The organism is Microbacterium sp. (assembly GCF_047607465.1).
Taxonomy (GTDB): domain Bacteria; phylum Actinomycetota; class Actinomycetes; order Actinomycetales; family Microbacteriaceae; genus Microbacterium.
Genome location: NZ_JASGCY010000065.1, coordinates 1 through 49,829 on the forward strand (window position 1 = coordinate 1; position 49,829 = coordinate 49,829).

Annotated in this window: 46 protein-coding genes; 11 read left to right on the top strand and 35 right to left on the bottom strand. The window is 69.1% G+C overall.

The genetic code is table 11. The features are described 5' to 3' along the window. Both QM568_RS09115 and QM568_RS09120 read right to left on the bottom strand, forming a co-directional pair. A partial coding sequence (locus tag QM568_RS09115) for a S1 RNA-binding domain-containing protein (protein WP_415138023.1) occupies nucleotides 1–275 on the bottom strand: 275 nt, incomplete at its 3' end. Between the two features lie 188 nt (nucleotides 276–463). Next, a complete protein-coding gene (locus tag QM568_RS09120; RefSeq protein ID WP_415138025.1) occupies nucleotides 464–1,162 on the bottom strand; it encodes a hypothetical protein in 699 nt (232 codons plus the stop codon). A gap of 67 nt (nucleotides 1,163–1,229) precedes the next feature. Between QM568_RS09120 and QM568_RS09125 the strand changes: the two genes are divergently transcribed. Further along, the gene (locus QM568_RS09125; protein WP_415138027.1) at nucleotides 1,230–2,156 is read left to right on the top strand and encodes a 5'-3' exonuclease; all 927 of its coding nucleotides are present in this window, start codon (nucleotides 1,230–1,232) and stop codon (nucleotides 2,154–2,156) included. Between the two features lie 51 nt (nucleotides 2,157–2,207). Here the strand turns inward: QM568_RS09125 and trpD are convergent, their stop codons facing one another. After that, nucleotides 2,208–3,272 carry an anthranilate phosphoribosyltransferase gene (gene trpD, locus QM568_RS09130; protein ID WP_415138029.1) on the bottom strand — a complete coding sequence of 355 codons (1,065 nt, stop codon included), beginning with the start codon at nucleotides 3,270–3,272 and terminating at the stop codon, nucleotides 2,208–2,210. 192 nt (nucleotides 3,273–3,464) lie between these two features. Between trpD and QM568_RS09135 the strand changes: the two genes are divergently transcribed. The 5 genes from QM568_RS09135 to QM568_RS09155 all read left to right on the top strand — a co-directional run bounded on the left by QM568_RS09135 (nucleotide 3,465) and on the right by QM568_RS09155 (nucleotide 8,508). Continuing rightward, nucleotides 3,465–4,118 (top strand): cytochrome c oxidase subunit 3, encoded by a 654-nt coding sequence (locus tag QM568_RS09135; protein ID WP_415138031.1) that lies wholly within the window; start codon nucleotides 3,465–3,467, stop codon nucleotides 4,116–4,118. A gap of 20 nt (nucleotides 4,119–4,138) precedes the next feature. Next, nucleotides 4,139–4,939, top strand: coding sequence for a c-type cytochrome (locus QM568_RS09140; RefSeq protein ID WP_415138033.1), 801 nt, complete (start codon nucleotides 4,139–4,141; stop codon nucleotides 4,937–4,939). A gap of 35 nt (nucleotides 4,940–4,974) precedes the next feature. Continuing rightward, nucleotides 4,975–6,051 carry a Rieske 2Fe-2S domain-containing protein gene (locus QM568_RS09145; protein WP_415138035.1) on the top strand — a complete coding sequence of 359 codons (1,077 nt, stop codon included), beginning with the start codon at nucleotides 4,975–4,977 and terminating at the stop codon, nucleotides 6,049–6,051. After that, complete coding sequence (locus QM568_RS09150) at nucleotides 6,048–7,865, top strand: cytochrome b (RefSeq protein WP_415138037.1); 1,818 nt, start codon at nucleotides 6,048–6,050, stop codon at nucleotides 7,863–7,865. The genes QM568_RS09145 and QM568_RS09150 overlap by 4 nt, the downstream gene beginning before the upstream one ends. A gap of 223 nt (nucleotides 7,866–8,088) precedes the next feature. Further along, entirely contained in the window at nucleotides 8,089–8,508 is a 420-nt protein-coding gene (locus QM568_RS09155; protein WP_415138039.1) for a rhodanese-like domain-containing protein, read from the top strand. A 90-nt stretch (nucleotides 8,509–8,598) separates the two neighbouring features. Here the strand turns inward: QM568_RS09155 and QM568_RS09160 are convergent, their stop codons facing one another. The 5 genes from QM568_RS09160 to QM568_RS09180 all read right to left on the bottom strand — a co-directional run bounded on the left by QM568_RS09160 (nucleotide 8,599) and on the right by QM568_RS09180 (nucleotide 13,620). Further along, nucleotides 8,599–9,033, bottom strand: coding sequence for a cytochrome c oxidase subunit 4 (locus tag QM568_RS09160; protein WP_415138041.1), 435 nt, complete (start codon nucleotides 9,031–9,033; stop codon nucleotides 8,599–8,601). Between the two features lie 3 nt (nucleotides 9,034–9,036). Then, the gene (gene ctaD / locus QM568_RS09165; RefSeq protein WP_415138043.1) at nucleotides 9,037–10,764 is read right to left on the bottom strand and encodes a cytochrome c oxidase subunit I; all 1,728 of its coding nucleotides are present in this window, start codon (nucleotides 10,762–10,764) and stop codon (nucleotides 9,037–9,039) included. A 3-nt stretch (nucleotides 10,765–10,767) separates the two neighbouring features. Next, nucleotides 10,768–11,670 (bottom strand): cytochrome c oxidase subunit II, encoded by a 903-nt coding sequence (gene coxB, locus QM568_RS09170; protein WP_415138045.1) that lies wholly within the window; start codon nucleotides 11,668–11,670, stop codon nucleotides 10,768–10,770. Between the two features lie 98 nt (nucleotides 11,671–11,768). After that, nucleotides 11,769–12,137 carry an iron-sulfur cluster insertion protein ErpA gene (gene erpA / locus QM568_RS09175; RefSeq protein WP_415138047.1) on the bottom strand — a complete coding sequence of 123 codons (369 nt, stop codon included), beginning with the start codon at nucleotides 12,135–12,137 and terminating at the stop codon, nucleotides 11,769–11,771. Between the two features lie 49 nt (nucleotides 12,138–12,186). Beyond that, the gene (locus QM568_RS09180) at nucleotides 12,187–13,620 is read right to left on the bottom strand and encodes a dipeptidase (RefSeq protein ID WP_415138049.1); all 1,434 of its coding nucleotides are present in this window, start codon (nucleotides 13,618–13,620) and stop codon (nucleotides 12,187–12,189) included. A 45-nt stretch (nucleotides 13,621–13,665) separates the two neighbouring features. Between QM568_RS09180 and QM568_RS09185 the strand changes: the two genes are divergently transcribed. Beyond that, the gene (locus QM568_RS09185; RefSeq protein ID WP_415138051.1) at nucleotides 13,666–14,250 is read left to right on the top strand and encodes a DUF3043 domain-containing protein; all 585 of its coding nucleotides are present in this window, start codon (nucleotides 13,666–13,668) and stop codon (nucleotides 14,248–14,250) included. A gap of 45 nt (nucleotides 14,251–14,295) precedes the next feature. Here QM568_RS09185 and QM568_RS09190 read toward each other — a convergent pair whose 3' ends face one another. The 26 genes from QM568_RS09190 to QM568_RS09315 all read right to left on the bottom strand — a co-directional run bounded on the left by QM568_RS09190 (nucleotide 14,296) and on the right by QM568_RS09315 (nucleotide 42,199). Next, the gene (locus QM568_RS09190; protein WP_415138053.1) at nucleotides 14,296–15,321 is read right to left on the bottom strand and encodes a quinone-dependent dihydroorotate dehydrogenase; all 1,026 of its coding nucleotides are present in this window, start codon (nucleotides 15,319–15,321) and stop codon (nucleotides 14,296–14,298) included. Nucleotides 15,322–15,351: 30 nt separating this feature from the next. Beyond that, nucleotides 15,352–15,819 carry a transcriptional regulator NrdR gene (nrdR, locus tag QM568_RS09195; RefSeq protein ID WP_415138055.1) on the bottom strand — a complete coding sequence of 156 codons (468 nt, stop codon included), beginning with the start codon at nucleotides 15,817–15,819 and terminating at the stop codon, nucleotides 15,352–15,354. Between the two features lie 9 nt (nucleotides 15,820–15,828). Further along, nucleotides 15,829–17,139, bottom strand: coding sequence for a histidinol dehydrogenase (gene hisD / locus QM568_RS09200; protein WP_415138057.1), 1,311 nt, complete (start codon nucleotides 17,137–17,139; stop codon nucleotides 15,829–15,831). Continuing rightward, nucleotides 17,139–18,533, bottom strand: a complete 1,395-nt coding sequence (locus tag QM568_RS09205; protein WP_415138059.1) for a hypothetical protein — start codon at nucleotides 18,531–18,533, stop codon at nucleotides 17,139–17,141. Before QM568_RS09205 ends, hisD begins: the two co-directional genes overlap by 1 nt. Nucleotides 18,534–18,599: 66 nt before the next feature. After that, the gene (dnaE, locus tag QM568_RS09210; RefSeq protein WP_415138061.1) at nucleotides 18,600–22,118 is read right to left on the bottom strand and encodes a DNA polymerase III subunit alpha; all 3,519 of its coding nucleotides are present in this window, start codon (nucleotides 22,116–22,118) and stop codon (nucleotides 18,600–18,602) included. A gap of 67 nt (nucleotides 22,119–22,185) precedes the next feature. Then, nucleotides 22,186–23,217: a hypothetical protein gene (locus tag QM568_RS09215; RefSeq protein WP_415138063.1), complete on the bottom strand. Its 1,032-nt coding sequence runs from the start codon at nucleotides 23,215–23,217 to the stop codon at nucleotides 22,186–22,188. Beyond that, a complete protein-coding gene (locus QM568_RS09220) occupies nucleotides 23,192–23,794 on the bottom strand; it encodes an RNA polymerase sigma factor (protein WP_415138065.1) in 603 nt (200 codons plus the stop codon). The genes QM568_RS09215 and QM568_RS09220 overlap by 26 nt, the downstream gene beginning before the upstream one ends. 46 nt (nucleotides 23,795–23,840) lie before the next feature. Then, nucleotides 23,841–24,770 carry an RluA family pseudouridine synthase gene (locus tag QM568_RS09225; protein ID WP_415138067.1) on the bottom strand — a complete coding sequence of 310 codons (930 nt, stop codon included), beginning with the start codon at nucleotides 24,768–24,770 and terminating at the stop codon, nucleotides 23,841–23,843. Next, entirely contained in the window at nucleotides 24,767–25,393 is a 627-nt protein-coding gene (gene lspA, locus QM568_RS09230; RefSeq protein WP_415138069.1) for a signal peptidase II, read from the bottom strand. The genes QM568_RS09225 and lspA overlap by 4 nt, the downstream gene beginning before the upstream one ends. Before the next feature lie 9 nt (nucleotides 25,394–25,402). Continuing rightward, nucleotides 25,403–26,011: a DivIVA domain-containing protein gene (locus QM568_RS09235; protein ID WP_415138071.1), complete on the bottom strand. Its 609-nt coding sequence runs from the start codon at nucleotides 26,009–26,011 to the stop codon at nucleotides 25,403–25,405. Nucleotides 26,012–26,155: 144 nt separating this feature from the next. After that, the gene (locus QM568_RS09240; RefSeq protein ID WP_415138073.1) at nucleotides 26,156–26,452 is read right to left on the bottom strand and encodes a YggT family protein; all 297 of its coding nucleotides are present in this window, start codon (nucleotides 26,450–26,452) and stop codon (nucleotides 26,156–26,158) included. A 3-nt stretch (nucleotides 26,453–26,455) separates the two neighbouring features. Further along, nucleotides 26,456–26,923: a cell division protein SepF gene (locus QM568_RS09245; RefSeq protein ID WP_415138075.1), complete on the bottom strand. Its 468-nt coding sequence runs from the start codon at nucleotides 26,921–26,923 to the stop codon at nucleotides 26,456–26,458. Between the two features lie 43 nt (nucleotides 26,924–26,966). Continuing rightward, on the bottom strand, nucleotides 26,967–27,674 hold the full coding sequence (locus tag QM568_RS09250) for a YggS family pyridoxal phosphate-dependent enzyme (protein ID WP_415138077.1): 708 nt from the start codon (nucleotides 27,672–27,674) through the stop codon (nucleotides 26,967–26,969). Then, nucleotides 27,671–28,813 carry a cell division protein FtsZ gene (gene ftsZ, locus QM568_RS09255; protein ID WP_415138079.1) on the bottom strand — a complete coding sequence of 381 codons (1,143 nt, stop codon included), beginning with the start codon at nucleotides 28,811–28,813 and terminating at the stop codon, nucleotides 27,671–27,673. Before ftsZ ends, QM568_RS09250 begins: the two co-directional genes overlap by 4 nt. 183 nt (nucleotides 28,814–28,996) lie before the next feature. Next, on the bottom strand, nucleotides 28,997–29,911 hold the full coding sequence (locus tag QM568_RS09260; RefSeq protein ID WP_415138081.1) for an FtsQ-type POTRA domain-containing protein: 915 nt from the start codon (nucleotides 29,909–29,911) through the stop codon (nucleotides 28,997–28,999). 3 nt (nucleotides 29,912–29,914) lie between these two features. Then, nucleotides 29,915–31,315 carry a UDP-N-acetylmuramate--L-alanine ligase gene (gene murC, locus QM568_RS09265; RefSeq protein ID WP_415138083.1) on the bottom strand — a complete coding sequence of 467 codons (1,401 nt, stop codon included), beginning with the start codon at nucleotides 31,313–31,315 and terminating at the stop codon, nucleotides 29,915–29,917. A 66-nt stretch (nucleotides 31,316–31,381) separates the two neighbouring features. Beyond that, nucleotides 31,382–32,473, bottom strand: coding sequence for a UDP-N-acetylglucosamine--N-acetylmuramyl-(pentapeptide) pyrophosphoryl-undecaprenol N-acetylglucosamine transferase (locus QM568_RS09270; RefSeq protein ID WP_415138085.1), 1,092 nt, complete (start codon nucleotides 32,471–32,473; stop codon nucleotides 31,382–31,384). Then, a complete protein-coding gene (gene ftsW / locus QM568_RS09275; RefSeq protein WP_415138087.1) occupies nucleotides 32,470–33,675 on the bottom strand; it encodes a putative lipid II flippase FtsW in 1,206 nt (401 codons plus the stop codon). Before ftsW ends, QM568_RS09270 begins: the two co-directional genes overlap by 4 nt. Further along, entirely contained in the window at nucleotides 33,644–35,182 is a 1,539-nt protein-coding gene (murD, locus tag QM568_RS09280; RefSeq protein WP_415138089.1) for a UDP-N-acetylmuramoyl-L-alanine--D-glutamate ligase, read from the bottom strand. Before murD ends, ftsW begins: the two co-directional genes overlap by 32 nt. Then, on the bottom strand, nucleotides 35,172–36,284 hold the full coding sequence (gene mraY, locus QM568_RS09285; RefSeq protein WP_415138091.1) for a phospho-N-acetylmuramoyl-pentapeptide-transferase: 1,113 nt from the start codon (nucleotides 36,282–36,284) through the stop codon (nucleotides 35,172–35,174). Before mraY ends, murD begins: the two co-directional genes overlap by 11 nt. Beyond that, a complete protein-coding gene (locus tag QM568_RS09290) occupies nucleotides 36,281–37,693 on the bottom strand; it encodes a UDP-N-acetylmuramoyl-tripeptide--D-alanyl-D-alanine ligase (RefSeq protein ID WP_415138093.1) in 1,413 nt (470 codons plus the stop codon). Before QM568_RS09290 ends, mraY begins: the two co-directional genes overlap by 4 nt. A 30-nt stretch (nucleotides 37,694–37,723) precedes the next feature. Next, nucleotides 37,724–39,499 (bottom strand): peptidoglycan D,D-transpeptidase FtsI family protein, encoded by a 1,776-nt coding sequence (locus QM568_RS09295; RefSeq protein ID WP_415138095.1) that lies wholly within the window; start codon nucleotides 39,497–39,499, stop codon nucleotides 37,724–37,726. A gap of 26 nt (nucleotides 39,500–39,525) precedes the next feature. After that, nucleotides 39,526–40,086 (bottom strand): hypothetical protein, encoded by a 561-nt coding sequence (locus QM568_RS09300; protein WP_415138097.1) that lies wholly within the window; start codon nucleotides 40,084–40,086, stop codon nucleotides 39,526–39,528. After that, on the bottom strand, nucleotides 40,083–41,021 hold the full coding sequence (rsmH, locus tag QM568_RS09305) for a 16S rRNA (cytosine(1402)-N(4))-methyltransferase RsmH (RefSeq protein ID WP_415138099.1): 939 nt from the start codon (nucleotides 41,019–41,021) through the stop codon (nucleotides 40,083–40,085). Before rsmH ends, QM568_RS09300 begins: the two co-directional genes overlap by 4 nt. Before the next feature lie 102 nt (nucleotides 41,022–41,123). After that, complete coding sequence (gene mraZ, locus QM568_RS09310) at nucleotides 41,124–41,555, bottom strand: division/cell wall cluster transcriptional repressor MraZ (protein ID WP_415138101.1); 432 nt, start codon at nucleotides 41,553–41,555, stop codon at nucleotides 41,124–41,126. Between the two features lie 269 nt (nucleotides 41,556–41,824). Next, nucleotides 41,825–42,199: a DUF3040 domain-containing protein gene (locus QM568_RS09315; protein ID WP_415138103.1), complete on the bottom strand. Its 375-nt coding sequence runs from the start codon at nucleotides 42,197–42,199 to the stop codon at nucleotides 41,825–41,827. An 85-nt stretch (nucleotides 42,200–42,284) separates the two neighbouring features. Here QM568_RS09315 and QM568_RS09320 point away from each other — a divergent pair, with 85 nt between their 5' ends. Further along, nucleotides 42,285–43,385: a polyprenyl synthetase family protein gene (locus QM568_RS09320; RefSeq protein ID WP_415138105.1), complete on the top strand. Its 1,101-nt coding sequence runs from the start codon at nucleotides 42,285–42,287 to the stop codon at nucleotides 43,383–43,385. Nucleotides 43,386–43,398: 13 nt separating this feature from the next. On the opposite strand, the gene QM568_RS09325 is transcribed toward QM568_RS09320, so the two are convergent. Beyond that, on the bottom strand, nucleotides 43,399–43,704 hold the full coding sequence (locus QM568_RS09325) for an Rv2175c family DNA-binding protein (protein WP_415138113.1): 306 nt from the start codon (nucleotides 43,702–43,704) through the stop codon (nucleotides 43,399–43,401). A gap of 169 nt (nucleotides 43,705–43,873) precedes the next feature. Here QM568_RS09325 and QM568_RS09330 point away from each other — a divergent pair, with 169 nt between their 5' ends. The 3 genes from QM568_RS09330 to QM568_RS09340 all read left to right on the top strand — a co-directional run bounded on the left by QM568_RS09330 (nucleotide 43,874) and on the right by QM568_RS09340 (nucleotide 49,693). Beyond that, nucleotides 43,874–44,998 (top strand): LysM peptidoglycan-binding domain-containing protein, encoded by a 1,125-nt coding sequence (locus QM568_RS09330; protein ID WP_415138107.1) that lies wholly within the window; start codon nucleotides 43,874–43,876, stop codon nucleotides 44,996–44,998. 76 nt (nucleotides 44,999–45,074) lie between these two features. Next, nucleotides 45,075–47,039: a Stk1 family PASTA domain-containing Ser/Thr kinase gene (pknB, locus tag QM568_RS09335; RefSeq protein ID WP_415138109.1), complete on the top strand. Its 1,965-nt coding sequence runs from the start codon at nucleotides 45,075–45,077 to the stop codon at nucleotides 47,037–47,039. A 110-nt stretch (nucleotides 47,040–47,149) separates the two neighbouring features. Next, entirely contained in the window at nucleotides 47,150–49,693 is a 2,544-nt protein-coding gene (locus QM568_RS09340; RefSeq protein ID WP_415138111.1) for an esterase-like activity of phytase family protein, read from the top strand. Nucleotides 49,694–49,829: the final 136 nt, after the last annotated feature.

Genomic DNA, 49,829 nt, shown 5'->3' on the forward strand with positions numbered 1-49,829 from the left:
ACGAGGGCCTCGACCTCGTCGCCGACCTTGACGACCTCGTTGGGGTCGACGTCGTGCTTGATGGAGAGCTCGCGCGAGGGGATGACGCCCTCGGTCTTGTAGCCGACGTCGAGCAGGACCTCGTCGCGGTCGATCTTGACGATCGTGCCCTCGATGATGTCGCCGTCGTTGAAGAACTTCAGGGTCTTCTCGACCGCGGCCAGGAAGTCCTCAGCAGATCCGATGTCGTTGATGGCGACCTGCTTGGTGGCCGGGGCGGTCGTTGCGGTAGTCATGTAGTGGGTTGTCCTTGTTGAATGGATACTCGGGCTGAGGACGGCAGGCGCGCGCCTGAGGATCCGTCGTTCAGCGATGGGAATTGATTGCGAGTCACGAGGGCACGCGAATGCCTGCCACGAGTGACGATCCAGGATATCAGATCGGCGAGCCCGCCGCGAACGGATGCCGTCGCAGCCGCGCCGTGTCAGGGATGCAGCGCGAGCGTGACAGGGGCGCCGGACTCGTCGGTGTAGCCGTCGAGGGTGAGCACCGCATCCGCGGCGACGTCGGGGGCGGCGACGAGGGTGATCCGCGGGGCGCAGTCCATGGTGCAGACGGCGTCGGCCGGCTCATCGAGGGTCAGCACGTCCCCGACCACCGCACCGGAGCGGGGCGCGCAGCTCGACGAGCCCCAGGTGAGCACCGCGAGCTGTCCTTCGTCGATCCACGCGGCGGCCGGCACCTGCTCCGGCAAGAGGTCGGCGGGGATGAGCGTGCCGTCGCGGTATGGCGCCAGCTCGACCAGCGACGCCTCGCCGCCGTTCTCGATGACGCCGATCGTGACCGGCTCCGAGGTGTCGATGCCCGCGGGGATCGTGAGGTACGTGCCTGCGCGGCCTGACGCGGCGGCATCGCAGTCGTCTGGCGCCGTGAGCGTCACGTCGATGCGCTGGTCGTCGACGGACCTGTCCGTGATCCGCGGGGCGCATCCGTCGGTCGCCGTGGAGATCGCGACGGACATCCGATCGAGCCAGGCGACTCGCGGCGCGTCCGTTGCGGAGACCGTATCCGTGCTGCCTGCGGGGCCGGTGACCGGAGGCGCCGACGCCGTCGCGCACGCCGTGAGCATGGCGATGAGGGCGGCCGCGCCGGCGACGGATGCAGTGCGTGCGAAGTGGTTCATACCCGGGTATGTGTCCGCTCCCGTGCGATCGTCTCAGATGTCGGCGCCCCGTGTCAGACTGTCGCACGTGACCGATCGTCTGATGCTCCTCGACACCGCGTCCCTCTACTTCCGGGCGTTCTACGGCGTCCCGGACAAGGTGACCGCTCCCGACGGCTCCCCGATCAACGCCGCCCGCGGTCTCCTCGACATCATCGCGAAGCTGATCGCGCTGTACGAGCCGGCCAGGGTGGTCGCCTGCTGGGACGACGACTGGCGGCCGCAGTGGCGCGTCGACCTCATCCCGGAGTACAAGGCGCACCGGGTCGTCGAGACGACCGCCGCGGGGCCCGACGTCGAAGAGGTCCCCGACCCCCTCGAGGCGCAGATCCCGCTCATCCGCGAGAGCCTCGCCGCTCTCGGCATCCCGATCGTCGGCGTTAACGAGCACGAGGCCGACGACGTCATCGGCACCCTGGCGACGACGGCGACCGGCCCCGTCGACATCGTCACGGGCGACCGCGATCTGTTCCAGCTCGTCGACGACGCCCGCGACGTCCGCGTCGTCTACACGGCGAAGGGCATGAGCAACCTCGAGGTCGTCACGGATGCCGTCGTCGTCGCCAAGTACGGGGTGCTCCCGGCGCAGTACGCCGACTTCGCGACGATGCGCGGCGACACCTCGGACGGGCTGCCCGGCGTCGCCGGCGTCGGCGAGAAGACCGCGGCGACCCTGCTGCAGGCGCACGGCGACCTCGCCGGCATCCGCGCGGCCGCCGAAGCGGGCGAGGGCATGAGCGCGGGCGTGCGGGCGAAGATCCTCGCAGCGTCCGCGTACCTCGACGTCGCCCCGACCGTCGTCGAGGTGGCAAGAGCGCTCGACATCCCCCCGATCCCTCCTCGGCCCGCTCTCGACCCCGCCCGGATCGACAGCGCGAACGCTCTCGCCGAGAGGTGGAACCTCGGGGGTTCGATGTCACGGGCGCTCGACGCCGTGGCCACTCTTCGCGCCTGACGCGCTCCGCCCTGATGCGCAGCCGCTCCATGCCGCGCACACGGCCACGGCTCAGGCCGAGGCGAGCTCCTGGCTCGCTCCGATCCACTCGTCGAGCTTCGCGGCGGCGCGCCCGTCGTCGACGGCGGCCGCCGCCTTCTCATAGCCGGCGCGCAGGCGCTCGACGATCGGATGCTGGACCTGCGACGCGTCCTGCGACAACTCGAAGGCCACGATGCCGGCTGCGGCGTTCAGCAGCACGATGTCGCGTACCGCGCCCTTCTCCCCGGCGAGCGTCCGGCGCAGGACATCGGCGTTGTGCGCGGGAGAGCCGCCGATGAGATCGGCGAGGTCCGCCAGCGGGATGCCGAGATCGCGCGGGTCGAGGTCGTGCTCGTGGATGTCTCCGCGGGTCACCTCCCAGATGCGGCTGTGCCCGGTGGTGGTGAGCTCGTCGAGACCGTCGTCGCCGCGGAACACCAGGGCCGTGGCGCCGCGGGTGCGGAACACTCCCGTGATGAGGGGCACGCGCTCCAGCTGCGCGACCCCCACCGCGTTCGCCTCGGCACGCGCCGGGTTGCAGAGCGGGCCGAGCATGTTGAACACCGTCGGCACGCCGAGCTCCGCGCGCACCGGGCCCGCATGCCGGAAGCCGGGATGGAAGGCGCCGGCCCAGGCGAAGGTGATGCCGGTGCGGTCGAGGATCGAGGCCACCGCAGCCGGGTCGAGGGTCAGTTCGAGCCCGAGCGCCCCGAGCACGTCGGAGGAGCCGGACGCCGAGCTCGCGGCCCTGTTGCCGTGCTTGACGACGGGGACTCCGGTGGCGCCGATGATCACGGCCGCAGTCGTGGAGACGTTGACGGTGCCGATGCGGTCGCCGCCCGTGCCAACGATGTCCAGGACGTCCGGCGACACCGGCAACGGCACGGCCGCCTCCAGAATCGCATCGCGGAAGCCGACGATCTCGTCGATGGTCTCGCCTTTGGCGCGCAGCGCGACGAGGAAGCCGGCCAGCTGCGCCGCGGTGACCTCGCCCGACATGATCCTGCGCATGGCCCAGGTGGACTCCCAGACACTGAGGTCGCGGCGTTCCAGAAGCGTCGTGAGCACGTCAGACCAGGTCAGGGAGTCAGCCATGTGTGCGATCCTATCGGCGCAGCCATGGCGTGCCGTCGAATCCGGGCGAAGACGGATGCTGATGGCATCCGCTGTTTCCCGCGGATTCACCGTGGATTCGCAGTATTTTCTTAGGGTCCCCTAAGTCGCACGGCGGCAAAACGGGGCCGTTCGGTGGAAGAATCACCCCCTCGGATCGGCCATAATGGAGGGGTGACGACCTCAGCGACGTATGCCCCGGCGGCGAGAACGATCAAGCGGCCCAACCCGGTAGCTGTCGGCACCATTGTGTGGCTCGGCAGTGAAGTGATGTTCTTCGCGGGACTCTTCGCGATCTACTTCACGCTCCGCAGCACCTCGCCCGAACTCTGGGCGGCGCGCACCGAACTGCTGAACGTCCCGTTCGCCTTCATCAACACGGCCATCCTCGTCCTGTCCTCCTTCACGTGCCAGATGGGCGTGTTCGCGGCCGAGGACCTGCAGCCGTACCGCATCGCCAAGGGCGACAAGAACGCCGCGGGTCGTCGCCGCCTGTTCGGCTGGGGAATGGTGGAGTGGTTCTTCCTCACCTTCGCCCTCGGCGCGGTCTTCGTCTCCGGCCAGGTCTGGGAGTACGCGCAGCTGGTCGTGGAGGGCATGCCCATCAGCGCCGACTCCTACGCCTCCGCGTTCTACCTGACGACCGGCTTCCACGCCCTGCACGTCACCGGCGGTCTCATCGCGTTCCTCCTCGTCATCGGTCGCGCCTATGCCGTCAAGAACTTCCGGCACAAGGAGGCGACGAGCTCGATCGTCGTGTCGTACTACTGGCACTTCGTCGATGTCGTCTGGATCGTGCTGTTCATCGTCATCTACTTCCTGAAATAAGAGCGGAGCTGATCCCCGAGATGGCACGAGAGAAGAAGCGCCGTTCCACTGGTCGTCGCAGCCCCCTGGCTGCGGCCGCCCTCATCGGTGCAGGACTCATGATCACGGGCGCGGTGTACGTCGGCGCCTCGGCGGCGATCGCGTCGACCGACACCCAGGTCGCAGCATCCACGCTCACCGTCGAGGACGGCGAGAAGCTGTTCCAGGCGAACTGCGCCACTTGCCACGGCCTCAGCCTTGAGGGCACCGACAACGGCCCGAGCCTGTTCGGCGTCGGCGAGCTCGCCGCCGAGTTCCAGCTGTCGACCGGTCGCATGCCGCTGCAGGCGCAGGGTCCGCAGGCCCCGCAGAAGAAGCCGCAGTTCACCCCCGACCAGATCCAGGCGATCTCCGCCTACGTCCAGTCGGTCGCTCCCGGCCCGACCTACCCTGCCGACCGCGTCCTCGACGGCAAGGGCGACGTCGCGCACGGCGCCGAGCTCTTCCGCATCAACTGCGCGATGTGCCACAACGTGGCCGCCGCCGGTGGAGCGCTCACCGAGGGCAAGTACGCGCCGGCGCTGACCTCCACCAGCGCCCTGCACATGTACGCGGCCATGGTCACCGGCCCGCAGAACATGCCCGTCTTCGGCGACATGAACCTGAGCGAGGAGGACAAGCGCGACATCATCTCCGCCCTGCTCTACCAGCAGCAATCCGAGCAGATCGGCGGCGCGACCCTCGGTTCGCTCGGCCCGGTCTCCGAGGGCCTGTTCGTGTGGATCTTCGGTATCGGCGCGCTCGTCGCCATCACCGTGTGGATCACGGCGAAGTCCAACTGACGCATTTCATCGAAGAGGAACGTACGAGGAGCACCATGGCACACGACGACGACTCGCAGGCTCTTGACAGGGCCTACCAGCCCTCGCCAGGGCTGGGTGTCGCAGTCAGCGACCCTGCGGAGAACCCGGGGCTGCCGCCGCACCGCGAGCGGATGACGGACAAGGACCCGAAGGCCGAGAAGGCCGCGGTGCGCACGGTCTACACGCTCTTCTACCTGTCTCTCGCCGGAAGCATCTGGGCGGTCGCCGCCTACATGCTCTTCCCCATCGAGAGCGGCGCGCTGATCGACATCCGCCGGAACAACCTCTTCATCGGTCTGGGCATCGCCCTGGCTCTGCTCTCTCTCGGCATCGGCGCGATCCACTGGTCGAAGGCGCTGATGAGCGACAAGGAGCACATCGAGCACCGCCACCCCACCCGGGGCAAGGACTCGACGCGCGAGGCCGCCATCAAGGTCTTCGCCGACGCCAACGAGGAGTCCGGGTTCGGACGCCGCACGATGATCCGCAACTCGCTCTTCGCCGCGATCGTCGCCTCGATCATCCCCGGCGTCACGCTGTTCCGCGGTCTCGCCCCGCATTCCACACCTGACGCCCCCCACGCCGGCGACCCGGTCGCGCTGCTCAAGCACACCATGTGGGACAAGGACATGCGCCTGGTCCGCGACCCCGACGGCACGCCCATCCGCGCCGCCGACGTCACCCTGGGTTCGGCGTTCCACGTCATCCCTGAGGCCCTCGCCGAACTCAGCCATCACGACGGCTACCTCGAGGAGAAGGCAAAGGCCATCGTGCTGATGATGCGTCTGCGCCCCGAGCAGCTGATCGAGGCCGAGGACCGCAAGGACTGGTCGTACGACGGCATCGTCGCCTACTCGAAGGTCTGCACGCACGTCGGCTGCCCCGTCGCCCTGTACGAGCAGCAGACCCACCATCTCCTCTGCCCCTGCCACCAGTCGCAGTTCGATGTGACGGATCACGCCAAGGTCATCTTCGGCCCGGCCGCGCGACCGCTGCCTCAGCTGCCCATCACCGTCGACGACGAGGGCTACCTCGTCGCTCGCAGTGACTTCAAAGAGCCCGTCGGCCCGAGCTTCTGGGAGCGCCATTGAGCACCGCAACGCTGTCAAAGGACGAACAGGACGCCAAGGCCCCCCTTGGCGGTCGGTTCGTGGGCGCCGCGTCGAACTACATCGACGAGCGCACCAGCCTCTCCGGCTTCGTCAAGGAGCTCGGCCGAAAGATCTTCCCGGATCACTGGTCGTTCATGCTCGGCGAGATCGCCCTGTGGAGCTTCGTCGCCGTGTTCCTCTCCGGAACCTTCCTGACGTTCTTCTTCGAGGCGTCGATGGTCGAGACCCACTACACCGGCGCCTACGCCCCGATGCGCGGCATCGAGATGTCCGCAGCGCTGGAGTCGTCGCTGAACATCTCGTTCGACCTGCGCGGCGGTCTGCTCGTGCGCCAGATCCACCACTGGGCCGCTCTCGTGTTCGTCGCGGGAATCGGCGTGCACATGCTCCGCGTGTTCTTCACCGGCGCGTTCCGCAAGCCGCGTGAGCTCAACTGGGTGATCGGCTTCGTACTCTTCGTCCTCGCGATGGCCGAGGGCTTCACCGGGTACTCGCTCCCCGACGACCTGCTCTCGGGCAACGGCCTGCGCATCATCGACGGAATGATCAAGGGCCTCCCCCTGATCGGCACGTGGACCTCGTTCATCCTCTTCGGCGGCGAGTTCCCGGGCACCGCGATCGTCGGGCGTCTGTACACGCTGCACATCCTGCTGCTTCCGCTGCTCGTGATCGCCCTGATCGTCGTGCACCTGATGCTGATGATCGTCAACAAGCACACGCAGTTCGCAGGCCCCGGCCGCACGAACGACAACGTCGTCGGCTACCCGATGATGCCGGTCTACATGTCCAAGATGGGCGGCTACCTGTTCATCGTCTTCGGCACCATCGTGCTGATCGCGACGTTCTTCCAGATCAACCCGATCTGGAACTACGGCCCCTACGATCCGTCCCCCGTGTCGGCGGGTACGCAGCCCGACTGGTACATCGGCTTCGCCGACGGTGCGCTGCGTCTGGCCCCGTCGAACTGGGACATCGTCTTCCTCGACCGCACCTGGTCGTTCGGCATCATCGTGCCCGTCGCCGTGCTCGGTGTGTTCCTCGTCACCGTCGCCCTCTACCCGTTCATCGAAGCGTGGATCACCGGCGACAAGCGCGAGCACCACATCGCCCAGCGCCCGCGCAACGCCGCCACCCGTACCGCCATCGGCGTCGCCGGCGTCATCTTCTACGCAGTGCTGTGGGCGGCCGCATCGTCCGACCTCATCGCGACGCACTTCATGCTCACGATGGAGGGCGTCATCCGCACGCTGCAGGTGCTGCTGTTCCTCGGCCCGGTGCTCGGGTACTTCGTGACCAAGCGCATCGCGATCGCCCTGCAGAAGAAGGATCGCGAGATCGTGCTGCACGGCTACGAGTCGGGACGCATCGTGCGCCTCCCCGGCGGCGAGTTCATCGAGGTGCACCAGCCGGTCGACAAGTACGACCGCTGGAAGCTCATCGACGTCGACGGCTACGAGCCGCTGGTCGTCCGCCCGAACGACCAGGGCCGCATCCCGTGGACGGAGAACCTCCGTTCGGCGATCTCGCGCTGGTTCTTCGAGGACCGGCTCGCTCCGCTCACGCAGGCGGAGATCGACGAGGCGGATGCTCACCAGCATCACGTCACGGCGCACGACGACGAGGCCGAGGCTGCCGAGATCCAGGGCGCTCACGAGCGCGCAGGCTTCCCCGACGCACCTCTGGACCCGGCCGAGGAGACCCACGTCGACGAGACTCCGAACACACCGAGCTCCGTGATCGCCACCGAGCCGGTGAAGAAGCCTCGCAAGAAGAAGTCGGAGGACGGCGAGTAGGACCGCCGCACTCCCCCGGGCCCCGTCGCGTCATCGCGACGGGGCCTTCTTCTTCCCCAGCAGCACCTGCGAAAAACCAGTTCCAGCGTGAGACACCACCTCTCGGGTGGTTTCTCGAGCCAGAACTGGTTTCTCGACGTGGTGGACCGAGCTTGGCAGGAAAAGAGCGGATGCCGTCGGCTGGACGAGGGTCGCTGCCGTCGACGGCCCCTAGGCTGAAGCCATGATCGATCGCGCAGAGTTCTTCGCCGCCAAACTCGCCTCCGAGACGGATGCCAGCGATGTGCATGCCGCACGCAAGGCCGGCGAGACCGTCTACGTCGTCGACGTGCGCTCCGATGAGGCCTGGGCCCAGGGGCGGGTCGCCGGCGCCCTGCACATCCACTACAGCGAGATCGCCGCACGGGCGCCTCAGGAGATCCCGGCCGATGCTGACGTCGTCGTCTACTGCTGGAGCCCCGGCTGCAACGCCGGAGCGAAGGGCGCTCTGGAGTTCGCGAAGCTCGGCTATGCGGTTCGCGAGATGATCGGCGGCTTCGAGTACTGGGTGCGCGAGGGCTACCCGGTCGAAGACGCCGACGGCGTGCATCGCCGCCCTGTCGACCCGCTCACCGGGGTCGCCCGCATCCGCACCCGTCCCTGAGGGGCGTCGAGAAACCATCTCCGCCCCGAGACATCACCTCTCAGAGGGTGTCTCAGGACGGAAGTGGTTTCTCGACCATAAAGAGGGCGATCAGCGGGCGAAGTTGCCCCGGTAGTACTCGTAAACCCAGCCGACGATCGCGACGACGAAGACCGCGAGGCCGATCGGGAGGAGGAAGTGCCCGACGGCGAGGCCCACGACGAAGATCGCGGCAGAGCCGGCCAGCACGAGCGGCCACCACGACCAAGGGCTGAACTCGCCGAGCTCCGGGTCGCCGTCGTCGATATCGCTCGTCAGGATGTCCTCGGGCAGCTCACCGCCCTGCGCTGCGTGGGTGCGGTCGAGGTAGAACGCGATCATCGCGCCCATGAAGGCCGTGAAGAACAGCGCCACGGTGCCGACCCACTCGATGCGGACCACGAGGTCCAGATCAGGATGGGCCAGGATGTTCCAGCCCGTGTAGACGACGCCCATGAGGGCGAAGAACGAGGTGAGGATCCACCAGAGGATGACATTGTCGCGCATGGGTCAGTGCACCTCTCGCTCGCCGGCGACCGGGACCTCGGCGGCCTCCGGGTGGTTCAGGTCGAACGCCGGACGCTCGCTGCGGATGCGCGGGATCGACGTGAAGTTGTGGCGCGGCGGTGGGCAGGAGGTCGCCCACTCGAGCGAGCCGCCATAGCCCCACGGGTCGTTGACGGTGACCTTCGGCGCCTTGCGCGCGGTGATCCAGACGTTCAGGAAGAACGGCAGCATGGATGCACCGAGGATGATGGCGCCGATGGTGGAGACCTGGTTCTGCCAGGTGAAGTTGTCGTAGGCCGAGTAGTCCGCGTAGCGGCGCACCATGCCCTCGACGCCCAACCAGTGCTGGATGAGGAAGGTCATGTGGAAGCCGATGAACAGCATCCAGAAGTGGATGTAGCCGAGCCGCTCGTTGAGCATGCGTCCGGTCCACTTCGGCCACCAGAAGTAGAAGCCGGCGAACATCGCGAAGACGACCGTTCCGAACACGACGTAGTGGAAGTGCGCCACGACGAAGTACGAGTCCGAGAGGGCGAAGTCCAGCGGCGGCGACGCGAGGATCACTCCGGTGAGACCGCCGAACACGAACGACACGAGGAAGCCGAGGGCGAACACCATCGGCGTCTCGAACGTCACAGAGCCCCGCCACAGGGTGCCGATCCAGTTGAAGATCTTCACACCGGTCGGCACGGCGATGAGCATGGTCATCACGGCGAAGAACGGCAGCAGCACGGAGCCGGTGACGTACATGTGGTGGGCCCACACCGCCACGGACAGGGCGGCGATGGCGATGGTCGCGTAGACGAGGGTCCGGTATCCGAAGATCGGCTTGCGGCTGAAGACCGGGAAGATCTCGGACACGATGCCGAAGAACGGCAGCGCGATGATGTACACCTCGGGGTGACCGAAGAACCAGAACAGGTGCTGCCAGAGGAGCACTCCGCCGTTGGCCGGGTCGTAGATGTGCGCTCCGAGGACACGGTCGGCGCCGGCGGCGAAGATCGCCGCGGCGAGGACCGGGAAGGCCATCAGGATGAGCAGGCTCGTGATGAGCGTGTTCCACGAGAAGATCGGCATGCGCCACATCGTCATGCCAGGCGCACGCATGGTGATGATCGTGGTGATGAAGTTGACGGCGCCGAGGATCGTTCCGAAACCGGAGATGCCAAGTCCCAGCATCCACAGGTTGCCGCCGGCCCCCGGCGAGAAGGAGGCGCTCGCGAGCGGCTGATAGGCGAACCATCCGAAGGATGCCGCCCCCTGCGGGGTGAGGAAGCCGGCCACCGCGATGGTGGAGCCGAAGAGGAACAGCCAGAAGGCGAAGGCGTTCAGACGCGGGAACGCGACGTCGGGAGCGCCGATCTGCAGAGGCAGGATCGCGTTGGCGAACCCGGCGAACAGCGGGGTCGCGAACATCAGCAGCATGATCGTGCCGTGCATCGTGAACAGCTGGTTGTACTGCTCCTTCGTCGGGATGATCTGCATGCCCGGCGCGAAGAGCTCGGCGCGGATGATGAGGGCCATCACGCCGCCGAGGAGGAAGAAGATCACCGAGGCGATGAGGTACATGTACCCGATCGTCTTGTGGTCGGTGGAGGTGAGCCACTTGACCACGATGTTGCCCTTCTGCTCGACGCGCGAGGAGCTCATGAGAGCGGCCTGGCGCGCGGGCAGGGTGGTCGGGCGGGAGTGGCGGGCCTCGTCGGTGCGGGGTGCTTCAGTCGTCGACATGGCTCACTCCTCTCCTTCTTCGGTGTGCGCCGGAGCTGTGCTGCCCGGCAGGTTCGACAGGCGGTCGTACGCGTCGTTGATGTCGCCCGTATTGCCCTTGTCGCGCAGGGTCTCGAGGTAGTCGTCGTACTCGGCCTGCGAGACGACCTTGACCTTGAACAGCATCATCGAGTGGTACTCGCCGCAGAGCTCGGCGCACTTGCCGTCGTACTCGCCCTCACGGGTCGGGATGAACGACCACGTGTTGTCCTTGCCGATGTACATGTCCTTCTTGTAGAGGAAGTCGATGATCCAGAAGGAATGGATGACGTCGCGCGACTGCAGGTGGATGGTGACCTTCTGGTCGACCGGGAGCACGAGGGTCGGCAGCTGCGACTGATCGATGTCGCCTTCGGCGTCCGGCTGGGCCTGGATGCCCATGGTCCACACGGCATCGGCGTTGTCCTCTTCTTCGCCCTCGTACTGGAAGTCCCAGGCCCACTGCTTGGCGATCGCGGTGATCTCGACGTCGGGGTCGGGCCACTGCGCCTCGATCTCGGCCTGATCGCGGGCCGTGAAGAAGAACATCCCCACGACGAGGATGAGCGGCACGATCGTGTAGAAGACCTCGATCGGCATGTTGTAGCGCATCTGCACCGGCAGACCGGTCTGGCCCTTGCGACGGCGGTAGGCGATCGCAGCCCACGCCATGAGGCCCCAGGTGATGATGCCCACCGCGAGCAGGACGATCCAGGAGTTCACCCAGAGCGAGGAGACGCGCTCGGCCTGGTTGGTGGTAGCGGGTCCGCCCTCCACGAAGCCCGGGAGATAGCCGTGCTGCTCGGCGGTTGTACAACCGGCCAGGGCCACGGCTGCCACGACTCCCAACGGGAGTGCGGCCCAGCGAAGGCGGCGTTTCGAGGGCACGATGCACCTTTCAGATTGCGGACAGGGCACACCCAAGTCTAGGGCAACCTCACACCCGATTCATGCCAACCACGCAGGTCGGCGCGGGCTCTCCCGGATCAGTGGAAGCTGTCGCCGCAGGCGCAGGAGCCCTGCGCATTGGGGTTGTCGATCGTGAAGCCCTGCTCCGAGATCGTGTCCTTGAAGTCGATCGACGCGCCGTCGAGATACGGCACGCTCATGTTGTCGACGATGACCTCGACGCCGTCGAAGTCGACCGTCTCGTCGCCCTCGAGGAAGCGCTCGTCGAAGTAGAGCTGATAGATCAGCCCCGAGCATCCGCCCGGCTGGACGGCGACGCGCAGGCGCAGGTCGTCGCGCCCTTCCTGCTCGAGCAGGTTCTTCACCTTCGTCGCGGCGGCCTCGGTCAGGCTCACGCCGTGCGGACGAGTGGTCTCGGCAGCTGCGGCCAGTGTGGTGTCGCTCATGTCGCTCCTTGTGACAGGCTGCGCTCGCGCGCAGCGGGTACTCCGGATTTTACCCTTCGGTCCGCGCCGACGGGTCGTTTCCGAGTGTGATCGCGTTCATCCGGACCAGCAACAGCGCCTCGGTCACGACCGCATTGCGGAACGTCTCCAGATGCAGCGACTCGTTCGGGCTGTGCGCACGCGAGTGCGGGTCCTCGACGCCGGTCACGAGGATCTGCGCGTCCGGGAACTCGCGGACGAGATCGGCGATGAACGGGATCGACCCGCCGACGCCCAGATCGATCGGCGCCGCGCCGTAGCCGTCGCGCATGGCATCGCGCGTCAGCGCGACAGCCCAGCCGCTCGTGTCGACGAGGAACCCGTCGCCGAGGTCGACGTCGGAGAAGGTGAGCTCCGCGCCGTAGGGAGCGTGTGCGCGCAGGTGCGCTTCGAGTGCACGGTAGGCATCCTCAGCGCTCTGGCCCGGCGCCACGCGTGCGCTGATGACGACGCTCACCTCGGGGAGCAGGGTGTTGGATGCCGCGGCCACGCTGGTCGCGTCGATGCCGATGACGGTGATGGAGGGCTTGTTCCAGATACGGCTGAGGATCGTGCCATCGCCGATCGGCGTCGTGCCGGGGAGCAGCCCCGCTTCGTCGCGGAGGGTCTGCTCGGTGTACTCGGGCGTGTCGGCCTCCCTCGTCGTCATCCCCTCGACGGCGACCGAGCCGTCGTCGTGCCACAGCGTGGCGAGGAGCTTCACGGTCGCCATCATCGCGTCGGGCACGGCACCGCCGAACATGCCGGAGTGCGAGGCGTGGTCGAGCGTGCGCACGCGGAGCGTGAAGCGGGCGTTGCCGCGCAGCGAGACGGTCAGACCGGGGGTGGCGGAGTCCCAGTTGCCCGAGTCGGCGACGACGATCGCATCGGCGCGCAGCGCCTCCTTGTTGTCGGCGAGGAACTGGGCGAAGGACCGGGAGCCGTACTCCTCCTCCCCTTCGATGAACATGGCGATCCCGAGATCGAGGTCGTCGCCGAGCACCTCGGCGGCGGCACGGATCGAGGCGATGTGCGCCATGATCCCGGCCTTGTCATCGGCCGCGCCCCGCCCGTAGAGACGGCCTGCGCGCACGGTCGGCTCGAACGGCGGCGTCTCCCACAGCTCATCGGCCCCCGGGGGCTGCACGTCGTGGTGGGCGTAGAGGAGGATGGTCGGCCGGCCCGCCCGTGCGGCGCGGGTGGCAAGGACCGCGGGCTGGCCCTGCTCGTCGGTGCCGGGGATCGCCGCCCGCAGGATCCGCACCTCGTCGAAGATCCCGGTGTCCCGCGCCAGCGCCGCCACGGCATCCGCACTGCGCTCCAACTGCGTCTGGTCGAAAGCGGGCCAGGCCATCCCGGGGATGCGCACGAGGCCGCCCAGGTCGCTCAGCGCCGCGGGGATGCCGAGGGCGACGGCTTCACGGATCGCGTGGTCGTCGTCGCGGGAAAGATCGGGAGAGGTCATGCGAGTAATCTTAAGTGAACGTCCACCAGCGAACCGAGGAAGCTCGTGCCCCAATCCCCCACCTCTTCGACGAACGACGACGCGCCGGAGACGCCCACCGCAGGCAAGGGCCGCGCCACGCCCACCCGTGCCGAGCAGGAGGCCGCCCGTCGTCGCCCGCTCGTCGCGAACACGAAGGAGGCGCGCGCCGCTGCGCGGGCCGAGCTGAACGAGCGCCGCAACCGGGCCAACGCCGGTCTCGCCGCCGGCGAGGAGAAGTACCTCCCGCCGCGCGACAAGGGCCCTCAGCGCCGCTTCGTGCGCGACTACGTGGATGCCGGCTGGCACCCAGCCGAATTCGTGATGGGCGTCATGGTGCTGGTCATCATCGTCTCGCTGCTTCCCCCGGAGTGGGCCATCGGCGGCGTGTCCGTCGGCGCGTGGGCATACCTCGCCATGATGGCCTACCTCGTTGTCTCCATCATCGGCATGATCCTGCTCGGCGCACGGGTCAAGCGCAGGGCCGCGGCCAAGTTCGGCAAGGAGCGTCGCGAACGCGGCCTCGGCTGGTACGCCGCCATGCGCTCGCTGCAGATGCGCTTCATGCGGCTGCCCAAGCCCCAGGTCAAGCGCGGTCAGTACCCGTCCTGATCCGACATGCGGAAGGCCCCGTGGAGACGGGGCCTTCTGCATGTGTCAGCGGCGCCGGGCCAGCTCCCGGTTGATCTCGCGCCCCCAGAAGGGGCCGCGGTAGAGGAACGCGGTGTAGCCCTGCACGAGGGTCGCGCCGGCGGCCAGCCGCTCGCGGACGTCGTCGGCCGTCTCCACGCCCCCGACGGCGATGACGCAGAACTCCGCCGGCACCGCCGAGCGCACCAGCCGCAGCACCTCGAGCGAGCGCTTCTTGAGCGGTGCGCCCGAGAGACCGCCGGCGCCTGCGGCCTCGACCGTCGCCGCATCGGTGAGCAGACCGTCTCGCGAGACCGTGGTGTTGTGCGCGATGATGCCGGCGAGGCCCTCTGCCACGGCGAGCTCGGCGATGGCGGTGATCTCCTCGTCTGAGAGGTCGGGAGCGATCTTCACCAGCAGCGGCGTCTTCCCCGCCGCCGCCTTGACGGCGCGCAGCAGCGGCGCCAGCGTCTCGACGGCCTGCAGCCCCCGCAGCCCCGGCGTGTTCGGCGAGGAGACGTTGACGGCGAGATAGTCGGCAAGCGGCGCCAGGCGGGTCGCGGAGGCGACGTAGTCGGCGGTGGCGGCCTCGACGTCGACGACGCGGCTCTTGCCGATGTTCACGCCGATGACGGCGTCCGGCGCCCCGCGGCGCAGTCTCGCGAGACGGCGTGCCGCGGCATCCGCTCCGGCGTTGTTGAAGCCCATGCGGTTGATCACCGCGCGGTCCGCGATCAGTCGGAACAGCCGGGGCTTGGGGTTGCCCGCCTGCGGGATCGCCGTGACCGTGCCGACCTCGACGTGCCCGAAACCGAGGGCTGCGAGTCCCCGCACGCCGACGGCGTTCTTGTCGAAGCCCGCGGCGATGCCGAAGGGCGAAGGGAAGCGCAGTCCCAGTGCCTCGACGGCGAGTTCGGGGGCGGGCCGAGTCAGCGCGCGCGCGGCCGAGAAGAAGGGCGGCACGCCGAGGACGCGGATGACGGCCATGGCCGCGTGATGGGCGAATTCAGGATCGAAGCGCGACAGGACAGCGCGGAAGAGCAGTGGATACATCACTGCCCAGAGTACCGGTCGTGACTGCGGCTACCCGGCTTCGGACGGGCGGACGTGGTCGGCGCGCAGTTCGACGATCGCGCTCTCGAAGTCCTCGAGCGAATCGAAGGCCTGATAGACGCTCGCGAACCTCAGATAGGCCACCTCGTCGAGCTCGCGCAGCGGCCCGAGGATCGCCAGGCCGATCTCGTTGGCGTCGAGCTGGGAGACGCCGGTCTGCCGCACCGCCTCTTCGACCTTCTGGGCGAGCACCGCCAGATCGCCCTCGGTCACCGGGCGCCCCTGGCAGGCCTTGCGTACACCGGAGATCACCTTGTCGCGGCTGAACGGCTCCATCACGCCGCTGCGCTTGATGACGTTGAGGCTCGCCGTCTCGGTCGTCGTGAACCGTCCGCCGCACTCGGGGCACTGGCGACGGCGACGGATGGAGAGCCCGTCATCGCTCGTGCGCGAGTCGATCACCCGCGAGTCGGGGTGACGGCAGAAGGGGCAGTGCACGTGAGAATCCTAGTCCTGGAACCGGGCTTCGATCGCCTCGCCGTGCGCCGGCAGCACCTCGGTGTTCGCGAGGGCGACCACCCCGTCGCGCACGCTCTGCAGCGCCGCACGGTCGTAGGTGATGACCTGCTGCGGGCGCAGGAAGGTGTAGGCGCCGAGACCCGGGGCGTAGCGGGCCTGTCCCCCGGTCGGGAGCACGTGGTTGCTCCCTGCCATGTAGTCGCCCAGGCTCACCGGGGTCTGATCGCCGACGAAGACGGCGCCCGCGCTGGTGAAGACGGATGCCGCCTCCTCGGCGTCGACGAGGTGGAGCTCGAGGTGCTCCGGCGCGTAGGCGTTGCTGAACGCGGTCGCCTGCGCGCGGCCGTCGACGAGCACGATGGCCGACTGCGGACCCTCCAGCGCCGCCGCGACGCGCGCGGCGTGGCGGGTGGCCGCGGCGAGGCGCGACACCTCGGCGTCGACGGCCTCGGCGAGATCGGCCGCGTCGGTGACGAGCACGGCGGATGCCTGTTCGTCGTGCTCGGCCTGGCTCACCAGATCGACGGCGACGAGACGGGGGTCGGCGGAGGCGTCCGCGACCACGAGGATCTCGGTCGCCCCGGCCTCGGAGTCGGTGCCGACGACGCCGGCCACGGCGCGCTTGGCCGAGGCGACGTAGTTGTTGCCTGGGCCGGAGACCACGTCGACGGGGTCGAGGCCGATGGCGTCCACGCCGTAGGCGAAGGCGCCGATCGCGCCGGCCCCGCCCATCGCGTAGACCTCGGTGATGCCCAGCAGTGCCGCCGCGGCGAGGATCGTCGGGTGCACGCGCCCCTCCTGATCGGCCTGCGGCGGCGAGGCGAGGGCGATCTGCCCGACGCCGGCGACCTGCGCCGGCACGACGTTCATGATCACGCTCGACGGGTACACGGCCTTGCCGCCGGGGATGTACACGCCGGCGCGGTGCACCGGTTGCCAGCGCTGCACGATGCGCGCGCCGGGCCCGATCTCGGTGGTCCGCGTCGAGGGCACCTGCGCCGCCGACGCCAGGCGCACACGGCGGATCGCCTCCTCGAGGGCGGCGCGCACCGCCGGGTCGAGCGCGACGAGCGCCTCATCGATGTGGCTCTGCGGGACGCGCAGGTCGTGACCTGTCACCCGGTCGAAGCGCTCGGCCTGGTCGCGCAGCGCCTGCTCGCCGTGCCGGCGGACATCGTCGACGATGCGCGCAGCGGCATCCAGGGCCTCGGCCCGGGCCTGCGTGGCCCGGGGAACGGCGGCGAGCATGTCGGCGGGCGAGAGCTCGCGCCCTCGCAGATCGATGGTGCGCACGCGCATCAGCCCTTCGTGATGTCGGAGATGTCGTGGAGGTATCCGATGCGTCCGTCGTCATGCCGCACCACGTAGGCGCCGCCGCGGTCCTCGATGACGAGGGCCCAGGCGGTCGGGCCGATCCGGAAGAGGGGGGCGCCGAGCTCGTCGTGCACGTCGCGCTCGGTGGCGGCGAGGATCCAGAAGGGCTGCGGCCTCTCGACGGAGGCGGCCGCCGGCTGCGCGGCGGACACGGGCTCGTCGCCGTTGATGACCGTCGTCTCGTCGTGCGCGGACATGGCCTCAGCCACGGAGAGCGGTGCCGCCTCCTCCACGGGCGCTGGTTCGACGGTGACCGGCTCGGCCGCGTTGGGCTCACCGAACGCGTGCGCGGCATCCGGCTCCGACGCCTCGGCGTCGGCATCCGCGCCATCCGGCTCGCTGTCATCCGGCTCACTGTCATCCGGCTCCGGGGTGACGAGCTCGATGATGCTGGCGGTGTCGTAGGCGATGTCGTCTTCGGCGATGTCCGCACCGCTCGAGCGGCGCGAGTACGCCGGGCGGTACTCCTCGTCGTCCGGCTCCGGCTCGGCGCCGGTGCCGGTGTCCCCGCCGGACGCGTGCGCCGACAGCGGGACCTGCGCTGCCAGCCCCACCCTGGCGACTTCGTCGGTCGCGGCGAGGCCGCTGAGCTCGATGTCGAGCTGCACGTTCTCCGGGACGGATCTCACGACCTCGGACTCAGCGACGGCGGCCACGGGGACGCCTGCGGCTCCGGTGCCGGCATCCGCCTCTGCGCCGGCGTCCTCGACAGCCGGGATCGAGGCGGGCGCCGGTGCCGCCTTCGGGCGCGCAACGACCGGGCGCACGGGATTGGCCGCCCGGTGCGCGAGGGTGACCAGGCGGCCCTGGAAGTCCTCCTTCAGGCCGGGGACGAGCGGGGCGAACACCGTCAGCACGACGAGGGCGAGCGCGGTGATCACGAGGACGATGCTGTTCCAGCTGATGGCCCACACGCCAAGGGCGGTGCTGGTGCTCACGACGAGCCACAGGTTCGCGACGAGCGTGGCGGCGGCGACGGAGGCCGCCACGGAGGCGAACTGGTCGATGCCGAGCGAGCCGACCCGGCGGATGCCCTCGGGCGACAGCCGACGCAGCACCACGAGGAACACGGCCACCGTCGGCACGCCGATGGGGAGCACCCACTCCAGTCCGGTCGACCAGAGCGTGAAGCCGGCGCCGATCGGGAAGAACGAGACGACGAAGTGGACGAGCCAGACGCCGACGATGAGCACTTCGCGCAGCGTGAAGCCGACGATGCCGTACTCGGGCTTCACCTCGTCGTCGTAGAGCACGCCGTCCTCGATGATCTCCGCATCGCTGGCGTCTGGTGTGCTGGCGTCGGTCGGGTCGCTGGTCATCAGAGTTCCTTTCGTCACGGCGCACGGTCGGGGGTCCGTGGCCCAACGCGTCCCGATACTACCCGCTCACCCTAGACAAGAGGGTCCGAGCAGGGATTTGAGGTCGCCGAAGAGATCTGCCGACACCCGCACGGGCATGGGCACCTCGAACACCTTCGCCATCCCGCCGCGGTGCACCCGGAGCACGACCTCGGTGTCGCCGTTGTGGCGGCGCAGCACCTCGGCGAGATCGTTCATCACGCGTTCGGTGGCTCGCTGCTCGGCGAGCACGAGCGAGAGCGGGCCAGCGGCGTCGAACGAGCCGACATCGGGGGCGAAGGCCGACTGCGCGTGCAGGTTGAGCCCGTCGTCACGCCGCGAGACGCGGCCGCGCACGGCGAGGATCGAGTCCTGCTGCAGGATGTGCTGGAACTCGGTGTAGGTCTTGCCCATGAACATGACCGTCACCTCGCCGTTGAAGTCCTCGATCGTGATCATGCCGTACGGGTTGCCGCTGGCCTTCGCCACGCGATGCTGCACGCTGGTGACGAGACCGGCGACGGTGACCTGGTCTCCGTCCTGAAGATCCTCGGAGTTGTTGAGGTCATGGATCGAGATCGAGGCGTGCTTGGCGAGCGGCACCTCGAGACCGGCGAGCGGGTGATCGGAGACGTAGAGCCCGAGCATCTCGCGCTCGAAGGCCAGCTTGTCCTTCTTGATCCACTCCGGCCGGTCGGGCACCTTCGCCGGCGGTGCCTCGTCGAGATCGTCGTAGAGGCTGTCGAAGTCGAATCCGATGGCGCCCTGGGCCTCGTTGCGCTTGCGATCGACGGCCGCCTCGACCGCGTCCTCGTGGATCTCCATGAGCGCGCGGCGCGTATCTCCCATCGAGTCGAAGGCGCCGGCCTTGATGAGCGACTCCACGGTGCGCTTGTTGGCGACGTGGAGCGGGACCTTGTCGAGGAAGTGGTGGAAGGAGGTGAAGCGCTCGGCCTTGCGGGCCTGCACGATGCCGTCGACGACGTTGCTGCCGACATTGCGCACCGCACCGAGACCGAAGCGGATGTCGTCGCCGACGGCGGCGAAGTAGTTGATCGACTCGGAGACATCCGGCGGCAGCACCTTGATCCCCATGCGCCGGCACTCGTTGAGGTACAGCGCCATCTTGTCCTTCGAGTCGCCGACGCTGGTGAGCAGGGCCGCCATGTACTCGGCGGGGTAGTGCGCCTTGAGGTAGGCCGTCCAGTACGAGACCAGGCCGTAGGCGGCGGAGTGCGCTTTGTTGAAGGCGTAATCGGAGAAGGGCAGCAGGATCTCCCACAGCGCGTTGACGGCGCCGTCGGAGTACCCGTTCGCGTGCATGCCCGCCTGGAAGCCCTCGAACTGCTTGTCGAGCTCGGACTTCTTCTTCTTGCCCATCGCGCGGCGCAGGATGTCTGCTTGACCGAGCGAGAACCCGGCGACGCGCTGGGCGATCGCCATCACCTGCTCCTGGTAGATGATGAGGCCGTACGACTCCTCGAGGATGTCGGCGAGCGACTCGGTGAACTCGGGGTGGATCGGCGTGATCTCCTGGGCGCCGTTCTTGCGCAGCGCGTAGTTGGTGTGGGAGTTCGCGCCCATGGGGCCTGGGCGGTACAGGGCGATGAGCGCCGAGATGTCGCCGAAGTTGTCGGGTTTCATCAGGCGCATGAGCGAGCGCATCGGCCCGCCGTCGAGCTGGAAGACGCCGAGCGAGTCGCCGCGCGCAAGCAGGTCGTAGGCGGCGCGGTCGTCGAGCCCGAGATGCTCGAGGTCGACCTCTTCGCCCCTGTTCATGCGGATGTTGTCGAGCGCGTCGGAGATGATCGTGAGGTTGCGCAGCCCCAGGAAGTCCATCTTGATCAGGCCGAGCGTCTCGCACGACGGGTAATCGAACTGCGTGACGATCTGACCGTCCTGCTCGCGGCGCATGATGGGGATGATGTCGAGCAGGGGCTCGGACGACATGATGACGCCGGCGGCGTGCACGCCCCACTGGCGCTTCAAGCCCTCGAGCCCGAGGGCGCGGTCGAAGACCGTCTTCGCCTCGGGGTCGGTCTCGATGAGAGCGCGGAACTCGCTGGCCTCCTTGTAGCGCTTGTGCTCCGGGTCGAACATGCCGCCGAGCTCCATGTCCTTGCCCATGACGGGCGGCGGCATGGCCTTGGTGAGCCGCTCCCCCATGCTGAACGGGAATCCGAGCACGCGACCGGCGTCCTTGAGCGCCTGCTTCGACTTGATGGTGCCGTACGTGACGATCTGCGCGACGCGCTCGGAGCCGTACTTCTCGGTGACGTAATCGATCACCTCGGAGCGGCGGCGATCGTCGAAGTCGACGTCGAAGTCAGGCATCGAGACGCGGTCGGGGTTGAGGAAGCGCTCGAAGATGAGCCCGTGCTCGAGCGGGTCGAGGTCGGTGATCTTCATCGCGTAGGCGACCATGGAGCCTGCGCCGGAGCCGCGGCCGGGACCGACCCGGATGCCGTTGTCCTTCGCCCAGTTGATGAAGTCGGCGACGACGAGGAAGTAGCCGGGGAAACCCATCTGCAGGATGATGCCGGTCTCGTACTCGGCCTGCTTGCGCACCTTGTCGGGGATGCCGTTCGGGTACCGGTAGTGCAGGCCCTTCTCGACCTCCTTGATGAGCCAGCTGTCCTCCGTCTCGCCGGGTGGGCAGGGGAAGCGCGGCATGTAGTTCGCCGAGGTGTTGAACTCGACCTCGCAACGCTCGGCGATGAGGAGGGTGTTGTCGCAGGCTTCGGGGTGATCGCGAAAGAGCTGGCGCATCTCGGCGGCGGTCTTGATGTAGTAGCCGTCGCCGTCGAACTTGAACCGGTTCGGGTCGTCGAGCGTGGACCCGGACTGCACGCACAGCAGAGCCGCGTGCGCGTCGGCCTCGTGCTGATGCGTGTAGTGGGAGTCATTGGTGGCGACAAGCGGGATGCCGAGATCCTTCGCGAGACGCAGGAGATCGGTCATCACCCGGCGCTCGATCGAGAGCCCGTGGTCCATGATCTCGGCGAAGTAGTTCTCCTTGCCGAAGATGTCCTGGAACTCGGCGGCGGCCGCACGCGCCTCGTTGTAGTGCCCGAGGCGCAGGCGGGTCTGCACCTCGCCGGAGGGGCATCCCGTCGTCGCGATCAGCCCCTTGCCGTAGGTCTGCAGGAGCTCGCGGTCCATGCGGGGCTTGAAGTAGTAGCCCTCCATGCTCGACAGCGAGCTGAGCCGGAACAGGTTGTGCATGCCCTGCGTGCTCTGGCTCCACAGCGTCATGTGGGTGTAGGCGCCCGATCCCGAGACGTCATCGCCCCTCTGATCGGGCGATCCCCACTGCACACGGGTCTTGTCGCTGCGGTGGGTGCCAGGGGTGACATAGGCCTCGAGGCCGATGATGGGCTTGACGCCGGCGCCACGCGCCGCGTTGTAGAACTCGAACGCCGCGAACGTGTTGCCGTGGTCGGTGACGGCGATCGCCGGCATCCCGTACTCTGCGGCCGCCTGCGTCATCGCACCGATCTTCGCGGCACCGTCCAGCATGGAGTACTCGCTGTGGACATGCAGGTGCACGAAGGAGTCGGATGCCATGGATCGAGTCTACGGCGGGGCCCCGACACCGGAGGCCGGTGCCGGGGCCGAAGAGCGGATGCTGCGCCTACGGCGCCGAATCGACGACGCTCACCGTGAAGGTCTCGACGAGCCCCGGCTCCCCCTCCGGCACGATCGAGCCGGGCTTCTCTGCCGACGGGGCGATCATCGCGGTGATCATCCCGTTCGCGGTATCGATGACGAACTGCTGCTGCAGGACCGCTCCCGCCGTGGAGTCCTCGTACGAGACGGAGAGCGTCGCGCTCGAGCCGTCGCGCTGCGTGACCTCGTAGTCGGGCAGCAGCGCGAGCGCCTGGAACAGAGCGGCCCTGAGGTCGGCTGGAGGCATGTTCAGGTAGAGGGCGTTGAGGATGCCGAAGCCCTCGGCACCGGAGTGCGCGCCGCCCTCGTCACGGAACCAGGCGAGCAGCTGCGCGGGCTCGCGTGGCATCTCGTCGAACCGGTCCAGCATCGGCACCAGGGGGTACGCGGATTCTCCCTCGCCGCGCATGCCTCCCGGCATCCGCACGATTCCGGTGTCGCGATAGTCGTATCCGACCATGACCGAGTCCACGAGCTCGTCCACATCGGCACCCCAGGTCTCGGTGATCTCGGTCGGGGTGCGGAAGTCGTACACCCACTCGCCGGACCGGTCGGCGGGAACGTAGAGGATGTCGGTCTCGACGTACCGGAAGGCGTTGCCGCTCACGGCCTCCCCTCGCACAGCGGAGTCGGTGACGAGGTAGTCCCGGGTGTCCTCGATGCGCAGATACTGCCCGGGCCCGAGCGACGCATCCGACGCGTGCAGGGCGGCGGCCGCCGCCTCGTTGAGGACCTGCGCCGCTGCGGCAGAGGGGACGCCGTCGTCAGGAACGAGCCCCGGCGGCGGACCGAGGACGGCACCCGCGACGATGGCCGCCACAGCGGCACCCGCGATGAGACCGCCGACGCCGATCCAGCGTCGTCGTCCGGCACGTCGCCGCGGCGCCGCGGCGCGCGCGACCTCCCGGCTCAGTGCCATGCGCGCCTCACGGACGCTGCCATCGGCGACCTGTGCCTGATCCGCCCCGATCTCACGCACCTGCTCGATAAGCTCCATCGTTCTCCTCCTTCGCCATCCAGGTCAGCCGGGTCGCGGAGTGCGATCCCGGCGGTGCGAGCTTTCGACGGATCCGGTTCAGACGAGACCGCACCGTGCCGACGGGCACTCCGAGAGCGTCGGCGATCTGCTCGTAGGTCAGCTCCGCCCAGGCGTGCAGCAGCAGCGTGTCGCGCTCCTTCTGCGACAGCGCCGCGATCCGCGGAGCGAGGGCGCGCACGGCCGCATCCGCATCGAGTCGCGAGTCGGATACCGCATGTGGAACCTCCCCGGTATCCGCTGCTCCGCTCGAGGCCGCGAACGCGCGCCACTGCCTCGCCTCCGCAGCCCGATGGCTCTTCACCACGCGCGTGGCGATGCCCAACAGCCACGGGAGCGCCGAGGCGTGCTCCTGATCGAACGATCTGCGCCGTCGGAAGGCGACGAGGAACGTCTCGCTGAGGACATCATCGACCGCGTCCGCGCCGATGCGTCGCCGGATGTAGCCGCCGACCGGTCGGACGTGCCGCTCGAAGATCTCGGAGAACGCCCCCGCATCGTCGAGAGACCGCCTGATGATCTCGCTGTCTGTGCTCACACCAGGTATTGCCCGAACCCGCAGATCCGGTTCCACATTCCTCGGCTCAGCGATCGGCGCCGAGCACTTCGAGCGCGTGCGTGAAGTCCGCCGGGTACGCCGATTCGAACTGCACCCACTCCCCGGTGCGCGGGTGGGCGAACGCGAGCCGGTGCGCGTGCAGCCACTGCCTGCTGAGACCCAGCCGGGCCGACAGCGTGGGGTCGGCCCCGTACAGCGGGTCGCCGACGCACGGATGCCGCAGCGCCGCCATGTGCACGCGGATCTGGTGCGTGCGACCGGTCTCCAGGTGGATCTCGAGGAGCGAGGCGCCAGGGAACGCCTCGATCGTCTCGTAGTGGGTCACCGACGGCTTGCCGTCCGGTGTGACCGCGAACTTCCAGGAGTGGTTCGGATGCCGCCCGATCGGCGCGTCCACGGTGCCAGCCAGCGGGTCGGGATGCCCCTGGACGACCGCGTGATAGATCTTCTCGACCGTGCGCTCCTTGAAGGCGCGCTTGAGCGCCGTGTACGCGCTCTCCGTCTTGGCGACGACCATGAGGCCGCTCGTGCCCACGTCGAGACGGTGGACGACGCCCTGGCGCTCCGGCGCGCCAGTGGTCGCGATGCGGAAGCCCGCCGCGGCGAGGGCGCCGACGACCGTCGGGCCGTCCCAGCCGAGAGAGGGGTGCGCCGCGACTCCTGTGGGCTTGTCGACCACGACGATGTCGTCGTCGTCGTGCACGATACCCAACTCCGGCACCGCGACAGGGATGATGCGCGGCTCCTGCTTCGGCTGCCATTCCACGTCGAGCCAGCCGCCGGCGCGGAGCTTGTCGGACTTGCCGAGCTCGACGCCGTCGAGCCGCACGCCGCCGGCGGTCGCGACCTCGGCGGCGAACGTCCGCGAGAAGCCCAGCATCTTCGACAGCGCCGCATCCACCCGCACGCCGTCGAGGCCGTCTGGCACGGGGAGCGACCGCGACTGCGCGCTCATCGCTCGCCGGCCGGGGCGCCACCGTCCACGGGGCGCTGCGCGGCACCCGCGGGGAGGTCTTCGGCAGCAGCCGCGGCCTCGGCCTCCTCATCGGTCTCCACGGCGACATGGTCGCGCTCGCGCGTCCCGTCGAAGCGGAGCCCGAACACGACGAGCAGCGCGATGGAGATCATTCCGCAGACGATGAAGATGTCGGCGACATTGAAGATCGCCGGAATCATCCACGGCATCGAGATCATGTCGACGACATGGCCGACGCCGAAGCCGGGCTCCCTGAAGAGGCGATCGGTGAGGTTGCCGAGCACGCCGCCCAGCAGGCATCCGAGCACGACTGCCCACAGCCGCGACTGCAGAGCGGCGGCCCTCCAGACGATCAGCACCGCGACGACGGACAGTGCGATCGTGAAGATCCAGGTGACCTCCGAGCCGAGCGAGAACGCGGCACCGGAGTTGCGCACGAAGTACAGCTGCAGGAACTCGCCGAGCACGGGAACCGGCTTCTGCAGAGGCAGGTTCTCGACGGTGAGGTGCTTCACAAACTGATCGGCGGCCAGCACGATGATCGCGAGAATCGTGACGATCGCACCGGCCGCCGACCGACGAAGGGGACGGCGTCCTGACAAGAGGGCGCCTTACAGGCCGATCGCGGAGACCGGCGTGTTGTCCGTCGACGCCGACTTCTCGTCGAGGTCGCGCAACTGGCCCTCGATGTAGCTGCGCAGCTGCGTGCGGTAGTCGCGCTCGAAGGTGCGCAGTTCGGTGATGCGGGCCTCGAGGGCGTTGCGCTCGCGCTCGAAGCGTGCGTTCTCCTCGCGTTGCTTGGCCTCGGCCTCGGTGCGGATGCGGTTGACCTCGTTCTCCGCGTCGGCGATGAGCTGGTTGCGCTTCGCCTCACCCTCGGCCACGTGCTCGTCATGCAGGCGCTGCGCGAGCTCGATGATGCCGGCGGTGGCGGTGGCGGATGCCGACGGTGCGGGCTCCTCTGCCGTCACGACCGGAGCAGGCTCCGGGGCAGCAACGACGGGGGCCGGAGCCTCGGCAACGGGCGCCGCAGGAGCTGCCAACTCGCCGGACTCGTACGCGGCGAGCTTGGCCTTCAGCTCGGCGTTCTCCTCGAGAGCCTTGCGCCACTCGATGACGATCTCATCGAGGAAGTCGTCGACCTCATCGGGGTCGAAGCCGTCCTTGAAGCGGACATGCTGGAACTGCTTGGTGACGACGTCATCCGGGGTAAGTGCCATGGTGGCTCCTTCGATGAGTTCGGTTTTCCCGTTCGATGAACGGCGTTTCTCTGTGGCGCGAGCCGGGGGCGCGCACCTGCGAGCCAAGCATAGCCCCCGCGACTGTCCGTCGCGACGCCGCAACGCCCAGACGACGCCGACGGTTCAGATGAAGATGCGGACGATGTTCATGAGGATCAGCACGACGAGGATCGTCAGCGAGAACCCGAAATCGAGCGCGATCGTGCCGATGCGCAACGGCGGGATCAGGCGCCGAAAGAACCGGATCGGCGGATCGGTGACCGTGTACGCGAACTCGGCGGCAACGAGACCCGCGCCCTTCGGACGCCACCCGCGATTGAACATCGCGACGTAGTCGAGAATGAGACGTGCGAAGAGCGCGAGCAGGTACAGGAGCAGCGCCGTGTGGACGACGCTCGCCGCGATGGAGACGAGCCCCACGGGTTACTGCTGGTCGAAGCCCGCAGACTCGGCGTCTGCGTGCGCGATGCCCCCGTGACCGGAGACCGCGATGTTCTCCGGGGACAGCAGGAAGACCTTCGACGTGACCCGCTCGATGCGGCCGTGCAGACCCAGGGAGAGACCGCTGGCGAAGTCGATCAGGCGCCGCGCGTCGGCGTCGCTCATCTGCGACAGATTGATGATGACCGGCACGCCCTCGCGGAAGTTCTCGGCGATGAGCTGAGCATCCCGGTACTGCTTGGGATGCACGGTGAGGATCTCGTTCACTGCCCCTCCTGCGGGCTGACGCACGGCGACCGGACGGCGCAACGGCGTGACCGGAGCCGGTGCCGACTCCTCACGCTCGCGCTCGCGGTGCGAGCGGGCCGGTGCCTGCGTCTCTTCTTCGTAGACCTCTTCTTCATCGGCGAGGCCGAGATACACCATGGTCTTCTTCAGCGGGTTACCCATCGTGTCCTCCGGTTCGAACGATTCGGGCTGATCTGTTGACAGGTTAACCCCGGTCAGGCCGGGGTCCGGTGATTGCGGAACCGATCCGCAGGTGTGTCGCGCCCGCCTGGATGGCTTCGGCGAAATCGCCGGACATGCCGGCGGAGATCCAGGTCGCCTCGGGGGCGACGCAGCGGATGCCGTCGGCGATCGTCCGCAGTCGCGAGAAGGCCGATGCGGGCTCCTCGTCAAGCGGGGCGACCGCCATCACCCCTCGCAGCCGCAACGAGGCAAGCGCGAGCACGTGCTCGGCGAGCGCGTCCGCCGCGGCAGGGGCGACGCCTCCGCGAGCGGGATCGTCGGTGAGGTTGACCTGGATGAGGACGTCGAGGATGCTGTCGTCCTCGGCGGCCCGGTGCAGGGCGTCGGCGATCCGAACGCGGTCGACGGAGTGCACGGCATCCGCGCTGCGCCGAATGGCCGCGGCCTTGTTCGTCTGCGCCTGGCCGATGAAGTGCCAGCGCAGCTCGTCGCCGATGGGCTCCTGCCCGTCTGCCTGGTCCTGCTGGAGGGCTGCGCGCTTGGCCGTGAGCTCCTGCTGACGGTTCTCACCCACCTCGCGCACGCCGAGCTCATGGAGCTCGCGCACGAGCGAGGCGGGGTGGAACTTCGTCACGACGATGCGGGTGATCTCCCCCGCGTCGCGTCCGGCGCGGCACGCGGCATCGGCGATCCTCTCATCGATCGCTGACAGCCGCTCGCTCAGCGTCACCGCAGGAATTCGGGGACGTCGAGCTCCTCGTCGGCGATCGACGGCTCGATGCTCGTCGTCGCGTAACGTGCAGCGCGCTCCGTCTCGGCGTTCTCGGTCCTCTTGTCGGCGTCGTCCTCGGTGAGGGCGACCTCCGGGAGGCTCGCCGGCTCCGGCCGCGTGACAACCATGGGGTCAAGACGCAGGGAGGGCTCGCCACCGTCGAAGCCCGCGGCGATCACCGTGACGCGCACCTCGTCGCCGAGCGTGTCGTCGATGACGGTGCCGAAGATGATGTTCGCCTCGGGGTGAGCGGCCTCCTTGACGAGGTCGGCCGCGTCGTGGATCTCGAAGATGCCGAGGTTCGAACCGCCCTGGATCGACAGCAGCACACCGTGCGCGCCCTCGATCGACGCCTCGAGCAGCGGCGACTCGACGGCGAGCTCGGCCGCCTTGATCGCCCGGTCGGCGCCGCGCGCGGAGCCGATGCCCATGAGCGCTGAGCCAGCGCCCTGCATGACCGACTTGACGTCGGCGAAGTCGAGGTTGATGAGACCGGGGGTCGTGATGAGGTCGGTGATGCCCTGCACACCGGCCAGGAGCACCTGGTCGGCCGTCGCGAACGCCTCGATCATCGAGATGCCGCGGTCGCTGATCTCCAGCAGGCGGTCGTTGGGCACGACGATGAGGGTGTCGACCTCTTCCTTGAGTTTCGCAACACCGGCCTCGGCCTGGCTCTGCCGACGGCGCCCCTCGAAGGAGAACGGCTTGGTGACGACGCCGATGGTGAGCGCGCCGATCGACTTCGCGATGCGCGCGACGACCGGTGCGCCGCCGGTGCCGGTGCCACCGCCCTCACCGGCGGTGACGAAGACCATGTCGGCGCCGGTGAGCGCCTGTTCGATCTCCTCGGCGTGGTCCTCCGCGGCTCGGCGTCCGACCTCGGGGTCGGCTCCGGCGCCGAGGCCGCGGGTGAGCTCGCGTCCGACGTCGAGCTTGACGTCGGCGTCGCTCATCAGCAGCGCCTGCGCGTCGGTGTTGACGGCGATGAACTCGACGCCGCGCAGGCCGAGATCGATCATGCGATTGACGGCGTTGACGCCGCCACCGCCGACGCCGACGACCTTGATCACGGCGAGGTAGTTCTGGTTCTGGCTCATGGCCGGCCTCCGAATAGTCGAGCCTTCTGCGTTATCTGACCGATATCCGGAGGTGAACCTTAAACCTCAACTAGAGGTGTAAAGTATTTCCCGGTATCGGTTTCTCTTGTTCGAAGGTAAGCGCGAAGTTCCCGCCTGCCCGCGAGGAGGCGGGCGTGTCGCCGCAATTCCGCCGCGCGCGTCTCAGCCGATGACGGCGACGTCGGGCGAGGTCACGTCGATGGAGTGCGCGGCCGGATTCGCCGTCAGGGCCGCGGCGAGGGTGATGCCCTTGCGCACCGAGTCCTCGGCGCTCCCCCACACCACCGTGAGCCCCGAGCTCAGGGTGAGGGTCACATCGTCCGCGGTCGTCGCCCGCACCCCGGTGAGCGCGGCGCGCACATCGGCCGGCAGCGAGCGGACGACGAGCCCGGCGCTCTCGAACGCGCGCGACGACGTGCCGCCGGCGATGTCGAGCAGCGGCTGCCCCGCCGGCTGCTCGCTCGTGGTCGACAGGACGACGCCGGCGGCGTCCACGAGCGTGTACCCCGCGTCCGAGGCGATCACGCCGACCGGAGTGCGCTCGACGATCCGCACCGTGAGATCGTGCGGAGGCTTCGCCTCGAGCGCGTACGTCTCGATCATCGGGAAGGCGACGAGCGCCGCTTTGACCGCACTGGAGTCGACGAGCGCGAGCGGCGTGCCGATCTGCCCCGCCAGCGCGGCCTCGACAGCCGCCGGATCGAGGGTCGAGGCGCCGAGGACCGTGATCTTCTGCACCGCGAACAGCGGGCTGTAGGCCGCGGCCGCGCTGCCGCCGACGAGGAGCAGCACCGCACCGACCACGCTCAGCCACAGGATGCGCCGTCGGCGGGATCGCTGCGTGAACCGGCGGATCTCGGCGCGCAGCGCCTTGCGACGCGCACGTGCGGCGCGCCAGACATCGCGCGTGCTCGTCGGCTGAGCGCCCTCCGGTTCCTGCGCGGCACCGGGTTCCGACGGCGCGGCGATGGCGGCATCCGCCCCTGCGATATCACGGATGGGAGACACCCGTGCGGGAGGGAGGGTCTCGTCGCGAGTGTCCTCCCGGCCCCGGGGCAGCGGAGGCGGCCGACGCACGCTTCAGCCCTCGTCTGATCCGCGCAGCGACTCCAGCACCTGCGGGATGATCTGGTACACGTTGCCGCAGCCGAGCGTGATGACGACGTCGCCCTCGCGGGCGACGCTCGCCGTGTAGTCGGCGGCCTCCTGCCAATCGGCGACGAAGTGCACCTTCGACGCATCAGCGAAGGCGCCGCTGACGAGTTCGCCCGTCACTCCTGGCACGGGGTCCTCGCGGGCTCCGTACACATCGAGCATGACGGTGTGGTCGGCGAGCGACTCGAGGACCTCGGCGAACTCGCGGAACATGTGCTGTGTGCGCGAGTAGGTGTGCGGCTGCTGGATCGCGATGATCCGGCCGCCGTCGGCGATCGAGCGCATCGCCTCGAGCGCGGCGCGCACCTCGGTGGGATGGTGCGAGTAGTCGTCGTAGACGGTGACGCCGCGCGCCTCGCCGTGCTTCTCGAGCCGCCGCACGGTGCCGGCGAACCCCTCGAGGGCCCGCGCCGACTCCTCCATCCCGAATCCCAGCGCCGTCAGCACCGCGATGACGCCGGTGGCGTTGACGACGTTGTGCAGACCGGGAACCGCCAGTTGCAGCCGCACGCTCTCACCGCCGCGGGTGACGGTGGCCGAGGCCCGGGCGCCGGCGGTGACATCGGTGATGCGCAGATCGGCGTCGGCGGCCAGTCCGAAGGAGAGGACGTTCGGATGCGTCATCCCCGCGCGCACGCGGAGGGCGCCGGGGTCGTCGCTGGAGATGACGACGGCTTCGGCGGCGGCATCGGCGAACTGCACGAAGGCGTCGTGGAAGGCCTCATCGGAGCCGTAGTGGTCGAGATGGTCCGGGTCGACATTCGTGATGAGCGCGATGGCGGTGTCGTAGAGCAGGAACGTGCCGTCCGACTCGTCCGCCTCGATCACGAAGAGATCGCCGCTGCCGGTGGCGCTGGACGCCCCGAGCTGCTCGATGACGCCGCCGTTGACGAAGTGCGGGTCGGCGCCGAGCGCCTGCAGGGCGGTGACGAGCATGCCGGTCGAGGTGGTCTTGCCGTGGGCCCCGGCGACCGAGACGAGGCGCCGCGACCCGATCAGCCAGTGCAGCGCCTGCGAGCGGTGGATCACGTGCAGCCCGCGCTCTTTGGCGAGCACGAACTCGGGGTTCTCGGGCCAGATCGCGCCGGTGTGCACGACGGTGTCCGCATCGCCGAGGTGGGCGGCGTCGTGCCCCACGTGCACCGTCGCCCCCGCTGCGGCCAGCGCCCGCAGATTGGCGCTGTCGGCGCGGTCGGAGCCCGACACGCGGATGCCGGCGTCGAGGAACATCCTGGCGAGGCCGCTCATCCCTGAGCCGCCGATGCCGATGAAGTGCGCGGAGGTGATGCTCTCGGGGATCGGCAGGGAGAGGTCAGGTCTGATCATGGCTGTTCCAGTCTACGTTTCGGGTCTGCGTTTCGACGCGTGCGCCCTGCGTTTCGATGCCTGCGCTCACCGAGCGGATGCCGGGCCGTCGGCCAGCGCCCTGTCGATCAGGGCGATGACGTTCTCGGTGCCGGAGCGGGTGCCGATGCGCTGCGCCGCCGCGGCCATCCGCTCGATCGCGGCATCGTCGCCCAGCAGCGGCACGACGATCCGGCGCACGGCGTCGCCGTCGAAGGAGGCGTCGTCGAGGAGCCGTGCGGCCCCGGTGGAGACGGCAGAGGCCGCGTTGAGGCGCTGTTCGCCGTTGCCGACCGAGTACGGCACGTACAGGGCGGGGATGCCGAGAGCGCTGATCTCGCTGACCGTGGCCGCGCCCGACCGCGAGACGATGAGGTCGGCGAGGGCGAAGGCGAGGTCCATGCGGTCGACGTAGCGCCGCATCGCGTACCCGGGGACGCCGGGATCGGTCAGGTCGCTGCGCTCGCCGGTCACGTGCAGCAACTGCCAGCCGGCGGCGAGGACGTCGGCCCAGGAGTCGGCGAGCGCCTCGTTGAGCCGCTGCGCGCCGAGCGATCCGCCGAAGACGAGAAGTACGGGGCGCTCGGCGTCGAGGCCGAAGTGCTCCGCGGCCTCGTGACGGCGCACGGTGCGGTCGAGTTCGATGACCTCGCGGCGCAGCGGCATGCCGACGACCTCGCCTCCGCGCAGCGGCGTGCCGGCGAAGGCGACCCCGGTGGCTGCGGCGCGGCGCGCGCCGAGGACGTTGGCGAGGCCCGGCTTCGCGTTCGCCTCGTGCACCACGAATGCGACGCCCTCACGACGCGCCGCGACGTACGCGGGCGCCGAGGCGTAGCCGCCGAAGCCGACGACCACCTCGACCCCGTGCTCGCGGATGTGCGCGCGCACCTGGGCGATCGCGCGACGGAACCGCGCGGGGAACGCCAGCGCCGCGCCGTTCGGCCGTCGCGGAAAGGGCACCTTGTCGACGATCAGCAGCTCGTACCCGCGCTCCGGCACCAGCCGGGACTCGAGCCCCTCCGCCGTGCCGAGCACGAGGACCGTGGAGCCGGCGTCGCGCGCGCGCAGTCCGTCGGCGACGGCGAGCAGCGGGTTGACGTGGCCGGCGGTGCCTCCGCCGGCGAGAAGGTACGTGGTCACCTGGCGACTTTACCCCGCTCGGCTGCGGGGATCGTTCGGGCGAACGCGAGCAGAACGCCGCACGCGATGAGCACCGCCAGCAGGGCTGTGCCGCCCTGCGACATGAACGGCAGCGGCACGCCCATGACGGGGAACATGCCGATCACGACGCCGATGTTGAAGATCGCCTGACCGACGATCCACACCGTGATGCCGCCCGCGGTGATCCGGATGAAGGGATCGCGGGTCTTGCGGATGACGTGGAACACCCCGACGGCGAAGGTGGCGAACAGCGCCAGCACGACCAGGCATCCGATCAGCCCGAGCTCTTCGCCGACGATCGCGAAGATGAAGTCGTTTCCGGCGGCGGGGAGCCACCCGTACTTCTCCTGGGAGTTGCCGAGACCGACCCCGAAGACGCCTCCGGTCGCCATGCCCCAGCGGCCATGGATGGACTGATAGCAGTCGTCCTCGTAATTCGCCATGCCCGAGCAGACGGCGGTGATGCGCCGCATCCGATCGGAGCTCGTCAGCGCGAGGGCGAGCACCGCGAGAGCCCCGAGGACCACCGGGATGATGAACAGCCGCAGCTTCACGCCGGAGAAGAACAAGCAGCCCAGCATGATGATCACGAGAACCATCGAGGTGCCGAGGTCGCGGCCGGCGAGCACCGTACCGATGGCGAGGACCGATACCGGCACGACGGGGATGAAGACCTGATGCCAGGTGCCGAGCATCGTCTGCTTGCGCATCAGCACGTAGCCGATCCACACGGCGAGGGCGAGCTTGAGGAACTCCGATGGCTGCAGCGTGAAGCCGGCAATCTTGAGCCAGTTGCGGTTTCCGCCCTCGGCGTAGCCGAGCGGGGTGAACACGAGCAGCTGGAGGACGACCGCCCCGAACAGAGCGGGCCACGCCATCTTCTTGATCGCGGAGATCGGCAGCCGGGAGATGAGGAACATCAGCGGGATGCCGAGCACGGCGAAGATCCCCTGCCGCAGTGCGCCGTCGACGGGACTCGCCCCCTTCGACACGGCATCCGCGCTCGTCGCGGAGAGCACCATGACGAGGCCGAAGACGGTCAGCAGCAGCGCCGTGGACGCGATCATCATGAACTCCGCCGGCACCGGGGTGAACCGCTTGCCGAGCGAGACGCGGGCGGCGAGCCCTCTGCTCGAGGACCTCGTCCGATCAGTGCGCGCGGGGCCGGCCAGTTGCGTCATCGCCGCTCCCCCGCTCGATCCACTCCCGCACCGCTTCGGCGAAGCGGCGGCCCCGATCCGCGTAACCGGAGAACTGGTCGAAGGATGCTGCGGCGGGGGCCAGCAGAACAGTGCCCTCGCCATCCGCGATCCCCGCCGAGATCTCCACGACGCGGTTCATGACCTCACCAGTGTCGCCAGCGTCGACCTCGAAGACCGGCACCGCTGGCGCGTGTCGCTCGAATGCCGCCACGACGTCGGCCCGTTCGACCCCGATGACCACGGCGGCGCGCGCCGTGCCGCCCACGTCGGCGACGAGGTCTGCGATGTCGACGCCCTTGAGATCTCCGCCGACGATCCAGACCGCGCCGGGATAGGCGCGCAGCGATGACGCCGCCGCATGCGGGTTCGTCGCCTTGGAGTCGTCGACCCAGACGATGCCGTCGTGACGGGCGATGACCTGGATGCGGTGCGTGTCGAGGGTGAACTTCTGCAGAGCCGCGTGGATCGCCTCGGGCGTCACCCCCGCCGACCGCGCCAGGGCGCTGGCGGCGAGGATGTTCTGCACGATGTGCCCGGCGGCGAGGCCGACCTCCTCGAGGTCGCGGAGGGTGGTGAGCTCCAGCGCGCTGCGCGCGCGGTCGTCGAGGAAGGCGCGGTCGACGAGCAGCCCCTCGACCACACCGAGATCGCTGGGCCCAGGGGTGCCGAGGTCGAACCCGATGGCCCTGGCGCCCTCGACGACGTCGGCGTCCTCGACCATGCGCTTGGTCGCCTCGTCGGCCTTGTTGTAGACGCAGGCGATCTTCGTGTTGCGGTAGACGACGGCCTTCGCCTCGCGATAGGCGTCTGCGCTGCCGTGCCAGACGAGGTGGTCGTCGGCGAGGTTCAGGCACACCGAGGCGTGGGGCACGAGCTGACCGTCGGGGGCCGACAGCCCGAGGTACCAGAGCTGATGGCTGGAGAGCTCGACGACGAGCACGTCGAAGCCTGCAGGGTCGCGGACGGCGTCGAGCACCGGCACGCCGATGTTTCCACAGGGCGCGGCGCGCAGCCCGCCCTCGACGAGCAGGCTCGCGGTGAGCTGGGTGGTCGTCGTCTTGCCGTTCGTGCCGGTGATGAGCATCCACTCGGCGGGCGTGCCGTCTTCGCGGAGCACCTTGTCGCGCACGCGCCAGGCGAGCTCGACATCTCCCCACAGGGCGATGCCCGACTCCTGCGTCCAGCGGATGACGGGATGGGCCGGGGAGAACCCCGGCGAGGCGATCACGACCTCGGGGTCGAAGTCGATCAGCGTCTGCGGCACGACGGCGAGGGATCCGAGCTCGAGCTGCGCTCCGATCACCGGGAGCAGCCGTGCGTACTCCTCCTCGGCGGACTCGCTGAGCACGAGCACGGACGCTCCCAGCTCCGCGAGCGTGTCCGCCACCGAGAACCCGGTCACCGACAGGCCGAGCACCGCGACCCGGAGCCCCGACCAGTCGGCGTTCCAGCTCGTCAGCGCGGCGAGGCGCGACTCAGCTGACACGGGTCAGCCATTCGACGTAGAAGAGACCGACCGCGGAGACGGCGAGGAGCCCGGCGATGATCCACAGGCGCACCACGATCGTGACCTCGGACCAGCCGCGCATCTCGAGGTGATGGTGGAACGGGCTCATCAGGAACAGCCGCTTGCCCCGCGTGAGCTTGAAGTACGCCCGCTGCAGGATCACCGAGCCGGAGGAGAGCACGAAGACGCCAGCGATGACGAACAGCAGCAGCTCGGTGTGGGTCATGATCGCGAGCGCCGTGATCACGCCGCCGATGGCCATCGACCCCACGTCGCCCATGAAGACCTTGGCCTTGGGCGCGTTCCACCAGAGGAACCCGATCAGACTCGCCGCGAACGCCGCCGAGATGACCGCCAGATCGAGCGGATCGCGCACCTCGTAGCATCCGCCGAGCGCGGCCTTCTCGATCGACTCCCCGACGCACGACTGCTGGAACTGGCGGAAGGAGATGAGGCCGTAGGCGCTGACGACGAGGATGCCGGCGCCGGCGGCGAGACCGTCGAGCCCGTCGGTGAGGTTGACGCTGTTCGAGGTGGCCACCCCGATCACCGAGATCCAGAGGAGGTAGAGGATCCACCCCCCGACGGCCCCGAAGACGAAGAGGTTGAGCCAGGGGATGTCACGGAACAGCGACACCGCGCCGGTCGCCGGCGTCTGGCCGGCCGAGTTCGGGACGTTGAGGGCGACGATGCCGAACGGCACGATCACGAGCAGCTGTCCCAGCACCTTGCGCCAGCCGGAGAGGCCGAGGCTGCGCTGGCTGCGCACCTTCATGTAGTCGTCGATGAAGCCGACGACGCCGAATCCGATCGTGACCCAGATGAGCAGCAAAGCCGACAGCGACGGTTCGCGACCGCCGACGTAGACGCCGGTGAAGTAGCCGACCATCGTGCCGACGATGAAGATCACGCCGCCCATCGTGGGGGTTCCGCGCTTGGCCTCGTGACTGGGATTCTCCAGGGCCTCGGGGGTGCGAATGACCTGACCCCAGCCCCACTTGCGGAACAGCCGCAGGAAGACCGGTGTCAGGAAGAGGGTGAAGGCGAGCGAGATGGCCGCCGCCATGATGAGTGACCTCACGAGAACAATTCTCCCAGACGATCGCCGAGATGCCGCAGACCAGCGGAGTTCGAGGATTTCACGAGCACGCGATCGCCGTCGCGCAGCTCGGTGCGCAGATACTCGAAGGCGGCGTCCTGGTCATCGAAGTGCACGGCCTCGCTGTCCCACGACCCCTCGCCGATGGCGGAGATGTAGAGTCGGCGCGCCTCGGCGCCGACGACGACGATCCGGCGGATGTTCAGACGCACCGCGAGCAGGCCGACGCGATCGTGCTCCTCGCCTGCGTCCTCGCCGAGCTCGCTCATCGCCCCGAGCACCGCGACGGTGCGCTCGTCGGGGCCGGTGATCTGCGCGAGGGTCCGCAGGGCCGCCGCCATCGAGTCGGGGCTGGCGTTGTACGCGTCGTTGATGATACGCACCCGATCATTGCCCAGCGGCTGCATCCGCCACCGCTCGGCGATGTCGAGGGTCTCCAGCCGCGCGATCGCGGCGGATGCCGGCACGCCGAGGACTCCTGCCGCCGAGATCGCCGCGAGCGCGTTGTACACGTGGTGCGCGCCGAGCACGCGCAGGTGCAACGGCATCCGCTGCCCCGCGGCCTCGATCTCGCACGTCGTGCCCGAGGCGCTCACGACGAGAGCGCTGGCGCGCACGTCGGCCGCGGCGGACTGCCCGAAGCCGACGACCCGCATGCCGCGGGACTCGGCGAGCTCGCGCATCGCCGCGACACGGGGATCGTCGACGTTCAGCACCGCGGTGCCGCCGGGGCGCGCCGCCGCGATGAGCTCGGACTTCGCCTTCGCGGTCGCCTCGATGCCGCCGAAGCCGCCCGCGTGCGCCATGCCGACCATGAGGACGACGGCGATGTCTGGCTCGACGAGACCGGCGAGGTGCGCGATGCTGCCGGGGGCTGCCGCTCCGAACTCGCTGACCAGGTAGCGGGTGCCGTGCGTGACGCGCAGCATGGTCACCGGGGCGCCGACCTCGTTGTTGTACGAGTTGATGGGCGCGACCGTCTCGCCTTCGTCGGAGAGGATGCGGGCGAGGAAGTTCTTCGTCGTGGTCTTGCCGTTGGACCCGGTGATGCCGACGATCTTCAGGTTCCCGCCCGCCCGCACCCGGGACACGACCTCGCGGGCGAGCGCCGCCAGCGCCGCCACGACGTCGGCGACGACGATCTGCGACACGGGTTCGTCGACGACGCGCTCGACGATGGCGAGAACGGCGCCGGCGGCCACTGCACTGCCGACGAAGCGGTGGCCGTCGGTCTCGGCTCCTGGTTTGGCGACGAAGATCGACCCTGGAGTCATCGTGCGGGAATCGGTGTCGACGACGCCGTCCACGACGGTGTCCGCCGTGTCGGAGCCGACGAGGCGCAGATCGCCGCCGACGATGGCGGCGATCTCAGCGAGCGACAGGGCGATCATCACATCTCCAGGCGCGGCGTGAGCCGGCGATCAGTACTTGGGAAGGAGCTCGTCCATCGGGACGGTGGATGGCATCACGCGGTAGGTCTTCATGACCTGAGTCATCGCCTTCTGGAAGGCGGACGCCGTCGCGGCCGATGAAGTGATTCTAGTCGGCTGGTCGAGAGTGACGATCACGACGTACTGGGGATCGTCGACCGGGGCGAAGCCCACCATGCTCGTGTAGTACACGCCCGCCTTGTATCCGCCGTTGCCGTCCGGGATCTGCGCGGTGCCGGTCTTGCTGGTCACCCGGTAGCCCGGCACCTGGATGCGCTCGGCGTTGCCGCCCTGAACGGCGACGTTCTCGAGCATGCGGGTGAGGTCGGCGGCGGTCTGCGGCTCGATGATCTGCTTCTTCTCCGGGGCGGCCGCCTCGTGGACGGTGCCGTCGGCGTCGGTGCACGACTCTACCAGCGACAGGTCGATCTTCTCGCCGCCGTTCGCGATCGCCTGGTAGGCACCGGCGACCTGTGGAGCGGTGACGGTGAAGTGCTGGCCGAAGGTCGTCGTGTAGAGCGACTGGTTGTCCCATTCGGAGGTCGGGTGCAGCTCGCCGGCGGACTCGTGCGGGAAGCCCACGGTCGGCGTGCCGACGCCGAAGCGCTGCAGGTAGTCGTAGCGCACCTCGGGGCTGACCATGGTGCCGAACTTCGACAGCGCGACGTTCGACGAGTCGATGAGAGCGCCTGTGAGCGTGTAGTCGTAGGTCGGGTGCGAGAAGGCGTCGTTGATGACAGCGCCGTTCGGGAAGTGCTCGCGCGACGACGCCGTGACGGTGGGCGAGGTCGGGGTGACTCCGGCGTTCTCCATGATCGCCGCCGCCGTGATGGCTTTGAAGGTCGAGCCGGGCTCGAACGGGTAGGTGAAGAGCTTGCTGCCCCAGGTGCTCGGGCTCGAGGCGTCGAGGTCGTTGGGGTCCATGGTCGGCCACTCGGCCGCGACGCGGATCTTGCCGGTCTTCACCTCGACCACCGTCACGGTTCCGCCCTGCGCGCCCTGCGTCTGCGCCTCCTCGGCGATCATCTGCTGCATGTACCACTGCAGGTCGCTGTTGATGGTGAGCTGCACGGTGCCTCCGTCGACAGCATCCGTCTTCTGCTCGCTCCCAGGGATGACGACGCCGTTGGCGCCCGTGCGGTACGTCTCCGAGCCGTTCTCCGGGGCGAGGCAGGCCGTCTCCAACTGCTCGATGCCCGCCTGCGGCTCTCCGGAGCCGTCGAGGTAGCCGATCACGTTGCCTGCTACCGCGCCGTTCGGGTACACCCGGATCTCGCGCTCATCGAAGTGCAGGTAGGCGAGCTTCAGCGCCTTCAGATCGGTGAACTGCTGGGCGCTCAGCCCCTTCGTCAACGGAAACCAGCGGATGTCCTCGTTCTGCGCGCGCGCCTCGTCGACGCCGGTGCGCAGCTCCTCGGCGTCGAGTCCCATGATCTCGGCGATCGCCGTCGACGCATCGGCCCACGGCAGATCCGGCGGGTTCTTCTCGTTCTCCTCGACGGTGACCATGGCCTTCGGGTCCATGTTCGCGTCGTACACGGTCACGCTCTGGGCGAGGATCGTGCCGTTCGCGTCGACGATCGCGCCGCGCTGCCCGGGGATCGAGGTGGTGTTGCCCAGGTACTTCAGCGACTGCGCGACGTGCACATCGGCGCTCACGACCTGGATGTCCACGAGTCGGATGACGAAGGTGGCGAGGATCACGAGGATCACGCCGAGTGCGGCCACGGTGCGTCGCCGGGGGCTCCGGGTGGCTCGTGTCGTCATGCGCGCTCTCCGTCGGTCGTCTGTCTTCAGCGGGTTTCAGGGGTGGGGAGGCCGTCGGTGATCGCCGGCGGCAGCTGCTCGGCCTCCACCACGGGCTCGGACGCGACCGGCGCGTCGGCCTGCGCCGGCGCGGCGAGCAGGGCGTTGCTCACGGCGCCCGAACCGCTCGGGTCGACCGTCGAGGCCCCGCCCGCGCCGGTGCCGGTGCCGAACACGGCGCCATCGCTGAGGCGGAGGTAGGAGGGCGAGCCCGCAACGACCATGCCGAGCGCCGCCGCCTCCGAGGCCAGCGCCTGCGGGGAGCCGACCCCGGTCAGCTCCTCCTGCAGTGCGGCGGTGCGCAGATCGAGCGACCGCTGCTGCGAGGAGAGCGAGGCCAGTGTGTAGGAGTCCTGCGTGATGGCGAGGGAGAGGATGATCTGCGCCGCGGCGATGGCCATCGCCCCGCCCAGCGCCACAAGGGCGTATGCGAGCTTCGGCTTGCGCCGTGCCGGCGGCGACGTGATCTGACGCAGGCGACGGCCGGGGGCCTTCGCCGGCGTCCCAGGTGCGCTGCGGGGCGTGCGGACCGCGGTGCTCAGGCTCATGAGGTCTCCCGTACTTTCTGTGCCGCACGCAGGCGCACGGGGATGGCGCGCGGGTTGCGCGCGCGCTCGTCGTCGTCCGCGAGTTCGGCCCCGCGGGTGAGGATGGTGAATCTCGGGGCGTGCTCCGGCAGCTCGACCGGCAGTCCCCGGGGCGCGGTCGATGCGGCCGCTGCGGCGAAGGCCTGCTTGACAAGGCGGTCCTCGAGCGACTGGTACGACATGACGACGATGCGACCGCCGACGGCGAGGGCGTCCATCGCGGCGGGGATCGCGTCGGCGAGGACGTTGAGCTCGGCGTTGACCTCGATGCGCAGCGCCTGGAACACGCGCTTGGCCGGGTGACCCGCGCGCTGCGCGGCGGCCGGAGTGGCCGCGACGAGGACGTCGACGAGCTGTCCGGAGCGCGTGATGGGCTGCTTCTGCCGCGCCTCGATGATGAAGCGCGCGTAGCGGCCGGCCAGCTTCTCCTCGCCGTAGCGCTCGAAGATGCGGCGGAGGCTGCCTTCGCTGTAGGTCGCGATGACCTCGGCCGCGGTCACGCCCTTGGTCTGGTCCATGCGCATGTCCAGCGGCGCGTCCTTCGAGTAGGCGAAACCGCGCTCGGCCTCATCGAGCTGCAGCGAGGAGACGCCGAGATCGAAGAGGATGCCGGCGGCACCCTGCGCGTGGTGGCCGATCTCGTCGTAGACGGTGTGCACGAGCGTGACGCGGTCACCGAAGCGCGCCAGCCGCTCCCCCGCGATGCGCAGCGCATCGGTGTCGCGGTCGAGCCCGATGAGGCGGATGTTCTGGAAGCGCTCGAGCAGCGCCTCGGAGTGCCCGCCCATGCCGAGGGTGGCGTCGACGAGCACGGCTCCGTCCGCCTGGAGGGCGGGAGCCAGCAGCTCGACGCAGCGCTCGAGCAGGACGGGGGTGTGGATGTCTCGGAGGTTCATGATCTTTCTCGGATGGACCTTCGGCTCTGATCCCCCTCCGCTTCGCGACCCGGCACCGGGGAAGTGTGTCGGGGCGGGAGCGGCGGGGCATCACAGCCGTGGTCAGAAGAGCCCGGGAATCACCTCCTGCTCCAGTTCTGCGTAGGCCTCCTCGCCGGCGGCGAGGTACTGGTTCCAGCTCTCCGCATCCCAGATCTCGGCGTGGGCGCCGACACCGGTGACGACGAGCTCTTTCTGCAGGCCCGCGTACTGACGCAGCGCCTGCGGGATGGTGATGCGGTTCTGGTTGTCCGGCATCTCGGCGCTGGCGCCGGAGAGGAACAGGCGCATGAAGTCACGCGCCTGCTTGTTGGCGAGCGGAGCCTGGCGGATGCGTTCATGCATCGACTCGAACTCCGCGGTGCTGAAGACGTAGAGGCAGCGCTCCTGGCCCCGGGTGACGACCACGCCGCCGCCGAGATCCTCGCGGAACTTCGCGGGCAGGATGACCCGCCCTTTGTCGTCCAGCTTCGGCGTGTGCGTACCCAGCAGCATCGGCCATCACCCCCTCTCCGCCCGGCCAACTCGAGGTGCGCCCCACTTTACTCCACTTTCCTCCACATTCCTATGCCGAAGTGCGGAGAATATCCCCGTCTCCCTGCTGACAGCCTCGTACTTCCGCGGAATTCCGCGGTGGAGGACAGTGGAGGGTCAGTGGAGGACAGGTGGAGGAACGAGGGCGCAGGGCGAAGAGCACTCCCGCAGACGCACGAAGGCCCGGATGCTCAGGGCATCCGGGCCTTCGTGGAAGAGGAGGAAGAGGGTCAGCGATCGTCTTGGCGGCGATCCCACCGATCATTCATGCGGTCCATGAACGAGGGGCTCTGCGACGGCTCCGCCTGCGCGGCGGAGCGCGGCGTCGCCGACGTCGTCCGGTGGACGGGGGTGACGGCGAGCATGACCCCACCCAGCATCGCGGCGAACGCGACGACCCCGATGACGATTCCCCCGATGTCTCCGACAACGACACCGGCGATGAGTCCGCCGATGCCGACGAGCAGCAGTAGAGCGCCATAGACCAGATTGCGATAGCTCAGCGCGCGATCGCCGCTCGGCGCACTGACGACGTCTGCGTCGTTGTGGAGAAGATGGCGCTCCATCTCGTCGAGCAGACGTTGCTCGTGTTCAGAGAGTGGCATTTCGTTCCCCTCAGGTGTCTTCCCTCTATTCTACGCGCGGGATGCGCGCCACGGGTAGCCGATCCGGGCTTCGGAGCCTTTACGTATGCTGGGAGTCGTGCCCTCCCCCACGCCCGTCGCCGATGCCGTCGCCTCGCGACTGCGCGTTTTCCTCGAGATCATGAACGAGGAGGCCGTGGAGTACGGACCCGACGCTGTCGCGATGCTCGACGCCGGGGCCCGCACGCTCGATGGCGGCAAGCGCCTGCGCGCGCGGTTCTGCCATTCCGGCTGGCAGGCGATCGCCCGCCACCGCGAGCGCGACGCCAGGGAGACCGATGCCCTCTGGGATCTCTGCGCGGCCATCGAGATCTTCCAGTCGGCGGCGCTCGTGCACGACGACCTCATCGACAACTCCGACACCCGCCGCGGTCGGCCCTCGGGTCATCGCGCCCTCGAGGGCGCGCACGCGGATGCCGGATGGAGCGGCGATGCGGCGGCCTTCGGCCGTTCGGCCGCGATCCTCCTGGGCGACCTCCTCATCTCCTGGAGCGACGACCTGCTCGAACAGGCGCTGGCGCAGCATCCGACGGCCCCCCGTGTGCGCCGGGAGTACGCGCGCATGCGGCGCGATGTGACCGTCGGCCAGTTCCTCGACATCGCCGAGGAGTCGGCGTGGAGCGTGAACCCGATCGAATCGCACCTCGAACGCGCGCTGCGGGTCGCCTCGCTCAAGTCCGCACGGTACAGCATCGAGCAGCCGCTCGTGCTGGGCGCCGTGTTCGCAGATGCCGACGACGAGCAGGTGCGGGCGCTGCGGCGGTTCGGGCATCCGGTCGGCATGGCCTTCCAGCTGCGAGACGACGTGCTCGGGGTCTTCGGCGACGCCGCGGTCACCGGGAAGCCCGCCGGCGACGATCTGCGCGAGGGCAAGCGCACTGCTCTCGTGGCGCTGACGCGGCAGGCCATCGCGCCCTCCGCACGCAGCCTCTTCGACGAGATGCTCGGCGATCGGGATCTCGACGCCGAGCAGGTGTCTTTCCTTCAGGCGACGATCGCGTCGTCCGGAGCACTGGAACAGGTCGAGGAGATGATCGCCGACTACGCGTCGGCGGCCGACCGCGCCCTCACCGGCGCGCGCCTCGACGATGCGGCCGTGAACGGTCTGCGGGATCTCGCCCGCGCGGCGACGTCGCGTTCGGCCTGAACCGCCGCCGCGATCAGGCGAGCGTGCGGGCGAGGCGGCGGACCTCGCTCTTGTGGCCAGCGAGCAGCGCCGCGATCGGGGACCGCCCGAGGGTCTCGTCGTCGGCGAGCAGCCAGTCGATGAGCTCGTCGTCGTCGAAGCCGGCGTCCTGCAGGACGATGATCGTTCCGCGCAGGGCCGGAAGCGGATGCCCGTCGACGATGAAGACGGACGGCACGGCGAAGACGCCGGTGCGCCGGGAACCGACCAGGTAGTGCTCGTCGATCAGACGGCGCACGCGGCCGAGGGGTTCGTCGAGGACCTCGACGAGGTCGGGCATGGTCAGCCAGTCGGACGAGATCTCAGTTGCTGCAGACACCTGCCCACTATCTCACCTCCCCGGTCGAGGCGCATGCAGTCACTCCGGTCACGCCTATCACATGTGTCACGGATGTTGACTTCTGTTTACATCCGTGTCAGCGTGGGCGGACGTCGAACAAGGGGAACCCGTGAGACAGAAGACCACTGCCCGACGGCACCGCTACCTGCAGCTCGGCCTGCCCGCTGCTGTCATCGGAAGCCTCGCCGCAACCGCATCCGTCGCTCCGGCAGCCGCCGAGACGCCTGCCGTCCCTCTGGAGAGGCTGTCGCTGCCCTCCCTGCGCACGATGGCGCAGACCGCCCCTCCGGCGAGCTGCGTCGTGCAGCCAGGAGACACCGTCTCCGCCATCGCCGAGCGCTATGGGCTGGCGACGGCCGACGTGCTCGCCTGGAACGGCCTGACCTGGCGCTCGGTGATCTACCCTGGTCAGACCCTCGTGCTCACCGGCACCTCGACCGCCGCTGCTGCGGCGCCCGTCGCCGCGCAGACCCATGTCGTCGTCACCGGCGACACCGTCTACGGCATCGCCCAGAGGTACGCGACCTCCGTCGATGCGGTGCTCGCCGCGAACGGCCTGAGCCGCACGTCGATCATCTACCCCGGCCAGCAGCTCGTGGTCTCCGCCGCGGCGCCCGCCGCGCAGCCCGCGACGGCGACTGCTGCGACGGCAACGACGACGCACACCATCGTCGCCGGGGACACCCTGTACGGCATCGCCCAGAAGTACGGCGTGAGCACCGCATCGCTGTTCGCGTGGAACGCGCTGGGTCCGCAGTCGATCATCTACCCCGGCCAGAGCGTGATCGTCTCCGCCCCTCCTGCCGCCCCCGGCCAGCTCAGCGCCGCGCTCGACGCCGACCAGGCGGCGAACGCCTCGCTCATCATCTCGATCGGCCGCCAGCTCGGCGTGCCCGACCGTGGCATCGCGATCGCCCTCGCCGCCGCGATGGTCGAATCGGGCATCCGCAACCTCGATCACGGCGACCGCGACTCCCTCGGCCTGTTCCAGCAGCGTCCGAGCACGGGCTGGGGGGAACCGGCGCAGATCCTCGACGCCGACCGCAGCACGCGTGCGTTCTTCGGCGGAAGCGGCGACCCCAACGGCACACTGACCCGGGGCCTTCTGGACATCCCCGGGTGGGAGGGCATGCCCTTCACCGCGGCAGCGCAGGCTGTGCAGATCTCGGCCTACCCCGACCGCTACGGCCAGTGGGAGACGCAGGCGCACCAGTGGCTCGCCCTCTACGGGTGAGCGGCGCGCCAATCCGACCGCCCAGAGGGGCGAGCCGTTCCCCGGGCTTTCAGCCGGTCTTGCCTAGACTCTTGACGTGACGACCAATCAGCAGGCCGACCCGCTCATCGGGCGTCTTGTCGACGGCCGCTACCGGGTCCGCGCCCGCATCGCCCGCGGCGGCATGGCCACCGTGTACGTCGCAACCGACATGCGCCTCGAACGCCGCATCGCCCTCAAGGTCATGCACGCGCATCTCAGCGACGACTCGAACTTCCAGAGCCGGTTCATCCAGGAGGCGCGTGCGGCGGCCCGTCTCGCCGACCCCCACGTCGTCAACGTCTTCGATCAGGGCCAGGACGGCGAGCTCGCCTACCTCGTCATGGAGTACCTGCCTGGCATCACGCTGCGGGAGCTCCTGCGCGAGCAGAAGCGCCTGACGATCCAGCAGACGATCACCATCATGGACGCCGTGCTCGCGGGTCTCTCCGCGGCGCACCGCGCCGGCATCGTGCATCGCGACGTGAAGCCCGAGAACGTGCTGCTCGCCGAGGACGGCCGCATCAAGATCGGCGACTTCGGCCTCGCTCGTGCGACGACGGCGAACACCGCCACCGGCCAGCAGCTGCTCGGCACCATCGCGTATCTCGCCCCCGAGCTGGTGACCCGCGGCACCGCCGACGCGCGCAGCGACATCTACGCCCTCGGCATCATGCTCTACGAGATGCTCGTCGGCGAGCAGCCCTACAAGGGCGAGCAGCCCATGCAGATCGCCTTCCAGCACGCCACGGAATCGGTGCCGCGACCGAGCGTGCGCAACCCCGGCGTGCCGGAGCAGCTCGACGAGCTCGTGCTCTGGGCCACGGAGAAGTCGCCAGACGAGCGCCCCGACGATGCGGGGCAGATGCTGGCGCGCCTGCGCGAGATCGAGCGCGAGCTCGGCATCGCCCCGGCGGTCGCCGCCGCGACCGCTCCGCAGCGTGCCGACGACTCCGGCGACGTCACCAAGGTCATGCCGCAGACCGCCGTGCTCGCCGACTCGATCGCACCGGTCCCCCAGGCTGTGGACAACGCCACCCTGCTGCGTCGGCGCACCTCGAAACGCCACGCGCGCGGGGTGTTCCTGCTCACCCTCGTGCTGCTGCTGGCCACCGTCGCCGGCGGTGTGGGCTGGTGGTTCGGGTCGGGTCCGGGTTCCCTCATCGCCGTGCCCGCCGTCGCCGGGAAGACCTACGACGACGCCGCCGCCGCCCTCGAGGCCGACGGCTTCGTCCCGGAGCTCCATGAAGCCTCGTCGATCGACGTGGATGCCGGAATCGTCATCGACACCGACCCCGCCTCCGGCACCCGCCTCGACAAGGGCGACGCCGTGCACGTGATCGTCTCGACCGGCCCCGCCCCGCACACCGTCGAGGCGCTCAACAACCGCACCGTGCAGGACGCCAGGGACTATCTCGCGTCGCTGAACGTGAACGTGAAGGAAGAGACCTTCGACCTCTACTCCGATGCGAACGCCGGGCTCGTCATCAACGCCTACGTGACTCCGCGCGCCGGCGGCGATGCGCACGAGTGCGGCGGCGGCTGCAACCTCTTCGAGGACGACACCGTCGAGCTCTTCGTCTCGCTCGGCCCGATCCCCGACGTCGTCGGGATGACGGCGGATGCCGCCGTCGCCGCCCTCGCCGAGAAGGACATCACGGTCACCGGCCAGCCCGAGGAGTACAGCGACACCGTCAAGGCAGGCATCGTGATCTCGATGACGCCGCGCGGCGATGGCGGGAACTGGCGGCCGGGCGATGAGACGACGCTCGTCGTCTCGAAGGGCCCAGAACCGGTCCCGGTCCCGGCCGTCAAGGACCTGAAGCGCGACGCGGCGATCGCCGCTCTGAAGAACGCGGGCTTCGCCGTCGACTACGACACCCGGTGGAGCAGCGTGCGCAACGACTGCGTCGCCGCCACGGGGACGGATCCCGGCGCCGGCATTCTCGCGCTGAAGGGATCGACGGTGAAGATCAGCTTCAATTGGTCGGGCTTCGACTTCTCCTGCCTCGCCGGCGACTGACACCATCCGTTCACCCGCGCGACGTCCCCGCTTCACCCGAACGGCACCTCGAGTACGCCCGACAGGAACACTCTGGCGATGATCCCCAATCATCCGACCGGAGTGTGCCCATGCCCTCTCGTTCCCTCCCAGCCGCCGCGCTCGCGGCCTGCCTCCTGGCCGGCGCCGTGACCGCGGCGGTCGCGGCATCCGCCGCTCCCGCCGGTTCCGCGTTCAGCCGCACCGCGACCTACCCGGTGTACCTGAACGTCCCTGCGGGCGTCGACCCGGCATCCGCCACCGTCGCCGAGATCTCGACGATCACCGAGGACAGCACCGTCGTCTACACCGACGCCGCAGGCAAGCGCATCGGCTTCGTCGACGTCACCGATCCGGCGAACCCGAAGGGCACGAGCACCGTCTCGCTCGCCGACCTCGGCCACGCCGACGACCAGCCCACCTCGGTCGCCTCCTACGGCGATTACATCCTCGTCGTCATCGACGAGACCGGCGGCGACTTCGCCGACCCGAAGGGGCGCCTCGACGTGCTGCGCGCCTCCGACCGCACCGTTGTCCGCTCGATCGACCTGGGCGGACAGCCCGATTCCATCGCGATCTCGAAGGACGGCGCCTATGCCGCCATCGCCATGGAGAACCAGCGCGACGAGGAGGCGACGCCCGCCGGCGGCGAGGAGGGCGACCTTCCGCAGCTGCCCGCCGGCTTCGTCCAGGTGCTCGACCTCGGCGCCGACCCCGAGGCGTGGACGGCGACGCCCGTGCCCTTCGTCGACGAGACCGGCGCGCCGCTGCCGATCGTCGCCGCCGCCGGCATCGACACCCCCGAGGACCCTGAGCCCGAGTACGTCACGATCGACGGCTCGAACACCCTCGCCGTCACCCTGCAGGAGAACAACGGCATCGCCGTGATCGACCTGGCCACCAAGAGCCTCACCTCGGTGTTCTCGGCCGGCGAGGTCGCCCTCGCCGGCGTCGACACCGAGAAGGACGGCCGTATCGACCTCACCGGTTCGCTGCCCGCCGCTGCCCGCGAGCCCGATTCGATCGCCTGGGTCGGCGACGGCCTCGTCGCCACGGCCAACGAAGGCGACTGGAAGGGCGGCACCCGCGGCTGGACCGTCTTCGACACCGCCACGGGCGACGTGGTCTGGGACGCCGGCGACTCCTTCGCGAACATCGCCGTGCAGTACGGTCTGCACAACGAGAGCCGCACCGAGAAGAAGGGCGCGGAGCCCGAGGGCCTCGCCTTCGCCGAGTTCGAAGGCACGCCGTACGCGTTCGTCGCCAGCGAGCGCTCGAACTTCGTCGCCGTGTACGACATGACCGATCCGGCGGCTCCCGCGTTCGAGCAGATCCTGTTCACCACGAACGGCCCTGAGGGCATCCTTCCCGTGCCCGAGCGGAACCTGCTGATCGTCTCGAGCGAGACCGACGAGGCCGAGAACGGCGTCCGCGCCGCGGTCAACGTGTTCTCCTTGGGCGAGGGCGGCTCCTCGCAGCCGAGCATCCTGTCGGCGACCACGGATGCCGGTCCCATCGGCTGGTCGGCCCTCGGCGCGCTGTCCAGCGACCCCGAAGACGCCTCCACCCTGTACGCCGCCAGCGACGCCGTCGTGTCGCCCGCGACGATCTACACGGTCGATGTGGCGCAGACCCCGGCGCTGATCACGGGCGCGCTCACCGTGACGGAGGGCGGCCAGCCGGTCGACCTCGATGTCGAGGGCATCTCCGCCGCGGCGGACGGCACCTTCTGGCTCGCCGTCGAAGGAGCGACCGGGCCGGAGAACCAGCTCGTGCACGCGGATGCCGACGGCGCGATCATCGAGCGTCGCCCCCTTCCCGCCGATGTCGCCGCGCACGTCGCGATGTGGGGCTTCGAGGGAGTGACCGTCACGGGCTCCGGCCCCGGCCTGCGGGTGTGGAGCGTGCTGCAGCGTCCGCTGTGGATCGATCCCGCAGACGTCGATGCCGGAACCGTCGACGGGGATGTCGTGCGCATCGGCCGTCTCGACCCGGCGACGGACGAGTGGACCTGGTTCGGCTATCCGCTCGACGCCACCGACACGGCCGGCGACTGGATCGGAGCGTCCGAGATCACCGCGATCGACGACGACACCTTTGCGCTCATCGAACGCGACAAGCTGAACGGTCCGGCAGCGGCCGTGAAGAAGGTCACCCGGGTCGAGATTCCGACGGATGCCGCAGGCAGCGCCTTCGGCGAGCCGCTCACCGTGCTCGAGAAGACGACGGCGATCGACGCGCTCCCGGCACTGCTGGCGACGAACGGCTGGACCCAGGAGAAGCTCGAAGGGTTCGCCGTGGCCACCGACGGCAGCCTGTACGCGGTCACCGACAACGACGGCCTGAAGGATGCCACGGGCGAGACCGTGTTCCTGCGGTTGGGCGCCTCGGCCGATGCGTTCCCGCAGGCCACCGAGCCGACGCCGGAGCCCACGGTCGAACCGACGGCTGAGCCCACCGCTGAGCCCACCGAGCCGGAGCCGACCGAGACCCCGTCAGCCGGCGGCTCGACGTCGTCGCCCTCCGGCTCGCTCGCGACCACCGGTGGCGACACCGCGTGGCTGCTGCCGGTCGCCGCCGGTGCCGGCATCCTGCTCGCCCTCGGTGCGCTGCTGCTCATCCGCCGCCGCGCCTGATCTGCAACCCTGCCCCGGGGCGCCCCCCCGGCGGCGTGGCCACTTCCGCATCCGAAATCCCGCGGTGCGATGCGGAAGTGGCCACCCCACCCACCCGGGGAGGCAGAATGGGGGGCCCCGGGGCCCGGGGGGGGCG

Coding starts and splice junctions, on each gene's coding strand:
- QM568_RS09120 (WP_415138025.1), bottom strand. CDS start 1,162: ATGAACCACTTCGCACGCACTGCATCCGTCGCCGGCGCGGCCGCCCTC.
- trpD (WP_415138029.1), bottom strand. CDS start 3,272: ATGGCTGACTCCCTGACCTGGTCTGACGTGCTCACGACGCTTCTGGAA.
- QM568_RS09140 (WP_415138033.1), top strand. CDS start 4,139: ATGGCACGAGAGAAGAAGCGCCGTTCCACTGGTCGTCGCAGCCCCCTG.
- QM568_RS09145 (WP_415138035.1), top strand. CDS start 4,975: ATGGCACACGACGACGACTCGCAGGCTCTTGACAGGGCCTACCAGCCC.
- QM568_RS09155 (WP_415138039.1), top strand. CDS start 8,089: ATGATCGATCGCGCAGAGTTCTTCGCCGCCAAACTCGCCTCCGAGACG.
- QM568_RS09160 (WP_415138041.1), bottom strand. CDS start 9,033: ATGCGCGACAATGTCATCCTCTGGTGGATCCTCACCTCGTTCTTCGCC.
- ctaD (WP_415138043.1), bottom strand. CDS start 10,764: ATGTCGACGACTGAAGCACCCCGCACCGACGAGGCCCGCCACTCCCGC.
- erpA (WP_415138047.1), bottom strand. CDS start 12,137: ATGAGCGACACCACACTGGCCGCAGCTGCCGAGACCACTCGTCCGCAC.
- QM568_RS09180 (WP_415138049.1), bottom strand. CDS start 13,620: ATGACCTCTCCCGATCTTTCCCGCGACGACGACCACGCGATCCGTGAA.
- QM568_RS09190 (WP_415138053.1), bottom strand. CDS start 15,321: ATGTATCCACTGCTCTTCCGCGCTGTCCTGTCGCGCTTCGATCCTGAA.
- hisD (WP_415138057.1), bottom strand. CDS start 17,139: ATGCGCGTGCGCACCATCGATCTGCGAGGGCGCGAGCTCTCGCCCGCC.
- QM568_RS09205 (WP_415138059.1), bottom strand. CDS start 18,533: ATGACCAGCGACCCGACCGACGCCAGCACACCAGACGCCAGCGATGCG.
- dnaE (WP_415138061.1), bottom strand. CDS start 22,118: ATGGCATCCGACTCCTTCGTGCACCTGCATGTCCACAGCGAGTACTCC.
- QM568_RS09215 (WP_415138063.1), bottom strand. CDS start 23,217: ATGGAGCTTATCGAGCAGGTGCGTGAGATCGGGGCGGATCAGGCACAG.
- QM568_RS09225 (WP_415138067.1), bottom strand. CDS start 24,770: ATGAGCGCGCAGTCGCGGTCGCTCCCCGTGCCAGACGGCCTCGACGGC.
- QM568_RS09235 (WP_415138071.1), bottom strand. CDS start 26,011: ATGGCACTTACCCCGGATGACGTCGTCACCAAGCAGTTCCAGCATGTC.
- QM568_RS09245 (WP_415138075.1), bottom strand. CDS start 26,923: ATGGGTAACCCGCTGAAGAAGACCATGGTGTATCTCGGCCTCGCCGAT.
- ftsZ (WP_415138079.1), bottom strand. CDS start 28,813: ATGAGCCAGAACCAGAACTACCTCGCCGTGATCAAGGTCGTCGGCGTC.
- murC (WP_415138083.1), bottom strand. CDS start 31,315: ATGATCAGACCTGACCTCTCCCTGCCGATCCCCGAGAGCATCACCTCC.
- ftsW (WP_415138087.1), bottom strand. CDS start 33,675: ATGACGCAACTGGCCGGCCCCGCGCGCACTGATCGGACGAGGTCCTCG.
- QM568_RS09290 (WP_415138093.1), bottom strand. CDS start 37,693: ATGATCGCCCTGTCGCTCGCTGAGATCGCCGCCATCGTCGGCGGCGAT.
- QM568_RS09295 (WP_415138095.1), bottom strand. CDS start 39,499: ATGACGACACGAGCCACCCGGAGCCCCCGGCGACGCACCGTGGCCGCA.
- QM568_RS09300 (WP_415138097.1), bottom strand. CDS start 40,086: ATGAGCCTGAGCACCGCGGTCCGCACGCCCCGCAGCGCACCTGGGACG.
- rsmH (WP_415138099.1), bottom strand. CDS start 41,021: ATGAACCTCCGAGACATCCACACCCCCGTCCTGCTCGAGCGCTGCGTC.
- mraZ (WP_415138101.1), bottom strand. CDS start 41,555: ATGCTGCTGGGTACGCACACGCCGAAGCTGGACGACAAAGGGCGGGTC.
- QM568_RS09315 (WP_415138103.1), bottom strand. CDS start 42,199: ATGCCACTCTCTGAACACGAGCAACGTCTGCTCGACGAGATGGAGCGC.
- QM568_RS09320 (WP_415138105.1), top strand. CDS start 42,285: ATGCTGGGAGTCGTGCCCTCCCCCACGCCCGTCGCCGATGCCGTCGCC.
- QM568_RS09325 (WP_415138113.1), bottom strand. CDS start 43,704: ATGCCCGACCTCGTCGAGGTCCTCGACGAACCCCTCGGCCGCGTGCGC.
- QM568_RS09340 (WP_415138111.1), top strand. CDS start 47,150: ATGCCCTCTCGTTCCCTCCCAGCCGCCGCGCTCGCGGCCTGCCTCCTG.